Annotated in this window: 50 protein-coding genes, 2 tRNA genes and 1 pseudogene (1 of these 53 cut by a window edge); 20 read left to right on the forward strand and 33 right to left on the reverse strand. The window is 73.6% G+C overall.

Annotation, left to right across the window (positions count from 1 at the left end; all coding sequences use genetic code 11):
- Positions 1 to 89 precede the first annotated feature (89 nt).
- Positions 90 to 2,660, reverse strand: coding sequence for a hypothetical protein (locus ACZ6O2_RS13000; RefSeq protein WP_466022972.1), 2,571 nt, complete (start codon positions 2,658 to 2,660; stop codon positions 90 to 92).
- 2 nt (positions 2,661 to 2,662) lie between these two features.
- Positions 2,663 to 4,450 carry an HSP90 family protein gene (locus ACZ6O2_RS13005; RefSeq protein ID WP_466022973.1) on the reverse strand — a complete coding sequence of 596 codons (1,788 nt, stop codon included), beginning with the start codon at positions 4,448 to 4,450 and terminating at the stop codon, positions 2,663 to 2,665.
- A gap of 117 nt (positions 4,451 to 4,567) precedes the next feature.
- Between ACZ6O2_RS13005 and ACZ6O2_RS13010 the strand changes: the two genes are divergently transcribed.
- Positions 4,568 to 5,914 carry an MFS transporter gene (locus ACZ6O2_RS13010; protein ID WP_466022974.1) on the forward strand — a complete coding sequence of 449 codons (1,347 nt, stop codon included), beginning with the start codon at positions 4,568 to 4,570 and terminating at the stop codon, positions 5,912 to 5,914.
- Here the strand turns inward: ACZ6O2_RS13010 and ACZ6O2_RS13015 are convergent.
- Positions 5,805 to 6,374 carry a VanZ family protein gene (locus tag ACZ6O2_RS13015; RefSeq protein ID WP_466022975.1) on the reverse strand — a complete coding sequence of 190 codons (570 nt, stop codon included), beginning with the start codon at positions 6,372 to 6,374 and terminating at the stop codon, positions 5,805 to 5,807. The genes ACZ6O2_RS13010 and ACZ6O2_RS13015 overlap by 110 nt on opposite strands.
- Positions 6,375 to 6,520: 146 nt before the next feature.
- Between ACZ6O2_RS13015 and ACZ6O2_RS13020 the strand changes: the two genes are divergently transcribed.
- On the forward strand, positions 6,521 to 7,051 hold the full coding sequence (locus ACZ6O2_RS13020; RefSeq protein WP_350702382.1) for a SigE family RNA polymerase sigma factor: 531 nt from the start codon (positions 6,521 to 6,523) through the stop codon (positions 7,049 to 7,051).
- Complete coding sequence (locus ACZ6O2_RS13025) at positions 7,048 to 8,277, forward strand: hypothetical protein (protein WP_466022976.1); 1,230 nt, start codon at positions 7,048 to 7,050, stop codon at positions 8,275 to 8,277. The genes ACZ6O2_RS13020 and ACZ6O2_RS13025 overlap by 4 nt, the downstream gene beginning before the upstream one ends.
- 22 nt (positions 8,278 to 8,299) lie before the next feature.
- Here ACZ6O2_RS13025 and ACZ6O2_RS13030 read toward each other — a convergent pair whose 3' ends face one another.
- The 6 genes from ACZ6O2_RS13030 to ACZ6O2_RS13055 form a co-directional block, all read right to left on the reverse strand.
- Positions 8,300 to 9,202 carry a sulfurtransferase gene (locus tag ACZ6O2_RS13030; protein ID WP_466022977.1) on the reverse strand — a complete coding sequence of 301 codons (903 nt, stop codon included), beginning with the start codon at positions 9,200 to 9,202 and terminating at the stop codon, positions 8,300 to 8,302.
- 91 nt (positions 9,203 to 9,293) lie between these two features.
- The gene (locus ACZ6O2_RS13035) at positions 9,294 to 9,740 is read right to left on the reverse strand and encodes an imidazolonepropionase-like domain-containing protein (protein WP_350702388.1); all 447 of its coding nucleotides are present in this window, start codon (positions 9,738 to 9,740) and stop codon (positions 9,294 to 9,296) included.
- Between the two features lie 3 nt (positions 9,741 to 9,743).
- Positions 9,744 to 10,511 carry an SGNH/GDSL hydrolase family protein gene (locus ACZ6O2_RS13040; protein WP_350702390.1) on the reverse strand — a complete coding sequence of 256 codons (768 nt, stop codon included), beginning with the start codon at positions 10,509 to 10,511 and terminating at the stop codon, positions 9,744 to 9,746.
- Positions 10,512 to 10,698: 187 nt separating this feature from the next.
- The gene (locus tag ACZ6O2_RS13045; protein WP_466022978.1) at positions 10,699 to 11,736 is read right to left on the reverse strand and encodes a hypothetical protein; all 1,038 of its coding nucleotides are present in this window, start codon (positions 11,734 to 11,736) and stop codon (positions 10,699 to 10,701) included.
- A gap of 167 nt (positions 11,737 to 11,903) precedes the next feature.
- Positions 11,904 to 13,073 (reverse strand): TolB family protein, encoded by a 1,170-nt coding sequence (locus ACZ6O2_RS13050; protein ID WP_466022979.1) that lies wholly within the window; start codon positions 13,071 to 13,073, stop codon positions 11,904 to 11,906.
- A complete protein-coding gene (locus ACZ6O2_RS13055; RefSeq protein WP_350702394.1) occupies positions 13,070 to 13,600 on the reverse strand; it encodes a SigE family RNA polymerase sigma factor in 531 nt (176 codons plus the stop codon). Before ACZ6O2_RS13055 ends, ACZ6O2_RS13050 begins: the two co-directional genes overlap by 4 nt.
- Positions 13,601 to 13,753: 153 nt before the next feature.
- On the opposite strand from ACZ6O2_RS13055, the gene ACZ6O2_RS13060 reads away from it, so the two are divergent.
- The 4 genes from ACZ6O2_RS13060 (at position 13,754) to ACZ6O2_RS13075 (ending at position 17,158) form a co-directional block, all read left to right on the forward strand.
- Positions 13,754 to 15,520, forward strand: coding sequence for a proline--tRNA ligase (locus tag ACZ6O2_RS13060; protein ID WP_466022980.1), 1,767 nt, complete (start codon positions 13,754 to 13,756; stop codon positions 15,518 to 15,520).
- Positions 15,521 to 15,576: 56 nt separating this feature from the next.
- The gene (locus ACZ6O2_RS13065) at positions 15,577 to 16,002 is read left to right on the forward strand and encodes a CBS domain-containing protein (protein ID WP_350702398.1); all 426 of its coding nucleotides are present in this window, start codon (positions 15,577 to 15,579) and stop codon (positions 16,000 to 16,002) included.
- A 74-nt stretch (positions 16,003 to 16,076) separates the two neighbouring features.
- Complete coding sequence (locus ACZ6O2_RS13070; RefSeq protein ID WP_350702399.1) at positions 16,077 to 16,505, forward strand: SufE family protein; 429 nt, start codon at positions 16,077 to 16,079, stop codon at positions 16,503 to 16,505.
- 20 nt (positions 16,506 to 16,525) lie between these two features.
- Complete coding sequence (locus ACZ6O2_RS13075; protein ID WP_350702401.1) at positions 16,526 to 17,158, forward strand: DsbA family oxidoreductase; 633 nt, start codon at positions 16,526 to 16,528, stop codon at positions 17,156 to 17,158.
- 61 nt (positions 17,159 to 17,219) lie between these two features.
- Here the strand turns inward: ACZ6O2_RS13075 and ACZ6O2_RS13080 are convergent, their stop codons facing one another.
- The 6 genes from ACZ6O2_RS13080 to ACZ6O2_RS13105 form a co-directional block, all read right to left on the reverse strand.
- Entirely contained in the window at positions 17,220 to 17,768 is a 549-nt protein-coding gene (locus ACZ6O2_RS13080) for a YbaK/EbsC family protein (protein ID WP_350702718.1), read from the reverse strand.
- Positions 17,769 to 17,893: 125 nt separating this feature from the next.
- A complete protein-coding gene (locus ACZ6O2_RS13085) occupies positions 17,894 to 18,088 on the reverse strand; it encodes a hypothetical protein (RefSeq protein WP_350702403.1) in 195 nt (64 codons plus the stop codon).
- 37 nt (positions 18,089 to 18,125) lie between these two features.
- On the reverse strand, positions 18,126 to 18,911 hold the full coding sequence (locus tag ACZ6O2_RS13090; RefSeq protein WP_466022981.1) for an SDR family oxidoreductase: 786 nt from the start codon (positions 18,909 to 18,911) through the stop codon (positions 18,126 to 18,128).
- Between the two features lie 139 nt (positions 18,912 to 19,050).
- On the reverse strand, positions 19,051 to 19,692 hold the full coding sequence (locus ACZ6O2_RS13095; RefSeq protein ID WP_466022982.1) for a GAP family protein: 642 nt from the start codon (positions 19,690 to 19,692) through the stop codon (positions 19,051 to 19,053).
- Positions 19,693 to 19,841: 149 nt separating this feature from the next.
- Complete coding sequence (locus ACZ6O2_RS13100; protein WP_466022983.1) at positions 19,842 to 21,242, reverse strand: MFS transporter; 1,401 nt, start codon at positions 21,240 to 21,242, stop codon at positions 19,842 to 19,844.
- Between the two features lie 149 nt (positions 21,243 to 21,391).
- Positions 21,392 to 21,652: a hypothetical protein gene (locus ACZ6O2_RS13105; RefSeq protein WP_466022984.1), complete on the reverse strand. Its 261-nt coding sequence runs from the start codon at positions 21,650 to 21,652 to the stop codon at positions 21,392 to 21,394.
- A 219-nt stretch (positions 21,653 to 21,871) separates the two neighbouring features.
- Here ACZ6O2_RS13105 and ACZ6O2_RS13110 point away from each other — a divergent pair, with 219 nt between their 5' ends.
- Positions 21,872 to 26,371, forward strand: a complete 4,500-nt coding sequence (locus ACZ6O2_RS13110; RefSeq protein ID WP_466022985.1) for a cation-translocating P-type ATPase — start codon at positions 21,872 to 21,874, stop codon at positions 26,369 to 26,371.
- Positions 26,372 to 26,849: 478 nt separating this feature from the next.
- Here the strand turns inward: ACZ6O2_RS13110 and ACZ6O2_RS13115 are convergent, their stop codons facing one another.
- Positions 26,850 to 27,836, reverse strand: a complete 987-nt coding sequence (locus tag ACZ6O2_RS13115; RefSeq protein WP_466023070.1) for an L-threonylcarbamoyladenylate synthase — start codon at positions 27,834 to 27,836, stop codon at positions 26,850 to 26,852.
- Between the two features lie 266 nt (positions 27,837 to 28,102).
- Here ACZ6O2_RS13115 and ACZ6O2_RS13120 point away from each other — a divergent pair, with 266 nt between their 5' ends.
- A complete protein-coding gene (locus tag ACZ6O2_RS13120) occupies positions 28,103 to 28,720 on the forward strand; it encodes a hypothetical protein (protein ID WP_350702413.1) in 618 nt (205 codons plus the stop codon).
- 79 nt (positions 28,721 to 28,799) lie between these two features.
- Here ACZ6O2_RS13120 and ACZ6O2_RS13125 read toward each other — a convergent pair whose 3' ends face one another.
- The 9 genes from ACZ6O2_RS13125 to gyrB form a co-directional block, all read right to left on the reverse strand.
- The gene (locus tag ACZ6O2_RS13125) at positions 28,800 to 29,948 is read right to left on the reverse strand and encodes a hypothetical protein (RefSeq protein WP_466022986.1); all 1,149 of its coding nucleotides are present in this window, start codon (positions 29,946 to 29,948) and stop codon (positions 28,800 to 28,802) included.
- Entirely contained in the window at positions 29,945 to 30,463 is a 519-nt protein-coding gene (locus ACZ6O2_RS13130) for a SigE family RNA polymerase sigma factor (RefSeq protein ID WP_466022987.1), read from the reverse strand. The genes ACZ6O2_RS13125 and ACZ6O2_RS13130 overlap by 4 nt, the downstream gene beginning before the upstream one ends.
- A gap of 157 nt (positions 30,464 to 30,620) precedes the next feature.
- Complete coding sequence (locus ACZ6O2_RS13135) at positions 30,621 to 31,841, reverse strand: low temperature requirement protein A (RefSeq protein WP_466022988.1); 1,221 nt, start codon at positions 31,839 to 31,841, stop codon at positions 30,621 to 30,623.
- Positions 31,842 to 32,089: 248 nt separating this feature from the next.
- Positions 32,090 to 32,165: transfer RNA gene (locus tag ACZ6O2_RS13140), tRNA-Ala, on the reverse strand.
- Between the two features lie 40 nt (positions 32,166 to 32,205).
- Positions 32,206 to 32,334 carry a DLW-39 family protein gene (locus ACZ6O2_RS13145; protein ID WP_350702420.1) on the reverse strand — a complete coding sequence of 43 codons (129 nt, stop codon included), beginning with the start codon at positions 32,332 to 32,334 and terminating at the stop codon, positions 32,206 to 32,208.
- A gap of 45 nt (positions 32,335 to 32,379) precedes the next feature.
- Positions 32,380 to 32,453 (reverse strand) — tRNA-Ile (locus tag ACZ6O2_RS13150).
- A gap of 219 nt (positions 32,454 to 32,672) precedes the next feature.
- A complete protein-coding gene (locus tag ACZ6O2_RS13155; RefSeq protein WP_466022989.1) occupies positions 32,673 to 33,587 on the reverse strand; it encodes a DUF3566 domain-containing protein in 915 nt (304 codons plus the stop codon).
- A 4-nt stretch (positions 33,588 to 33,591) separates the two neighbouring features.
- The gene (gene gyrA / locus ACZ6O2_RS13160; protein ID WP_466022990.1) at positions 33,592 to 36,111 is read right to left on the reverse strand and encodes a DNA gyrase subunit A; all 2,520 of its coding nucleotides are present in this window, start codon (positions 36,109 to 36,111) and stop codon (positions 33,592 to 33,594) included.
- A 130-nt stretch (positions 36,112 to 36,241) separates the two neighbouring features.
- Positions 36,242 to 38,188, reverse strand: a complete 1,947-nt coding sequence (gyrB, locus tag ACZ6O2_RS13165; protein ID WP_357450208.1) for a DNA topoisomerase (ATP-hydrolyzing) subunit B — start codon at positions 38,186 to 38,188, stop codon at positions 36,242 to 36,244.
- Positions 38,189 to 38,695: 507 nt separating this feature from the next.
- Between gyrB and ACZ6O2_RS13170 the strand changes: the two genes are divergently transcribed.
- Complete coding sequence (locus ACZ6O2_RS13170) at positions 38,696 to 39,250, forward strand: hypothetical protein (protein ID WP_350702428.1); 555 nt, start codon at positions 38,696 to 38,698, stop codon at positions 39,248 to 39,250.
- Here the strand turns inward: ACZ6O2_RS13170 and ACZ6O2_RS13175 are convergent.
- The gene (locus tag ACZ6O2_RS13175; RefSeq protein WP_350702430.1) at positions 39,235 to 39,741 is read right to left on the reverse strand and encodes a MarR family winged helix-turn-helix transcriptional regulator; all 507 of its coding nucleotides are present in this window, start codon (positions 39,739 to 39,741) and stop codon (positions 39,235 to 39,237) included. The genes ACZ6O2_RS13170 and ACZ6O2_RS13175 overlap by 16 nt on opposite strands.
- Positions 39,742 to 39,823: 82 nt before the next feature.
- Here ACZ6O2_RS13175 and ACZ6O2_RS13180 point away from each other — a divergent pair, with 82 nt between their 5' ends.
- A complete protein-coding gene (locus ACZ6O2_RS13180) occupies positions 39,824 to 40,051 on the forward strand; it encodes a hypothetical protein (RefSeq protein ID WP_350702432.1) in 228 nt (75 codons plus the stop codon).
- Positions 40,052 to 40,077: 26 nt separating this feature from the next.
- Here the strand turns inward: ACZ6O2_RS13180 and ACZ6O2_RS13185 are convergent, their stop codons facing one another.
- The 5 genes from ACZ6O2_RS13185 to dnaA form a co-directional block, all read right to left on the reverse strand.
- The gene (locus ACZ6O2_RS13185) at positions 40,078 to 40,722 is read right to left on the reverse strand and encodes a DciA family protein (RefSeq protein ID WP_350702434.1); all 645 of its coding nucleotides are present in this window, start codon (positions 40,720 to 40,722) and stop codon (positions 40,078 to 40,080) included.
- A complete protein-coding gene (recF, locus tag ACZ6O2_RS13190) occupies positions 40,712 to 41,845 on the reverse strand; it encodes a DNA replication/repair protein RecF (RefSeq protein WP_466022991.1) in 1,134 nt (377 codons plus the stop codon). Before recF ends, ACZ6O2_RS13185 begins: the two co-directional genes overlap by 11 nt.
- Before the next feature lie 16 nt (positions 41,846 to 41,861).
- Positions 41,862 to 42,734: a phosphogluconate dehydrogenase (NAD(+)-dependent, decarboxylating) gene (gene gnd / locus ACZ6O2_RS13195; protein WP_350702438.1), complete on the reverse strand. Its 873-nt coding sequence runs from the start codon at positions 42,732 to 42,734 to the stop codon at positions 41,862 to 41,864.
- Between the two features lie 40 nt (positions 42,735 to 42,774).
- Positions 42,775 to 43,908, reverse strand: coding sequence for a DNA polymerase III subunit beta (gene dnaN / locus ACZ6O2_RS13200; RefSeq protein ID WP_357450227.1), 1,134 nt, complete (start codon positions 43,906 to 43,908; stop codon positions 42,775 to 42,777).
- A gap of 790 nt (positions 43,909 to 44,698) precedes the next feature.
- Positions 44,699 to 46,549, reverse strand: a complete 1,851-nt coding sequence (dnaA, locus tag ACZ6O2_RS13205; protein ID WP_466022992.1) for a chromosomal replication initiator protein DnaA — start codon at positions 46,547 to 46,549, stop codon at positions 44,699 to 44,701.
- Between the two features lie 632 nt (positions 46,550 to 47,181).
- Between dnaA and rpmH the strand changes: the two genes are divergently transcribed.
- The 6 genes from rpmH to rsmG all read left to right on the forward strand — a co-directional run bounded on the left by rpmH (position 47,182) and on the right by rsmG (position 50,714).
- Positions 47,182 to 47,319, forward strand: coding sequence for a 50S ribosomal protein L34 (rpmH, locus tag ACZ6O2_RS13210; protein ID WP_091100492.1), 138 nt, complete (start codon positions 47,182 to 47,184; stop codon positions 47,317 to 47,319).
- 36 nt (positions 47,320 to 47,355) lie between these two features.
- Positions 47,356 to 47,772 carry a ribonuclease P protein component gene (rnpA, locus tag ACZ6O2_RS13215; protein ID WP_350702444.1) on the forward strand — a complete coding sequence of 139 codons (417 nt, stop codon included), beginning with the start codon at positions 47,356 to 47,358 and terminating at the stop codon, positions 47,770 to 47,772.
- 44 nt (positions 47,773 to 47,816) lie between these two features.
- Positions 47,817 to 48,056, forward strand: coding sequence for a membrane protein insertion efficiency factor YidD (gene yidD / locus ACZ6O2_RS13220; protein WP_350677800.1), 240 nt, complete (start codon positions 47,817 to 47,819; stop codon positions 48,054 to 48,056).
- 3 nt (positions 48,057 to 48,059) lie between these two features.
- Positions 48,060 to 49,043 carry a membrane protein insertase YidC gene (yidC, locus tag ACZ6O2_RS13225; protein WP_350702446.1) on the forward strand — a complete coding sequence of 328 codons (984 nt, stop codon included), beginning with the start codon at positions 48,060 to 48,062 and terminating at the stop codon, positions 49,041 to 49,043.
- 215 nt (positions 49,044 to 49,258) lie between these two features.
- Positions 49,259 to 49,849 (forward strand): Jag family protein, encoded by a 591-nt coding sequence (locus ACZ6O2_RS13230; RefSeq protein WP_350702448.1) that lies wholly within the window; start codon positions 49,259 to 49,261, stop codon positions 49,847 to 49,849.
- 91 nt (positions 49,850 to 49,940) lie between these two features.
- Positions 49,941 to 50,714: a 16S rRNA (guanine(527)-N(7))-methyltransferase RsmG gene (gene rsmG, locus ACZ6O2_RS13235; RefSeq protein ID WP_466022993.1), complete on the forward strand. Its 774-nt coding sequence runs from the start codon at positions 49,941 to 49,943 to the stop codon at positions 50,712 to 50,714.
- Between the two features lie 357 nt (positions 50,715 to 51,071).
- Here rsmG and ACZ6O2_RS13240 read toward each other — a convergent pair whose 3' ends face one another.
- The gene (locus ACZ6O2_RS13240) at positions 51,072 to 51,251 is read right to left on the reverse strand and encodes a hypothetical protein (RefSeq protein WP_466023074.1); all 180 of its coding nucleotides are present in this window, start codon (positions 51,249 to 51,251) and stop codon (positions 51,072 to 51,074) included.
- Here ACZ6O2_RS13240 and ACZ6O2_RS13245 point away from each other — a divergent pair.
- From ACZ6O2_RS13245 to ACZ6O2_RS13255, 3 genes and pseudogenes are all read left to right on the forward strand, one after another.
- Positions 51,241 to 52,317, forward strand: a complete 1,077-nt coding sequence (locus ACZ6O2_RS13245) for a ParA family protein (RefSeq protein ID WP_466023071.1) — start codon at positions 51,241 to 51,243, stop codon at positions 52,315 to 52,317. The two genes, ACZ6O2_RS13240 and ACZ6O2_RS13245, sit on opposite strands and share 11 nt — an antisense overlap.
- A 27-nt stretch (positions 52,318 to 52,344) precedes the next feature.
- Complete coding sequence (locus ACZ6O2_RS13250; protein ID WP_466022994.1) at positions 52,345 to 53,367, forward strand: ParB/RepB/Spo0J family partition protein; 1,023 nt, start codon at positions 52,345 to 52,347, stop codon at positions 53,365 to 53,367.
- 1,689 nt (positions 53,368 to 55,056) lie between these two features.
- Positions 55,057 to 55,767: pseudogene (locus tag ACZ6O2_RS13255) on the forward strand (hypothetical protein); the annotation flags it as partial.
- Between the two features lie 91 nt (positions 55,768 to 55,858).
- Here ACZ6O2_RS13255 and ACZ6O2_RS13260 read toward each other — a convergent pair.
- Positions 55,859 to 56,539: the 3' portion of a D-alanine--D-alanine ligase family protein gene (locus tag ACZ6O2_RS13260; RefSeq protein ID WP_350702456.1), read on the reverse strand. The gene runs 318 nt beyond the window's last position; 681 of the gene's 999 nt are visible here — the last part of the coding sequence; its start codon lies beyond the right edge, outside the window; its stop codon occupies positions 55,859 to 55,861.

Genomic DNA, 56,539 nt, shown 5'->3' on the forward strand with positions numbered 1-56,539 from the left:
GGGTACAGCGACGGACCGTCGAGCGACCCGGCCTCTCCTCCCCCCTCCCCCCCCCCCCCTGCCCCCCCCTCCTCCCCCCCCCCCCCCCCTCACCCCCCCACCCCCCCCCCCCCCCCCCCCCCACCCTCCTTCCCCCCCCCCCCCCCCTTCTTCTCCCCCCCCCCCCCCCCCCCCCCCGCCGCCATCGTGTCCAGCAGCTCGACGGTGCGCAGGGCCGTCGCCTCGTCGCCCGCCCAGAACTCCGCGTACGCCTGCCGGCGGCGGGCCCGGAGCTCGTCGAGCGGCAGGTCGGCCTGCCGGTACGCGGTCGCCGCCGCCGCGAACCGCCCCGCCGCCAGCGCGTCCCGGTCGGCGCCGTAGAGAATTCCGCCGGCCTCCTCCAGCACCTGCGCCCGGTGCGGGAGGTTGTCCGGTCCGTCCAGGTTCTCGGCGAGCTGGTCGAGCAGGGCGAGCGCCGGGTCGATCTCGCCCAGCCCCTCGTAGACGCCGGCCAGCAGGTGCCGGCACCGGTCCGCCTCGGCCTGCGCGCCGAGCCGGTCGAGCCCGAGCACCGCCTCCTCCGCGACCTCGGCCGCCTCGCCCAACCGGCCCGCGACCCGGTACGCGTTCGCCAACTCCCAGCGCAGGAAGGCGTCCCCCTCCGCGCCCCGCTCGACGCAGAGGGTCACCGCCTCGGCGAAGTCGTCCACCGCGTCGGCGGCCCGGCCGGCGGTCATCAGCGCCCGCGCCCGGGCGACCCGGACCGGCAGCCACGCCTCCGTCGGCGCCACCCGCAGCGCCTCGTCGCAGGCGTCGACCGCCTCGGCCGGATCGTCGGCCGTCCGGGCGTACGCCAGGCAGGCGGCGGTGACGACGTCGCCGAGACCGAGGTCACGGCCGAGGTCACGGGCCCGGTGGGCGGCGGCCCGGGCGTCCGCCTCCCGGCCGAGCTGTTCGAGCGTGTGGGCCCGGTGCAGCGCGATCCGGGCGGCCAGCCACGGATCGCCGCCCGCCTCGGCCGGCACCCGGTCGAGGGCGTCGAGCGCCTCCGCCCAGCGCTCCCGGTGCATGAGCGCCAGCGCGACCCGGTCCAGCCCGGCGACCCGCTGCCGGTCGTCGCCCCGCCGGTCCAGCGCGTCGGCGGACGCCCGGACCAGCTCCAGCCCCTCGTCCGCGCTCTCGTCGGCCATGGCCAGCAGCACGCCGAGCCGCCCGGCGACGACCTGCGCCCGCACCTCGTCACCCAGCTCCCGGTACGCCGCGATCGCCGCCCGGTGGGCCTCGACCGTGGCCGGCGCGTCCTCGTCGCCCAGCTCGGCGGCACGCAACTCCAACCGGTGGGCCGCCGTCCCCGCCGGGAGTTCCCCGGCGCCGAACCGGTCGTCCCAGGCGGCCAGCGCGGCCCGGAACGCCTCGCGGTCGTGGCGGCGCAGCCGCTCCTCGGCGAAGTCGAGCAGCTCGTCGGCGCCGGCGTCGGCCGGCACCGGGACGCTGGCGGGGCCTGCGGCACCCGGTGCCGGGGCGCGGTCGGCCGCGACGGCCGGACCGGCCGTCGCCGGCCGGACGGGCCGACGGCGCAGGCTGGCCGAGAGCGGCAGGTGCGCACCCGTCGGCTCGGCGGCGAGCCGACGGGCCACCCACTCGGACTGGTACGAGGTGCCGTTGCGGGCGTCGAACCGGGCGGCCAGCGCGGTCGCGGTGCCGGTCAGCTCGGCGGCGAGCGCGGACGCCGTGATCTCCCCGGCCGGCCGGTCGCCGGCCGCCCGCCGGTAGACGGTCAGCTCGCCGGCCCGGCGCAGCGCGGCGGCGCCGGCCGCGGCGAAGTGCATGGCGGCGGCCGGCGAGGGCGCCCGGTCCAGCCAGTCCAGGTGCCGCTCGACGATCTCCACCGCGCGGGCGTCGTTCCCGGTCAACGTGCAGAACTCGACGTGGTTGCCGATGTCCCACAGGTCCGAGAGGTTGCCCCGCAGCCGGCGGTACGCCTCCCGGTGGGCGTCGCGCGCCTCCTCCCCGCGCTCCGTGCGCAGGTACGGCACCAGCAGCGCGGTGAGGATGGCCTGCGGCTGCTCGGTGCAGCTCAGCCGGCCGGCGAGGACCGGCTCCGCCAGCGCGACCGCCTCGGCGTGCCGGCCGGTGTCGGCGAGGTACTGCACCTGCGTCGTCGGGTCGCAGCCGGCGCAGTCGGACAGCTCGTCGCGGGGGGTGGTCTGCCAGAGCCGGTACCAGTGCGCGGCCGCGTCGGCGTCGCCCAGGTGGTCCGCGACCAGGAACCGGTGCTTGTGGACGGCCTGGAGGCTGTGGCCGCCTTCCCGGTAGCGGCGCTCCATGTCGTCGAGCACCGCGTAGGTGCGGTCCAGCGGCACCTCGGGGAACCGGAGCAGGCCGGTGACCATGTACTTGACGTGCCAGAGCAGCTGGTGGGCGTAGCGCGGGTGGTAGGGCTGCGGGTCGCGGTCGAACTCGGCCAGGCACCACGAGAAGGTGACGAAGGACTTGGCCGGCTCACCGCCGTAGACGTACGCGGTGGTGGCCTGCATCCGGGTCACGAAGGCCAGCTCCCGGTCGTCGCCGGCGTCCACCCGGCGCAGCAGCTGCTCGATGGCGGCGATCTGCCCCGCGCCGTACGGCATGTTGCCGACCTCGCGGAGCACCCGCCACAGGTCCTCGTCTTCGGTGCTCACACTCACTCCTGTCCCGGCACGGCCCGGCCGAGCAGGCCGAGGAAGGAACTGTTCAGCAGCGCGGCGTCGGCCGCGCGGATCGGATGGTGCCCGAGCAGCAGCGCCTGCCCGTAGAGCGCCTCCACGGCCAGCCCGGCCAGCTCCGGGTCGGTCAACGTGGTGACCCGGCGGACCAGCGGGTTGCGGTGGTTGAGCACCAGTTGTGGCCGGTCCGGCGGCGCGGAGGCGGCGAGCGCGTCGAGCACCCCGCCCCACAGCTCGTCGGCCCGGTCCCGGGTCGCCGCGAGCTGGTCGTTGAACGCCGCCGACCGGCTCACCAGGTAGAGCGCCGGCAGCGAGACCGGGTCGTACGCCCGGACCACCACCTCGCAGCCGAGCCGTTCCAGGGCCCGCTGGGCGCCGGTGAGGAACGGCCGCAGGGCCAACTCGACCTGCGGGTCGAGGCTGTCGAAGCGGGTGGTCAGGTCGCTGGGCTCCAGCCGCTCGATCAGCACGGAACGGTCCACCGTGGGCAGCCGCTCGATCAGCTCCGTGTCGTAGGTGTATCCGGCGTTCACCACCGCCAGGTCCTGCGCGGCGGCGACGGCGGCGAGCTGACGGAACTCGTCCAGGCTGGCCGCGTAGCGGACCACGCCGTGCCGCTGCCGGAACTCGGCCAGGGTGAGGGTGCCGACGTTGGTGTCCATCGGCCACCACTGGTCGACCAGGCGGAGCATCTCGTCGTCGTGCAGGGCGAGCGCCTTCACCCCGAGGTGGTGCACCTGGAGGAACTCGGCGAGCCGCCGCGGATCGTGCTTGGCGAGCCGGACCAGCCACCCGCGCACCTGGTCGCCGAGGGCCTCGCGGGTCGCCGCGAGCAGGCCGTCCTCGTAGAGCGCCTCCCGGCTGGCCGTCGGCCGCAGCTCGCTGGCGTCCATCACGCAGTGCGCGAAGAAGGCCCAGTCCGGCAGCAGCCCGTCGGCGTGCTCGGTGAGCAGCATCCGCTTGAGGTAGACCTTGTGGCCGGCCCGGGACGCCGGGTTCACCGGGTTCGGCAGGATGAAGGCCGCCCCGGTCAGGCCGGCCTCCGGCACCGACAGCGGCAGCACGTCGAAGGGGTCGAAGCCGAGCGTCTCCCGGGCGTGGCGGACCAGCGCGGCCCGGTCGACCGGCGCGCCCGGGGTGGCCGGCCAGGGCGGCGGGCCGCCGGTGGTCACCACGTCGCCGACCCGGACGGTGACCGGCAGCAGCGAGCCGAAGAGCCGGGCCAGGTCGACCACCGTCGGGGTGCCGAACCACTGGTCGGCATCGCGGCGCGGCACCAGCGTCACCGTGGTGCCCGGCTCGGCCCGCCCGGCGCCGGGCGGGGCCAGCTCGACGGCGTACCGGCCATCGGAGTGACCCGTCCAGTGCACCGTCGGGTGGTCGCCGTGCTGGGTGACCACCCGGATCTCGTCGGCCACCAGGAAGCAGGAGAGCAGGCCGATGCCGAACTGGCCGAGGAACTCGTGCCGGGAGAAGCCCAGCTCGTCGCGCTTGGAGCTGCGGCCGATGGTGGCGAGCAGCTCGTGCACCTGCGCCTCGGTGAGGCCGATGCCGGTGTCGTGCACCCGCAGCGTGCCGTCGCCGGTCAGCTCCGGAGGCTCGACGCGCACCAACGCGGGCGCGTCGGGGTCGGTCGCGCGACGCGCGGTGATCGCGTCGACGGCGTTCTGCAGCAGCTCGCGGACGTACACCCGCGGGCTGCCGTAGAGGTGGTGACTGAGCAGGTCGACCACGCCACGGAGGTCGACCTGGAAGGTGTGGTCCACGCTGGAGTGCTCCCCGGTCCGATGCCGGCGCCCACCGTACCGATGATCACCGACACGCGCGTCCCCCTTTCCCGGCGGCTTGACCCTCGACCCGGTCGACCCCCGAGGCTCGCCGTCATGACCGCATCCCCGCTCGGCCGTGACTACCGGCTGCTCTGGTCCGCCGCCGTGTCCTCGCGCCTCGGCGACGCCCTGCGTACGCCGGCACTGGCGCTGCTGGCCGCGACGCTGACCCGCGATCCCCGGGTGATCGCGGCGGTGACCGTGGCCGGGCAGCTCCCGCCGCTGCTGTTCGGCCTGCTCGGCGGCGTGTACGCGGACCGCTGGGACCGCCGCCGCACGATGGCGGCGGTGGACGGGCTGCGCGCCGCCGTGGTGGGCGGGCTGGCGGTCGCGGTCGCCCTCGACCGGGCCGGCGTCGCGGCGCTGGTGGCGGCGGCGTTCCTGCTCGCCGCGCTCGGCACCCTGTTCGACGCGGCCGCGTTCGCGATGCTGCCGTCGGTCGTGCCGCCGGCCGCCCTGTCCCACGCCAACGGCCGCCTCCAGGCCGGCACGGCGGTGGCCGGGGGCTTCCTCGGCGCCCCCGCCGCCGGCGTGCTCTTCGCCCTCGCCGCGCCCCTGCCGTTCGCCCTCGACGCCCTCACCTTCGCCGCCGCCGCCCTCCTCACCCTCACCCTGCGCCCGACCCGCCCCCACTCTCCGCGGTCTTCGGACAGACCCGCCAGCGCACCGCAGAGCGACGACCACAACCGCAAGATCGCGGAGAGCGGGCGGGGGCGGGGGCGCGGCGGGCGGAAGGGGGCGGTGTGGCGGGAGGTCTTCGAGGGTGTGCGGTGGGTGCGCGGGGATGTGCTGCTGTGGCGGATCACCGTGCTGACCGCCGGGAGCAACCTGGCGATCAGCGGGTTGCTGGCGGTGCTGGTGCTCTACGCGCTCGACGTGCTGCGGGTGCCGCCCGCCGGGTACGGGCTGTTCGCCGCGGCGGCCGTCCTCGGCGGGCTCGCCGGGGGGCTGGGGGCGGGCAGGCTGGCCGCCCGACTCGGCACGGTGCCCGCGCTCCGCGCCGTGCTCGCCGCCCAGGCCGTCGCGCTGACCGGGCTCGCGCTGGCCCGGCACCCGCTGCCCGGCGGGCTGGCGCTGGCCGTCTTCGCGGCCGGCACCACGGTGTGGAACAGCCTGTGGGCCGCGTACGGGCAGGGTCACGTGCCGGCCCACCTGCTCGGCCGGGTGGGTTCCGCCCAGCGGATGGTCGGCCTGCTCACCGCACCGGTCGGGGCGGCGCTCGCCGGGCTGGCCGGGGCGGCGTACGGGGTCGGGCCGGTGGCGGCGGCGGTGGCCGGGGTCTTCGTGCTGGTCACCCTCGCGGCGTGGCGGGTGCTGCGACCGGCCGCGCCGGTGCCGGCCGCCGCCCCGCCCACCACCGCCGCGACAGCAGGCCGGCCAGGGCGGCACCCGTCGCGTTGAGCAGCACGTCGTCGACCGAGGAGACCCGGCCGAGGTCGAGCGCGTACTGCACCGACTCGACCAGCACGGAGCCGGCCGCGCCGAGCAGGAACAGCCGGCCGACGCCGGCCAGCGCGGCCAGCCGTACCGGGGCGAAGAAGCCCAGGGCGGCGAAGACCAGCAGGTTGCCGACCACCTGGACCACGGCGGTCGCCAGCGGCCCGGTCAGCAGGTCGACCAGGTCCCGCAGCGGCACCGCGTCGACCTGGCGGGGCGCGTCGCGCGGGGTGAGGATCATCCACACCCAGGGCAGGGTGCCGGCCACCGCGCCCACCTCGGCGACGCTGCGCCGCCACGCCTCCCGCGCGGTCGCGGCGTCCCGCCGGCGGCGGGCGAGCACGGCGGTGGCCAGGACCGGCAGGGGCAGCCCGGCGAGCACGGCGAGCAGGACGCCGCCCCAGTCCCGCCACACCTGTGCCATCGACGCAGACTAGCCGGGCCTCCGCTCCCGGTGGTGCGGCCGGAGGGGCGCATCGGAACCTGGTGCCGGGGGCGCCCAACCTTTTCCGGGGGCCCGTGCGTCTGCCAGGTGACGCCTCGCGCGACGGCCGGCCGGAGGGAGGGCGGATGGGACCGGCGACGACCGACGACGGACGGGACGGCTACGTCACCTTCGTCGAGTGCCACCAGCACCGGCTGCTACGCGCGGCCTACCTGGTCTGCGGCAACCGGCACCAGGCCGAGGACCTGCTCCAGGACGCGCTGCTCAAGCTCGCCCTGCGCTGGCCCACCGTGCGGCACGGCGACCCGGCCGCGTACGTGCGGGCCATCCTCTACCGCGACGCCGTCTCCTGGTGGCGGCGCCGCCGACGGGAGTGGCTGAGCGCGTACCCGCCGGAACGGGCGGCGCAGGAGGGCGACGGGGCGCTGCGGCTCGCGCTGCGCGACGCGCTCGACCACCTGCCGCCCCGGCAGCGGGCGGTGCTGGTGCTGCGCTACTTCGAGGACCTCACCGAGGCGGCCACCGCCGAGGCCCTCGGCGTCACCGTCGGCACCGTGAAGAGCCAGTGCCACGCGGCGCTGCGCCGGCTCCGCGAGGTAGCGCCGGAACTGGGCCGCGACGACGGCCTGGCGAGCGGGATGGAGGTGAAGTCGTGAAGGAAGAGGAACTGACCCGACTGCTGACCCTGGCCGCCGAGGACGTCCGGCCGGCACAGCCGGCGACGGCGGGCTGGGAACGGGCCCGGCGGGTCCGGCGTACCCGCCGCGCCGCCGGTGCCGGTGCGCTCGCCGTCGCGCTGCTCGCCAGCGGTACGGCGATCGCGCTGCGTCCCGCCGACCCGCCGCCACCGGCCGCCAGCGCGACGCCGAGCCCGACCCGGCACCCCGCGCCCGTGCAGACGCCCCCGGCCGAGCTGGCCTATCCCGGTGACCCGCTGGGCCGGCTCGGCGACCCGGTCGGCGCGACGCTCTCGGCCAAGCCGGTCCGTCGGGCGCTGGCGCTGCACCAGCCGATCGACCCGCAGACCGGCGCCGAGGGGCGGATCCGGGTGCTCGGCGACGACGGCATCGTCCGCGACCTCGACGTCGTCACCCCGGCCCGGACCCGCGACGCCGAGGGCAACGAGGCGGTGCCGCTGAAGACCGGCAGCCTCTCCCGGGACGGGCGGACGGCCGCCTTCGCCCAGACCGACGAGGTGATCGTGGTCGACCTGACCACCGCGGCGGTCCGCCGGTTCCCGCTCAAGGGCTACCTGGAGCACGTCCTCTGGTCCGGCGACCGGCTGCTCGTCGGCGACGACGCCACGACGTACGAGGTGGACCCGCGCACCGGCGCTGCCCGGAAGCTGCCGGTGTCGCCCTGGAACGTGGTGACGCCCGACCCGGCCGCCCCGGACCTGCGCGACCCGGCCGACCCCGGTCGGGGCGACCGGCCGAACGTCCTGCTCGAGTTGGGCGGTACGCCGCCGGGCCTGACGCGGATCGAGTGGGGCGACGGCACGCACCCGGGCAGCGGCACGCACCGGGGCAGCGGCCCGGTCGACTTCCGCGCGCTGCCCCCCGGCAACCTGGTCGAGGAGTTCTACGGGCGCGGCTGGCAGCGCGGCGACCTGGTGGCCCGGGCCGCCTGGATCACCATCGGCAACACGGGCTCGCTGGAGGGGGTCGCGGTGCTGAACGCCCGGACCGGCGTGGTGACCCACCTGCTCGACCTGGGCAGGGAGCGTTGGAAGGGCTGCTGCGAGGTGCTCGGCTGGGACCGCGACGGATCGGTGCTGCTCCGGCACAACCCCGGCGGGCTGCTGCGCTGGCGGCCGGACACCGTCGAGATCACCGGCGTGACGCGGAACCTGTACGGCGCGGTCTCCCTCGCCGCCGGCTGAGCCCGCCGGACCGGCCGGCGCGTCAGCTCGGCAGGCCGCCGGGCTGGTCGCCCTTCACGACGGGGGCCCGGACCAGGTTGCCCCACTCGGTCCACGAGCCGTCGTAGTTGCGCACCTGCGGGTAGCCCAGCAGGTGCCGCAGCACGAACCAGGTGTGGCTCGACCGCTCGCCGATCCGGCAGTAGGCCACGATGTCGTCGTCCGGGGCGAGCCCGAGCTGGTCGGCGTAGATCGCCCGCAGCTCGTCGGGCGACTTGAACGTGCCGTCGTCGTTCGCGGCGGACTTCCACGGCTTGTTCACCGCGCCCGGGATGTGCCCGCCGCGCACGGCGCCCTCCTGCGGGTAGTCCGGCATGTGCAGCATCTCGCCGGTGTACTCGCCCGGCGACCGGACGTCGACCAGCGGGCGACCCGCCGCGACGTGCGCCATCACCTGCTCCCGGTACGCCCGCAGCGGCGCGTCGTTGCGCTGCGGCACCGGGTAGTCGGCGCGCGGCCGGGACGGCTTGTCCCGGGTCAGCTCCCGGCCCTCGGCGGCCCACTTCTGCCGCCCGCCGTCGAGCAGCCGCACGTCCGGGTGGCCGAAGAGCGAGAACACCCAGAGGGCGTACGCGGCCCACCAGTTGAAGTTGTCGCCGTAGAAGACGACCGTGTCGTCCCGGCCGATGCCCTTGGCGGCGCACAGCTCGGCGAAACTCCTCGCGTCGAGGTAGTCCCGGGTCACCTGGTCGTTCAGCTCGGTGTGCCAGTCCACCTTGACGGCGCCCGGAATGTGCCCGGTGTCGTAGAGCAGCACGTCCTCGTCGCACTCGATGACGACGAGGCCCTCGTCGCCCAGGTGATCGGCCAGCCACTCGGTGGTGACGAGCCGCTGCGGGTCCGCGTACGACTGGAGTCGGGGATCGGGATCGCTCGGCACAGACATGATCCCCAAGGTACGCCGGATCGCGGGCCGGCGGCCCGCCATCGGCAACCGGGTCGCCGGAGACGGGTGCGGGCAGCGACGCGGGGTGCGGTCAGGCGCGGCGGTGGGCGATCCGACCGGCGACCACGGTCACCAGGCAGGCGCCGTCGGCGTCGAACACGGCCAGGTCCGCGCGACCGCCCGGCACCAGCGCCGGCGGCACGGCCGCGGGCAGCGCCCGCAGGTCGCCCCGGTCCACGGCGGCCCGCAGCGCGGGATCGGCCACGTGTTCCGCCAGCACCGCGGTCACTCCCCGACGCAGCAGCGCGTGCACCCGCTCGCGCGGGGTGTCGGCGGCCGGCAGCGGGGCGTCGTGCAGCAGCCCCGGCCCGAGCGTGCCCGGCCACCGGCGGACCCGGGCCCCGGCGTACGTCCCGGTCAGCTCGGCCAGCGGCCCGACCGCGACGATCCGGTCGGCCCGGACCGCGACGGCGGCCCCGGCGGTCGGCGGGGCGTCGGGAGCGGTCCGCAGCAGCGGCGCGGTGTGCAGGGTGAGCACGGCTCAGTCCGTGACCGGGCCGAGCGACGGCCGCTTCGCGGTCACCGTGTCGCCGGACGAGCGGCCGGTGAGCCGGCGCTTGATCCACGGCGCCAGGTGCTGCCCGGCCCAGCGCAGGTCGGCGGCCCGGGCGGCCAGCCAGGGCGTCGGCGCCGGGTGCGGCGGCACCATCAGCCACTCCTCGTCGCAGCCCACGCCGAGCGCGGTCAGCACCTGCCCGGCGACCCGCCGGTGCCCGGCCGCCGAGAGGTGCAGCCGGTCGGTGCTCCACAACATCGGGTTGAGGTAGGTGTCGTCGGCGTACAGGTCGACCAGGATCGCGCCGTGCCGCTCGGCCGTCTCGCCGACGGCCCGGTTGAGCAGCTGCACCCGGGGCGCGACGAGCCGCTGACCGGGCAACCGGGCCATCACGTCGGCGAACCGGAAGAGGACCACGTCGGCGCCGCCGGAGCGCAGGCCCCGCACCACGTCGTCGAAGCGGGCCACCAGCGCGTCCGGGTCGAAGGTGCGGCGCAGCACGTCGTTGCCGCCGGCGGCGAAGCTGATCAGGTCGGGCTTCATCGCGAGCGCCGCCGGCACCTGCTCGGCCACCACGTTCGGGAAGAGCCGGCCCCGGATGGCCAGGTTCGCGTACCGGAAGTCGGGGCCGGCCTCGGCGGCCAGCCGGGTGGCCACGAGATCCGCCCAGCCCCGGTACGTGCCGTCCGGGTACGCGTCGTCCATGCCCTCGGTGAAGCTGTCTCCCACCGCCACGAAACTGCGCCAGCGCACCCGCGCCTCCCTCTGCCGCCCCGGTCGACCGCCGGCCAGTCTGTCACCGGGCCGGCCGACCCGTCACCGCGCCGACCGCCCGACGTGGCGGAGGTCCCACCGGACACGCCGGGGCCGTCGCGCCCCGTGTCGCGACGGCCCTGGCGAACGGTGGGCGCCGGGTCCGACCGGCGCACGCGTCCGTGCCTCAGGCGCGGTGACCGATCGGGCGGCCCAGCGCCGCCGGCTCCGGGCGGCTGGTCACCTCGCCGGAGGCGCTCACCTCGTGGATCCGGGCGGGCTGGCCGTTCTCGTGCACCCGGATCACCATCGCGCCGCCCGCGCCGAGGAAGAGGGAGAGGTGGCCGCGGGTGGCCTCGACCGGCAGCGACGCGTTCCGGCCGGTGGCGGTGTCGACCAGCGTCCAGCCCGAGACGATCCGCGAGGGATCGGTGGCCTGCGGGCCGACGGCGACGTAGCGGCCGTCGTCGGAGGCGCCGGTGACGGTGAAGCCGCCTTCCTCGGTCTCCGCGCCGTGCCGGACCTCACGGACCAGCCGGCCCTGGGCGTCCCGGACCACGATCCGGTCGTCCGCCCGGTACGCCTGGAAGTCGCCGTTCGCCGAGCGGACCGTGTCCCGGGCAAACTGCTCCGGCGTCTGCGCCGTGAACCCGCCGGTCGCCAGGTCGAGCAGGCCCTTCGTGCCGGAGCCGACCAGGATCACCTTCACCGAGCCGGAGTCGCCGGCCCAGGCGGGGTGGTTGCCGAGGCAGTAGACCCGCTGCGGCAGGGTCTTCCGGCCGGAGCCGTCCAGGTTCGCCACGGTCAGCCGCCCCTCGCCCCGGTCGTTGCCGGTCACCCAGGCGACCCGCCGGCCGTCGGGCGACACCGAGACCGAGTTGCCCACGCAGTACCGCTCGTTCGGCACCTCCGCGTGCCGGGTCACCCTGCCGTCGCGCAGCGAGGTGACGTACTGGCTGCCGCCGTCGCGGGTCAGGTAGTAGAGGGTGGCCGGGCCGCCCGCCGCGCCGCCGTTGCCGGTGGTCGACACGGTGGAGGAGCCGGTCGGCTGGGCCACCGGGACGGCGGCCGACGGGTCGGCCGGGGTGGCCGGGGTGGCGACCGGCCCCGACTCCGGGGCGGAGCAGGCCGCGCCGCCGAGGAGGGCCAGGGCGGCCACCGAAAGGGCCACGGCCCGCCGGAGGATCTGGGTGCTGCGGGCGGTGCGGGCGACGACAACGGTCATGGTTCTGTCCTTTGTGGATTGTGGCGCGCGGCGGTGACGCCATCCCAGACGTCACCTCGATCGGACGGGGTTGCCGGTCGCCGGAAGAAATTTCCGCCAACTTTCTCGACGCGAAAGGCGGGCCACCCCGGGGAGGGGTGGCCCGCCTTCGACAGGGCAGATCCGGCTCAGTCGGCGACGCCCAGGATCTGCTGCCCCTTCAGGAACGTCGGCTCCGGCGTCTCGCTGATCTTCCGGCCGTCGCCGTCGAGCAGCACGAGCACGTTGCGGTCACCCACGCCGACCCTGGCGACCAGCGTCCCGTCCGCCTGGAAGTACGCCTGGAGCAGCTTCCGGCCGCCGAGTTCCAGGTCGAGCTTCCTGCCGGTACGCGTGTCGAGCACCGCGTTCACGTCGAGTTCCCGCGCCACGTCGCCCGAATCCTCGTCCGGCCCCCGCAGGCGCAACGCGATCCGGGAGCCGTCCGGGGAGAGGCTGGCGACGTCGAGACAGCTGTCGTCGGCGTTCCCGCCCACGTTCGGGATGGACCGCTGCTTCCGCCCGGACTCGTCCGTCAACATGACCCGCCCCGTCGACCCGTCGGGGAAGGCGAGCACCTTCCCGTCGGCGGACCAGAGCGGGTGGCATCCCCGCAGGTCACCGATCCGGGTGAACTTCCCGGTCGACACCTCGACCACCCCGACCTCGGTGACCATGCTCGGTTCGGCCGAGACGACCCGCGACACGGTGACCCGCTGCGAGTCGGGCGCCCAGGCCGGCGTCCAGCAGTCCGGGTCGACCAGGTTGCCGCGGTAGGTCCGGGCGTCTGTGCCGTCGACGTCGGCGACGTGGAGGTACGAGGAGTCGTCGACCCAGGCCACCCGCTCGCCGTCCGGCGAGACGACCGCGTTGCCGATCGCCGCGATTCTCGGAACGGGGATGAGCCGGACGGGAACGGAGCCCGGTCGGAACGACCAGAGGCGTGCCGGGTCCGCACCCTGCCCACCGGGCTTCGGGCCGTAGAAGACCCGGCCGATGGTCGCGGCCGGCCCCGCCGGCTCGGAGGTCACCGTGGCCTCCGGGGAGGCGGTGGTCGTCGGCGTCACCGCGCTCGGGCTCGGGGCGAGGGTGGTCGAGGGGGTGCCGGCCGGCGCCGGGGTGGGACCGCCGTCGCGGGGCATCAGCGCGAACGCGGTGCCCGTGGCCGCGCCGAGCATCACCACGGCGGCGGCGGAGGTGGCGACGGCGCGCTGGATGCCGAGCCGACGGGAGGTACGCAGGGCCCGGTCGCGCAGGTCGACCGGGCTGACCTCGTCGGCGAGGTCGGCGAGGTCGAGCCGGAGGCGGTCGTCGTTCATCGGGCGCTTCCTTCCAGGACGTACAGCTCGGCGAGTTCCGGGGCGACGGTGCGCAGCTTGGCCAGGGCCTTGGAGGTCTGGCTCTTCACGGTGCCGACGGTGACGCCGAGCAGGTCGGCGGCCTCGGTCTCGGTGCGGTCCTCGAAGAACCGCAGGACCAGCACGGCGCGCTGCTTGGCGGAGAGCTTCTGCAACGCGGCCCGCAGGGTGAGCCGGAGCGTGGTCTGCTGGGCGTGGTCGGGGGCCGAGTCGCCTCCGCGCGGCTCGGGCATCTCGCCCGGCATCGACTCGGCGACCCGGCGGCGCCGCCACCAGGAGACCTGCAGGTGGTACATGGTCTTGCGGGTGTACGCCTCGGCGTTCCCGCTGTGGTGCAGCCGGTTCCACGAGCGGTGGGTCCGGGCCAACGCCGACTGGACGAGGTCCTCGGCGAGGTGCTGGTCGCCGGTGAGCAGGTACGCCGACCGCAGCAGCGCGGGGGTACGGGTCCGCACGAACGAGTCGAACTCACTCAGGAGAGGGTCCACACGAGCCGATCCTTGGGGGTCAGGTGGTGCAGGGTCGTGACGCCATCCCAGACGCCACCCCGGTCCGGCGGGGTTGCCGCCGGCCGCGAAAATCTTCCTCGCTCGCGACAAATCGGATCGCCGACCCGTCGACGCCCGCCGTACGCTGCGCCAATGCTGCTACGCATGTCGACCCTGCTGCTCCGGACCCTGCGCGAGGACCCGGCCGACGCGGAGGTGCCGAGCCACCGGCTCCTGCTGCGGGCCGGCTACATCCGTCGCGCCGCACCGGGCGGCTACACGTGGCTGCCGCTGGGCAAGCTGGTGCTGGACCGGGTCACCGAGGTGGTCCGGCGGGAGATGACGGCGATCGGCGACCAGGAGGTGCACTTCCCGGCGCTGCTGCCGGCGGAGCCGTACCGCACGAGCGGCCGGTGGACGGAGTACGGCGACGACATCTTCACCTTCGCCGACCGGCGCGGTGCCGAGCACCTGCTCGCGCCCACCCACGAGGAGTTGGCCGCGCTGCTGGTCAAGGACCTGTTCACCTCGTACCGGGACTTCCCGGTGACGCTCTTCCAGATCCAGACGAAGTTCCGGGACGAGGCCCGGCCCCGGGCCGGCCTGCTGCGCGGGCGCGAGTTCCTGATGAAGGACGCCTACTCGTTCGACCTCGACGACGCGGGGCTGGCGGCGGCGTACGACCGGCACCGGGGCGCGTACCGGCGGATCTTCGACCGGCTCGGGCTGGAGCACACGATCGTGCGGGCGACGTCGGGGGCGATGGGCGGTTCGGCGTCGGAGGAGTTCCTGGCGGCGACGCCGGTCGGCGAGGACACCTTCGTCGGCTGCACCGCCTGCGACTACGCCGCGAACACCGAGGCGGTGACCACGCCCGCCCCGCCGGCCGGCGACCCGGACGCGCAGCCGGCGGCCCAGGTGCACGACACCCCCGAGACCCCGACCATCGCCAGCCTGGTCGAGTTGGCCAACGCCCGCCGGCTGGGCGGCCGGGACGACTGGACCGCCGCGGACACCCTGAAGAACGTGGTGCTCCGCCTGCGCCGGCCCGGCGCGGAGGAGGCCGAGCTGCTGGTGGTGGGGCTGCCCGGCGACCGCGAGGTGGACCTGAAGCGGCTCGGCGCGGCGGTCGCACCGGCCACCGTGGACGTCTTCGACGGCTGGGACGCCCACCCCGAGCTGGTCCGCGGCTACATCGGCCCGCAGGTGATGGCGAAGCTCGGCATCCGCTACCTGGTCGACCCGCGGGTGGTGCCGGGCACCGCCTGGCTGACCGGCGCGAACGAGCCGGGCCGGCACGCGACCGGGGTGGTCTGCGGCCGGGACTTCGTCCCGGACGGCACGATCGAGGCGGCCGAGGTGCGGGCCGGCGACCCCTGCCCGGCCTGCGGCACCGGTGAGCTGACCATGCGGCGGGGCATCGAGATCGGGCACATCTTCCAGCTCGGCCGCCGCTACACCGACGTCTTCGCCGTCGACGTGCTCGGCCCGGCCGGCAAGCCGGTCCGGCCGACCATGGGCTGCTACGGCATCGGGGTGTCCCGGGCGGTGGCCGCGATCGCCGAGCAGCACCACGACGAGCGGGGACTGGTCTGGCCGGCGGCGGTCGCGCCGTGCGACGTACACCTGATCGCCGCCGGGAAGGGACCGCAGCTGGAGGCGGCGCTGGAGCTCGGCGGGCGGCTCGCCGACGCCGGCCTGCGGGTACTGGTCGACGACCGGACGCACGTCTCGGCCGGGGTGAAGTTCACCGACGCGGAGCTGGTCGGCATCCCCCGCGCCGTCGTGGTCGGCCGCCGCCTCGCCGAGGGGTACGTCGAGCTGCGCGACCGGGCCTCCGGCGAGCGCGTCGAACTGCCGGTGGACGGTCTGGCGGGGCGACTCGTCGCGGAGGTGCACCGGGAGCGCGGCGACGTGTAGCGGGCGCGCCACGGGGTACCGCAGTCCGATCGGCCGGATGTTCTCTGGAGGCTCTCATGACCGGTTACCGGGTCAGCGACGTGATGACGAAGCAGGTCATCTACCTGCCCGCCGAGACCACCCTGGACGAGGCGGCCCGGGTGATGAAGGAGGCGGACATCGGCGACGTGGTGGTCACCGACGGTGCCACCCTCGCCGGCATGCTCACCGACCGGGACATCGTGGTGCGGGCGGTGGCCGAACGCAGCGATCCGGCCGCCACCACGATCGGCTCGATCATCACCCGGGAGGTGGTGATGATCGAGCAGCACTCGACCGCGGCCGAGGCGGCGGCCCTGATGCGGGAGCGGGGCATCCGGCGGGTGCTGGTCTGCGACGCCGATCGCAAGCTGGTCGGCATCGTCTCCCTCGGCGACCTCGCGATGCAGCTCGACCCCCAATCGGCGCTGAGCGAGATCAGCGAGCAGGCCCCGACCGTGTGAGGTGCGCGGAAGGACCCGTCGCACGCGCCGGTAGCGGACGCGGTCCTTCCGCTACCGGCGGTAGCCTCGAAGACATGTCTGCCATGCCGTCCCGGCTGTCCGAGATCGTCGACGAGTTCGCCACCGCGCCCCGCGACGTGGTGCTGGAGATGCTGCTGGAGTACGCCGACGTCGTCCCGCCGCTGCCCGCCGGCTCCACCGACCGGGAGGGCATGGAGCAGGTGCCGGAGTGCCAGACGGCGTTCTTCCTGCGCGCCCGGGTGACGCCGGAGAAGACGGTGGAGACCCTCTTCGACTGCCCGCCCGAGGCGCCCACCACGCGGGCGTTCGCCGGCATCCTCGCCGAGGGGCTGGCCGGGGCGAGCCCGGACGAGGTGCTCGCCGTCCCCGACGACCTCTACCAGCGGATGGGTCTGGCGCAGGCGATCAGCCCGCTGCGGGTGCGCGGCGGCACGGCGATCCTGGCCCGGCTGAAGCGGCAGGTCCGGGAACAGATCGGCTGACCAGGGGGTTGTCAACCGGCATGGAGATCGAGATCTACGCCGACGTGGTCTGCCCCTGGTGCTACATCGGCAAGCGTCGGCTGGAGCAGGCCCTGGAGTCGTACGACGGCGAGGTGACCGTCCGCTACCGGCCGTACCAGCTCGACCCGTCGCCGGTGACCGAGCCGCGCCCGCTGGTCGAGGCGATGGCCGCCAAGTTCGGCGGGCAGGACCGCGCCCGGCAGATGTTCGGACACGTCACCGAGGTGGCGGCGGGCGCCGGGCTGAAGCTCGACTTCGACCGCGCCGTCGCGGCGAACACCTTCGACGCGCACCGGCTGGTCTCCTGGGCCACCGACCGCGGCCGTGCCGCCGAGACGGTCGACGCGCTCTACCGCGCCCACTTCACCGACGGGGTCGACGTCGGCTCCCGGGACGCGCTGGCCGCGCTCGCGGGCGAGGTCGGCCTGGACGCGGCGGAGGCGCGCCGCTTCCTCGACTCCGACGAGCGGGTGGCCGAGGTCTCCGCCGAGCTGGCCACCGCCCGCCAGATCGGGGTGACCAGCGTGCCGACCTTCGTCCTGGCCGGCAAGTACGCGATCACCGGCGCCCAGGAGCCGGAGACGCTGCTCGCCGCGCTGGCCGAGGTGGAGCGCCGCGAGTCCGCCGACTGAACCGACCCGCCCGACCGGACGCCGATGTTTCACGTGCAACGGTATCGACGCCGGTCAGCGGCTAGGCCGGCCGGGCCAGGTCCTCCACCACGCGGGCGCCGGGCAGCGCGCCGAGCGCCGGCCCCGGCAGCGCGATCTTGCTGTGCCGTACGCCGGACCCGATGATCACGTGCGGCGTGGCGACCACCCGGGAGTCGACCAGGATCGGCCACTGCTCCGGCAGGCCGATCGGGGTGATGCCGCCGTACTCCATGCCGGTCAGCTCCACCGCGTCGGCCATCGGCGCGAAACTGGCCTTGCGGACGTCGAGCGCCCGGCGGGCCACCCCGTTCACGTCGGCGCGGGTGGTGGCGAGCACGACGCAGGCCGCGTAGCGGACGACCCCCTCGCGCTTGCCGGCCACCACCACGCAGTTGGCCGACACGTCCAGCCCCACCTCGTACGCGGCGCAGAAGGCGGCGGTGTCGGCCAGCTCGGCGTCGATCGGCGCCACCAGCACGTCGTCGACGTCCACCGGAGCGTCGGCGGGCCACTGCCCGATGGCGGCGGCGACCGGCGGGGCGAGCAGGTCGAGCCGGGTGCGGGCGGGTTCGGTCTTCAGCGTCCCCATCACGCCTGCGATCCTCGCACCGCTCCGCCCGCCCCGCCCACCGGAGCCCGGCCCGTCCCGGGGACCGGTCACCCGGCCCGGGGACTGCCCGCCCGGCGAACGGTCACCGGGCGGTCGGACGTCGATCAACTGCCGGTGAGGAAGCCGTTCTCGCGGAGCAGCGTCCGGTCCCGCGCGGCGGCCAACTCCTCCGCCCGCTCGGCCTGGATCCGGCGCACCTCCATCTCCTCAAGGGCGTGGCGGATGGCGAGTCGGATGACGCCGTACAGGAAGACGAACCCGGCGACGTAGAGGATGACGGTGGCGACCATGGCGAACATGGCGTCACGGTAGGCCGGACGTGAACGCGCAGGCCGTTCATCTTGCGCCGGTTCCCCCGTACGTGTCGGCAAGGTGATCGGCCCAGGTCCGGGCACCCTTCGGGGTCGCCTCGGTGACCAGGCCGCCGGAGCGCAGGGCGCGGCCGACCTTCCCCGGGATCCGCACCGGCAGCAGCGGGCGGCGGGACCGCCGGGCGGCGTTCCAGGCCCGGACCGCCTCGTCGAAGCGGATCACCTCCGGCCCGCCGTACTCCTCGACGCCGTACAGCGGACCGGCCGTGAGCCGCTGGACCAGCCGGCCCGCGACCTCGCCGGGGTCGACCGGCTGGGCGAGCACCGCCGGGTCGCCGATCACCGGGCCGAGCCGGCTCGCGCCGCGCAGCATGCCGTCGAGGAACTCGGGGAACTGGGTGGCCCGCAGCACCGTCCAGGGCACCGGCCCGGCCGCCACGACCTGCTCGGCGGCGAGCTTGTGCCGGTAGTAGGGGATCGGGACCCGGTCCACCCCGACGATCGAGACGTAGCCGAGGTGCCGTACGCCCGCCCGACCGGCGGCGACGACCAGCCGACGGGTGCCGAGCACGTCGACCCGGTGGGTCTGCCGCCCCCGGTTCGGCGACGAGGCCAGGTGCAGCACGGCGTCCACGCCGGCCACCGCCTCGGGCAGCCCTTCCCCGGTGGCCAGGTCGACCACCACCCACTCCGCCGACGGATCGGTACGCGGCCGCCGGCTCGTCGCCCGCACGCTCCAGCCCTCGTCGCGCAGCCGCGGCAGCACCACCCGCCCGAGCCGACCGCCCGCCCCGGTGACCAGCACCCGCATGGTTTCCCCCTTCTCCGGCGTCCCGCGCCCGCCGCGCGGCCACGGTGCTGACGGCGCCACCCCGACGGGCGTGACCGGCTGTGCGCCGGCTCACCCGAACAGATCGGCCACCGTCACGGCGTGACCGGCCGTGCCCCGCTCACCGGAGCAGGTCGGCCGCCGTCATCAGCACGAAGAACCCGATCACGATCTCGCTGACCACCCAGGAGTGCTGCCGGGCCCAGTCCCGGATCCGGGGCAGCACCGTCGCGGCCCGGTGCCCGAGCAGCAGCAGCGCCAGCAGGGGCAGGGCCAGCAGCGCGAGGGTGAGCAGGACGAACGGCAGCAGGTGCCACCAGGGCAGGTCGTGCCGGGCGGCGCTCGCCCCCACGGTGACCATCGTGAGGTCGTCCGACGGCATGGCCAGGAAGAGCAGCACGCCGAGCCGCAGCGCGTAGCCGGGGCCGGCCCGCTGAAGCCCACCCATCCACTTCGGCGTGCCCGCGGTGTGCCGACGCAGGAAGACGACCGCCGCCAGGACGACCAGCAGCGCCAGCACCACCACGTCGATCCGGCTCTCGACCGCGCGACGCCCGCCCCCACCGGCCCCGACGTTGACCTTCACGGCCCGGGTGACCAGCCAGCTCGCCGTCACCCCGCCCGAGACCACGAGCCCCGCGCCGGCCAGGTAGCCCAGGGAGGCGGCACGCGGCCGGTCGGCCGAGGCGAGGAAGACCGCCGCGACCAGCTGGGTCCCGGCGACCATCACCACGGCCATCGGCAGGACGGTCAGGAAGTTCATCGCCCGCCCATCCTCCCGGCCGCGCCGTCCGTCCCGGGCCGATACGCCACATCCCCGGCCCGGACGGCGGCAAGCCGGAGCCGACGCATCCCACCGCGCATCCGGCCGGGCACCGGGCCCGGCCGGATGCGCGGTCAGCAGGGCGCGGTTCAGCCGGACGCGCGAACTCCGGACGCCCCGGGCACCACCCTGCCGGCGAGCAGGACGCCCACCAGGGCCAGCCCGCTCGCCACCGCGAGCGTGCCGGCGTAGCTGCCCGGTCCCGGGGCCGCGCCGGCGGCGAGCACCGCGCCGGTGAGCGCCAGCACGGTCGCCGCGAAGAGCGAGTCGCCCAGTTGCAGGGACGAGCTGTTGCGGCCCTGCTCGCCCGGGGCGGACAGCTCCAGGGTGAGCACCGATAGCGAGGGGTAGAGCAGCCCCATGCCGAGCCCCGCGCCGGCCCAGCCGAGCACTCCGACCCACACCGGCACCGCCGGCGCGACAGCGATCGTCACCACGGCGATGCCGGCCGTGATGCAGGCCAGCCCCGCTCTCGGCAGGGTGGCCCGGGAGCGCGGCGCGGGCATCCGCCCCTGCGCCCAGGAGCCCACCGACCAGGCGAGCGCGCCGGTGGTGAGGACCAGGCCGGCCGCCGTCGGCGACAGCCCACGCTCCCGGGAGAGCATCAGCGGGATCACCACCTCGGCGCCGACGAACGCCGCCGAGGCCAGCCCACGCAGCCCGATCACCGTCGGCAGGCCCCGGCCGGCCCGCAGGAACCCGGCCGGCAGCAGCCGCGGCGCGCAGACCAGCAGACCGACCAGCGCCAGGGCCACCAGGCCGGCGGCGGTGGCGCCGCGCTGCTGGCCCCCGATGTGCAGCAGCGCGGCGCTCACCCCCGCCCCGCAGGCCCAGCCGATCCGGGCCGCCGCGCCGGCCGGCGGTCCCGTCGTCGTCGTGGCCGCGCCGATCGCGCGCAGCCCGGGGTGGACCAGCAGCACCGCCGGCACCGCCACCACCGGCGCCGCCAGGAAGACCCACCGCCAGCCGAGGTGCTCCACGATCAGCCCGGCCAGCGCCGGCCCGACCAGCGACGGTACGACCCACGCGGCGGCGAACGCCGCGAAGATCCGCCGGTGCAGCGTCTCCGGGTACGCCTGCCCGACGATGACGTAGAGCGCCACCGAGAGCAGGCCGGAACCGAACCCCTGCACGATCCGGCCGGCCACCAGGGCGCCCATGGCCGTGGCACTGCCGGCGACGACCAGCCCCACCACGAACCAGACGAGCCCGTGCCACATCGGCGCCCTGGGACCCCGGGCGTCGCACCAGATGCCGGAGGCGACCATCGCGAGCACGCCGGCCGCGAACGGGCCCCCGAAGGCGATCCCGTAGAGGGCCAGCCCGTCGAGGCTGCGGGCGACGGTCGGCATCGCGGTGCCCACCGCGAGCGCCTCGAACGCGAGCAGCGAGACCAGCGCGACGCTGCCGACCGTCATCGCGCGCAGCCGGGGCGCGAAGAGGCCGGCCGCGGGCGGAACCGGGACGGGCGGAGCCGCCGTGGCGGTCACCGCCGGCCTCCCGGGCGGGGCAGCCGGAGCGGCCGGTGGCGGGCGCGGATCCGGGGATCCGCCGAGCCCGCCTCGGAACGGAGCGGTTCGTTCAGCATGGGATCAGCCTCGGACCTCAACCCGTATTGAGGTCAAGGGTGACCCGGCTCTCAGGCCGCTTCCAGCGCCTCCCCGAGCCCCTTCGCCAGCCCGGACAGGTGCTGGTCGGCCAGCAGGTGGCCGGCGGTGATCACCAGCGCCAGCGGCCACTCGATGACCTGGAGCGCGGCGAGCACCCCGAGGCCCGCGTAGTAGGCGAGCTTGTCCGGCGGCGGGACGGCGACCTCCCCGAGCCCCGGGACATCCACCCGCCGGGTGAACGCCCGGATCGTCTCGTGCGCCCCGCTGAGCGGTCGCGTCAGTGTGCTCATCCCGGCCTCCCCGATGACGGTGACAGTGGATCCGGGGTTCCACCGGCGCAGCCGTCCATGCACCGCCGGTGGGGAGAAAATTCCCCTGCTCGAAGGGCATAACGGACGGCCCGCCGGGAAGCCAGGGCGCCGGAGCGGAGGCGTGGGAGGCGAGATGGCGTACGGCGGGAGCAGCAGCAGCGGGGGGCCTGGCCGGCGCCTGTCCGGTCGTACGCCTCGATGACCTCGCTGGGCCGCGCCGCCGGCCGGCTCCTGCCGTCCGTCGCCGTGCCGCAGGTCGTCGGCGAGGCGTCCCGGACCGTCGGCGCCGCCGCCACCCGGCTGGCCCGCGTGGCCGGGCTGACCAAGCGTCGGGTCTGGTCCCGCCCCGGGCGGCACCACATCGAGGTGCACGGCGTCTGCCAGGACGGCGGCGACACCCTCGCCCGGCAGGTCGAGGCGGCGCTGGAGCGGATGCCGGGGGTGGAATGGGCCCGGGTCAACGCCCCGTCGGGCCGGGTGGTCGTGGCCGTCGGTACGCCGGAGCCGAGCCTGCGCGACCTCGTCGCGACCGTCGCCCGCGCGGAACGCACCTGCCCGCACGAGCCGGATCCGGAGATCCCGCCGCCGCACCCTCCCGAGGAGGGGCCGCGCACGCCGCGCACCCTCGGCGGGCTGGCCTCCGACGCCCTCGGCCTGACCATCTCCGCCGCCACGAGGATCCTGCCGTTCACGCCGGTGCCCGGGGAGGTCGCCGGGCTGCTCGGCGCGGTCGACCTGCACCCGAGGCTGCACGCGCTGGCCGACCGGGGCCTGCGCGCCGATCCGCGCGCCGACCTGCTGTTCCCGCTGGCCGAGGCGGTCGTGCAGGGCCTGACCGGCGGCTGGACCGGGATCGTGCTCGACGGCGCGCAGCGGGTGGTGCAGTGGGGTGAGGCGCGGGCCCAGCTCCGGGCCTGGGCGCAGGCGGAGCCACGGCTGACCGGGGACCCGGAGCGGGCCGTCGCCCGGACGCCGAAAATCGAGCGTCCCCGCCCGAAGCCGGACGGCCCGGCCGAGAAGTACGTCGTCCGGATGCTCACCGCCGGCGCCGCCGCCGCGGTCGCCGCCACGCCGGTGGTGGGCCGGAAGCGGGCCGCCGCGCTGGGGCTCTCCGCGCTGCCGAAGGCTCCCGGCAGCGGCCGCGAGGGCTACGCCGCGCAGCTCGGCCGGATCCTCGCCCGGCGCGGGGTGATCGCGATGGACCGCAGCGTGCTGCGCGAGCTCGACCGGATCGACACGCTGGTGCTGGACGCGGCGGTGCTCGGCTCCGACCGGGGCGTGCTGGCGGACCTGGCGCCGCTGGACGGGGCGGACGTCGGACAGGTGGCGACACGCGCGTTCACGCTGTTCGACCCGGCCGCCCCGTGGGAGCTGCGGCGCGCCGACGGCTGGCGGCTCGGGCCGCTGGACGCGCTGGACGCCGAGGACCCGGGTGACACCACCGACAGCCGCCGGCTGCGCGAGGGCGGCGGATCCCTGCTCGGCCTGGCCGACGGCGACACCCTCGCCGCCGTGCTGCGGGTCGACCCGGAGCCCGCGCCGGGCGTGGACGCCCTGCCCACCGCCGCCCGCCAGGCCGGCCTGCGGGTGGTCGTGGCCGGCGACGACGACCAGCGGTACGGCTTCGCCGACGCCCACCTGCCCGGCGGCGACCGGTTGGCCGAGTCGGTGCGGACGCTGCAGTTCGCCGGGGCGGTGGTGATGGTGGCCTCCGGCGACCGGGCCGCGCTCGGCGTCGCCGACTGCGGCCTGGGGATCTCCGCCCCGGAGGACCTGCCGCCCTGGGGCGCGCACCTGCTGGTCGGCACCGACCTGCGGGTGGTGGCGCTGCTGATCGAGGCGACCGGGGTGGCCCGCCGGATGACCCGGCAGAACCTCGGCGTGGCCCTGGCGGGCACGGGCCTCGGCGCGCTGGGGGCGTTCACCGCCGCACCCGAGCAGCTGCCCGGCCGCACCCTCGCCGCCGTGAACGGCGCGGCCGCGCTGGCCTTCGCGCACGGCGTCGTACGGGCGCGCCGCCTGCCCGACCGGGCGGACACCCCGGCACCGGCGGTCACCGCCTGGCACCTGATGCCGTCCTCGGCCGTCCTCGACCAGCTCGGCACCGCGCCGGGCGGGCTGGCCACAACCGAGGCCGAGCGCCGCCGGAGCGGCGGGACCGGGCAGCCCGCCGGGCCGACCGGGCTGCTGCGCGCCTTCGTCGACGAGCTGGCCAACCCACTGACGCCGGTGCTCGCCGCCGGGGCGGTGCTCTCCGCCACCTTCGGCTCGCTGGTCGACGCCGCCCTGGTCGGCGGGGTGGTCGGCGGGTCCGCGCTGCTCGGCGCGGTGCACCAGCGCAACACCGAGCGGTCGCTGGCCGAGCTGCTGTCCCGCTCGGCGGTGACCGCCCGGGTGCGCCGGGACGGCGCGGAACGGGTGCTGCCCGCCGAGGACCTGGTGCCGGGGGACGTCATCCTCCTCGAATCGGGGGACGCCGTCCCGGCCGACTGCCGGGTGCTGGAGTCGGCTGGCCTGGAGACCGACGAGTCCTCGCTCACCGGCGAGTCGCTGCCCGTCGGCAAGACCGACCAGCCGGTCGTCGCCGCGGCGGTCGCCGACCGGCGGTCGATGCTCTACGAGGGCACGACCGTCGCCGCCGGCCAGGGCACGGCGGTGGTGGTGGCGACGGGCGCGGACACCGAGGCCGGGCGGAGCCTGGCGATGGCCCGGCAGGCGCCTCCGGCGAGCGGCGTGGAGGCCCGGCTGGGCAGGCTGACCCGGGCGGCGGTCCCGCTGGCCGCCAGCTCGGCGGTGGCGGTGGCCGGCGCGGGTCTGCTGCGGGGCGTGCCGCTGGCGCAGACCGCCGCGACCGCCGCGAACCTGGCCGTCGCCTCCGTGCCGGAGGGGCTGCCGTTCCTGGTCAGCGCCGCCCAGTTGGCCGCCGCGCGGCGGCTGGCGGAGCACGGCGCGCTGGTCCGCAACCCACGCACCATCGAGGCGCTCGGCCGGGTGGACGTGCTCTGCTTCGACAAGACCGGCACGCTCACCGAGGGGCAACTGATGCTCGCCGGGGTCGGCGACGACAGCCGGTACGCCCCGGTCGACCGACTCGACGACGGTCAGCGCGCCACCCTCGCCGCCGCCCTGCGGGCCACCCCGGCCGCCGCCGACCCGCACGAGCTGGCCCAACAGACCGACCGCGCCGTCCGCTACGGCGCCCAGGCCGCAGGGGTGGTCGAGCAGACCGGCGCGGACGGGTGGGAGGCGGTCGGCGGCCTGCCGTTCGAGCCGTCCCGCGGCTACCACGCCACGGTGGGGCGCAGCGGGGGCCTGCTGCTGCTCAGCGTCAAGGGGGCACCGGAGTCGGTGCTGCCCCGATGCTCCGCGTGGCGTACGCCGGGGGGACGCGACGAGCCGCTCGACGACAAGGGACGCGACGGGCTGCACGCGACGCTCGCCGACCGGGCCGGGGCGGGGCACCGGATCCTCGCCGTGGCCGAGTGCCGGGTCTCGTCGCCGGGCGTCACCGACGAGCAGGTGCGCGACCTGACCTTCCTCGGCTACCTGGCTCTCGCCGACGGGGTGCGGGAGAGCGCCGCCCCGGCCGTGCGCCGGATCCGCCAGGCCGGCGTGCACACCATCATGATCACCGGAGACCACCCGGCGACCGCCGAGGCGATCGCGGCCACCATCAGCCATCACGACGAGCAGCGGGTGGTCACCGCGACGGAACTCGACCAGCTCGACGACGAGGCCCTCGCGGCCCGGCTGGCCGCCACGGACGTGGTGGCCCGGTGCACCCCCGCGCACAAGGTGCGCATCATCCAGGCGTTGCAGAAGTGCGGGCGTACGGTCGCGATGACCGGGGACGGCGCCAACGACGCGCCGGCGATCCGGCTGGCCGACGTGGGCATCGCGCTCGGCCAGCGGGGCACCCCGGCGGCCCGCGCGGCCGCCGACCTGGTGGTCACCGACGACCGGTTGGAGACCATCATCGCCACCCTGGTCGAGGGCCGGGCGATGTGGTCCTCGGTACGCCACGCGCTCAGCATCCTGGTCGGCGGCAACCTCGGCGAGATCGCGTTCAGCGTGCTCACCGCCGCCGCCACCGGCCGGTCGGCGCTCACCGGGCGACAGCTCCTCCTGGTCAACCTGCTCACCGACCTGGCCCCGGCGCTGGCGATCGCGATCCGGCCCCCGGCTGCGGACCACGCCGACGGCCTGCTGCGGGAGGGCCCGGACACCTCCCTCGGCGAGACGATGACCAGGGAGATCGGTTTGCGCGCGGCCGCCACCACGCTGGGCGCCACCGCCGGCTGGACGCTGGCCCGCTACACCGGGCGGCCCCGGCGGGCGGGCACGGTCGCGCTGGTGTCGCTGGTCGGCACCCAGCTCGGGCAGACCGTGCTGGCCGGCGGCACCAGCCCGGCAGTGCTCGCCTCCACCGCCGTGTCGCTCGGGGCGCTGGCGGCGGTCGTGCAGACGCCCGGGGTAAGCCAGTTCTTCGGCTGCACGCCGCTCGGCCCGGTCGGCTGGACCATCGCCACGGGCTCGGCGCTCGGCGCGACCTTCGCCAACGGCGCGCTCACCCGCCTGGTGGAACGCCTGCCGCAGTCCGGCCCGCACGGCGCGGAGCAACCCGACGGCGGCGCGGGCGACACCAGCGACGCGGGCGACGCCGGCGATACTGGCGATACTGGCGACACGGCGTCGTAGCGGTGACCGCCGCTTGAGCCGTCGTCGGCCCTTCCCTGTCGACGCTGTCGAGCTGCCCCACCAACGGGGCTGGCCGGTCCGCCTCAGCCCGTCGGCGTCAGCCGTCGGCCCCGACCCCCGTGGGCCTCACCGGTGAACTTCACCTGAACCCGGCCGCCCGGCCCGCGGCGTCACCTGGCCGCCCCGCCCACCGGTCTCATGGACGGGGCAGCTCGACAGGACCCCGGCCGGCCGGTCAGGAGCCGTCCGGGCGCGTCGGGCAACAACCTGCGACAGGCCGATCCCCCGTACAGAGATCGCCGCCTCCCGGCCGGGGCCGGAGGCCGGCGGCGACCGGTCGTGTCGTGCGGTCGACCGCGCTCGGAGATGGCCTCGATGAGGTCACCCACGGGACGCTCGGGCAGGGAGCGGGCCACGTCGGCGACGGCCACGATGCCGACGAGCTCGTGCCCGTCGATCACCTGGCAGCCGGCGCACGTCAGTCCGCCGGCTGCCAGGTGGCGGCGGCGCGGCGCAGCCGGTCGTTGATCGCGCGGCCGACGCCGACCTCCGGAACCGGCTCGACCACGATCTCGCCGACCCCGGTGGCGTCCAGTTCGTGCAGCGCGTCGAACAGCCGCGCGGCGGCCTCGGTCAGGTCACCGGCGGCGGAGAGCACCTCCACCGCCGCCCAGTCGCCCGCCGGCGGCTCGCGGAAGGCCAGGAAGCCGCGCCGGACCCCGTCGGCTGCCGGCGGCTCCCCGCCCGACGCCAACCGCAACGGCGTACGCGGGGCGTAGTGCGCCGCCAGCGTGCCGGGCGCGACCGGCTGCCCCGAGCTGCCGGGGCGTACGGTCACCTGGCCGACGGCCTCCTCCAGCGCCTCCAGCGGCAGCGCGCCGAGCCGCAGCACCACCGGCCGCTCGCCCCGGGCGTCCACGATGGTCGACTCGATCCCGCACCGCGTCGGCCCGCCGTCGAGCACCACGTCCACGGCCGCGCCCAGGCCCCGCACCACGTGCTCGGCCCGGGTCGGGCTGAGCTGACCGAACCGGTTCGCGCTCGGCGCCGCCACCGGCACCCCGGCCTCGGCGATCAGCGCCCGCGCGTACGTGTTGTCCGGCACCCGGACCGCCATCGTCGCCAGCCCGGAGGTGACGATCGGCGGGATCGCCGCCGGCCGGTCCACGATCAGCGTGAGCGGCCCCGGCCAGAAGCGCTCGGCCAGCGTCGCCACCGCCGGCGGCACCGCCCCGACCAGCTTCTCCAGCTCGGCCGCGTCGGCGAGGTGCGTGATCAGCGGGTCGAAGCTGGGCCGCGCCTTGGCCTCGAAGATCCGGGCGGCCGCACGGGGGTCCAGCGCGTTCGCGCCGAGCCCGTAGACGGTCTCGGTGGGAAAGGCCACCAACCCGCCGGTACGCAGGACGGAGGCGGCCTCGGCAATGCCGCTGCCGGCCGGGAGCACGCGCGGGGATCCGGTCACGATCCGACGCTAACGTGCCGGGGCAGGCGGAGCGCAGGCGGCCGCCGATGTGGCTCGTTCGGTCCCGCGGCGGCACATGCCCGGTTGGATCCCTGCCCGCAGGCCGCAACCGCGCATCGCAGTTCGCACTCTGCCTATCACGGCTGTCCGGCCCGTGGGGGAAGAGTTCGAATCAGCCGGTACGCCCGGGTCGTCCGTGGTTACCTGACGACGGGTCGCGCCCCACTTCAACAGGTGTTCACGGAGATTCCACACTTGGGGTGATTTTGTTGTCAATACGGACATTGGCCCGTATCGGGGCAGCCACCATCCTGGCCGCCGCGATCGGCCTCGGATCGGCCGCACCGGCCTGGGCCGACACCACCATCAACATCGATCCGGCGGACGTCGGCACGACAGCGGCCGCGTTCGGCACCCAGAAATGCGATCCGAACCTCGGCGGCGGCCCCTTCCCGGGCGAGGACGTCTGGGTCTTCGCCCTGCCGTCTCCCAAGCAGCAGGGCACCTTCACCTCGCTGACCATCGAGTTCGCCACGGAGGGCGGCCCCGTCACGGAGACCATCACGACCACGCCCGCCGGCGACCGGGCGATCGTCGGCGACAAGGCGTGGATCAGGACGCCCGCCGGCCTGTCCTCGACCGGGGAACTGGTGAATCCGTTCGCCCTCACCAACGCGACGGCGGTGATCACGGGCACCGACGGCACCTTCGACCTGGCGCAGACCTGCCCGGCGACCGGCGGGACAGCCCGCCCGAGCCTGCCCGTGACCGACACGGGGATCTCCGGCCCGGCGCTCGGCAGGCTCGCCGCGATGGGTGGCAGCCTCGTCGCGGCCGGCCTCGTACTCCTGCTTCTCATGCGGGTGCGCCGCCGCAACGAGGCATGAGTTGAGCGTGAAACAGACCTGACCCGCGGGACCGGAACCAGGGGCATGGCCCACGACGCGATGTCGTGGGCCATGCTGGTCAGAACGCGAGCTTCTCGGTGGCCGTACCGAGCGATGATCCGACATGCACCCGCTGCGCGGTGTCCGATCCCTCCGCAAGCTGCACCGTCTTCGTCACCTTGCCGGTCAGGTCGACGACCTTCAGGCTCGGTCGTTCGGTGAGGTCCCGATCGCCGTAGTCCTTCACGATCAGGTGCCTGCTGTCGTACCAGCCCACCACCGTTCCGGCGGTCGGTACGGAGAACTCCTCTTCGACGGTGCCGGTGGCGGCGTCCACGATCTGGATCCGGTCGCTCCCGAACCGGTTGTCCAGCGCGATCCGGCTGCCATCGGGTGAGAACCCGCTGCCCTCGTCGAGCGAGCCGCCGGTGACGCGAAGAACACGGGTCCGCTTGCCCGACAGGTCGTAGAAGCCGATACCAGTCACCCGGCCCGGCTCGCTCTCGCTATCAGAGACCGAGTGGGTCAGGGCGACCCCCGTTCCGTCGGGTGTCCAAACGAAGGCCAGCCCGTTGGTGTTCTGCGTGCTGACGTCGGGCACCTCGACCTGGCGGGTGGCCAGCGTCGCGGCGTCGACGAGCAGGAAACCAGGGCCGGGGCCGTCTTCCGCCTTCGGCCGATTGGTGATCAGGATCTGCCGACCGTCAGGCGACCAGCTGGCACCCGAGGTGTAGCCGGCGCTGCCCGGCAGCCACCGGACCTTCCCGCTCTCCCGGTTCAGCACCCCTCTCCTCGACGGATGAGCCAGGCTGTTGTCGCCCTCGTGCACCAGCACCTGGCTGCCGTCCGGGGACGGCACCACCTCGTTGAACGGGACCTTGTCGTACTCACCGGTGTCCGGGTCGAGCAACAGCGAATAGTCGTCCGCCGGCCCCGGATCTCCCGGGTTGTTGACCCCGCTGTACGCCGTCACGACGAACGGCTTGGCGGCCGGTCCCGGGCCCGTCCCGGCGGGCGACAGATCGTCGTCGGGGGCGGTCAGGACGCCGACAGCCAGCGGTACAGCGGCCAGTGCCACGGCAAACGCGGCCACGCCGGCCACCGCCAGGCGCGCGGTTCGCTGCCGGCCGGCCGTACGAATCGCGGCCTGAGCCAGGTCCGCCGGCGGGGGCGCGTCGGCGAGCTGGTCGAGCGCTTCGCGAACGGCGTTCTCGAGCTGGGTGGTCACTGGTGAACCTCCTGCGCCAGACGATGGTCAAGTTCAGGGCAGAGTGAGCGGATCCGGTCGAGAGCGCGGACAGCCTGGCTGCGTACCGTCGCCGGCTTGCAGCGCAGAATGTCGGCGATCTCCTCGTCGGGCAGGTCCTCGAAATATCGCAGCACGAGTACCGCCCGCTGTTTCGGCGCCAGGCGGTCCAGGGACGCCCGCAACGCCAGGCTCAGGTCGACTCGGCCGGTGAGGTCCGTGTCGGCCACGTCCGGAACCTGATCGGTGAAGACCTCTCGGCCCCGCATCGGCCGGCGCCACCAGCTCACCTGCTCCCGGTACAACGCTCGGCGCAGATACGCCTCGGGGTGGCCATGGCGGACCTTCCCCCAGTGCCGGTACGCCCTGGCCAGCACCGTCTGCAACAGATCCTCGGCCTGCTGCCGATGACCGGTCAACGCCAGCGCGGTCCGGAACAGCGCATGCGACCGTGCCGCGACAAAGGCGGTGAAGTCCTGCCGCGTCTCAAGATCCATGGAAGCTCCCGCGTCTCATGCTCTTAACAACGCGAGATCGGCATGGCCTGCTGCTTCACCACACCCGCAATCCTGGCCCGCTCCCTGACAGCGGTGCCGGGACCTTGGCAGCGGGCGCCGCACTAACCGTCCGTGGACCTCGTGCGGACTGTCCCCGCTACGCGGACGGGGACGGGGCCTCCGGTGGGCTGCCGGCCGCGTGTAGCGCGTCCGCGACGGCGACACCGAGCAGCACGACGGCAGCGGCGACGGCGGCGAGCAGCGGCGGGCCGAAGATCAGCGGCGGAGCCAGCAGAGCAAGAGCGGCGATGCCGATGACCCGGCGCAGGGCGAGCCGGTTGAAGACGATCCGTTCCAGCCGAATGCGGCCCAACAGGAAGACCGCCGGCCCACCGAGGATGATCGCCAGCCAGGCCAACTGGGACCGCCCACCAGGATGCGCCAGCACGATTTCCGAGCCAGTCGCGGCGGCGACGATGCCGAGCACCATGAGCACATGGGCAGCGCCAGCCGTCCGGCCGGCAACCTCCCGGTTCGACGACATCGCGACGGCCTCCGCCAGCACCTGGCCGGCGCGATAGAAGTAGATCCGCCACATCAGCACGGACGAGACGAATGTGCTCACCAGGGCCGCCGCCGTAGCGAGCGTGGCGGGGTGGTTGGCGTAGGTGACGCCTATCGACACCACCGTCTCGCCGAGTGCGATCAGCAGCAGTTGCTGGTATCGCTCGGGGAGGTGTCGGGTGCTGGCCATCCCCCAGCCGCTGATAGTTGGTCGGCGCATGCCGGGTACCGGCCAGCCGAACTGCGCCGCCACCAGGTCCACCGTGATGGCGATCGACCACAGGGCGACCCGGTGGTTTCCGTGCATCACCGCCCCGGTGAGCCAGATTACGCCGGAGACGCTCGCCCAGATGGCCAGGCGGGTGTAGAGCGCCCGTATCTCCTCGTGCTCCCGCAACAGCGGCCGGAGCAGCAAGGGGCGTCCAACCTGCAGCAACACGTACACAACGGCGAACGAGGCGCCGCGTGCCTCGAACTCGTACGGCAGGGATGTCGCCATGATCAGCAGGCCGAACGCGCTGACCAGGACCAGCAACTGGATCCAGCGGTTGCGGCAGTCGAACCGGCTCGTGATGTACGCGGTGGTCGTCCACAGCCAGAGCAGCGGCAGGGCCAGAACCATCGTGTACGGCAGCGACAGCCACTGCTGGCGCACGTTGTTGGAGAGAAGGTCCGGCACCATCCGGCTGACGACCCCGAGCAGGGCGAAGACCAGCACCAGGTCGAAGAACAGTTCCAGAAAGTTGGCCTGCCGAGCGTCCTCTTCGCCACGCAGGATGTCCTCGGACTGCGCCGGCTCCGATGACTGCCCCATCCGCCCATGGTCGCCGGAGGATTGTCTTGTGCGCGCCGATTTAGCCCGCTTCATCACCTGGCCGACCTCACGGCGCAGCCGTGGACCCTCGAAGCCTGGCTGACCGGGTGCCCACTATCCGGATGGTGGCAGACACCTACGGGCACGTCCTGCCCGCGCGGCCTCGGCCATCGACCGGGTCCTAGGTGAGGAGGGAGCGGCGTGACCGCTTGGCTGCACTCGGAACCGAGATCAACCGATGGAAGTGCTGGTGGAGCCCAGGGGACTCGAACCCCTAACCCCTGCCTTGCAAAGGCAGTGCTCTGCCAGTTGAGCTAGGGCCCCGGGGCGGACGTGCCGCCGGTGCTGGCAGTGGTCGGTGCGCTCAGCGCAGGTCGGGCGCGGTGGTCGCCTCGTGCCAGAGGGCGCGCTCGTCGCTGGAAGCCTTGATCTTCTTGGCGACCACGGCCGCCACCGCGACGACGCCGGCAAGGACCAGAAGCTTCTTGAACATTTGGGGCCTACCCTCGCGCTCGACTGCCGTCGGACGAATGTGCGGTGGGGCTAGCTGGAATCGAACCAGCGACCTCAGAGTTATCAGCTCTGCGCTCTAACCGACTGAGCTATAGCCCCGCGTAGCGACGAGCGCAACATTAACCCATCCGCCCGCCCGGCCCCAAATCGGGGGCCGCCCGGACATCGGGTGTCGCCGTCGCCCCTGAACCTACCGGAGGCGCCGCGCCCGGCCCAGGCGATTTCGCCGGCCACGCGACACCTTGCCCGGCGCCTGCTCCCCGACGCACGGAAGCCGGGGCTCCGCGCATCGGCGGTGCCCCGGCTACCCGAGGTGGATCAGTCGCGCTCGGCGAGGGTCAGCTCGATGCCCCCGACCAGGTCGGCGCAGACGTTGTAGACGAACGCCCCGAGCGTGGCGAGCGCCGTGAACAGCACGACGTTGACCAGGCCGATCAGCGCCGAGCTGAGGATCACGCCCTTGGCGGTGATCTGGAAGCCGCTGGTGCTCTGACCGCCGCCCGCGCTGACCAGGTCGGTCAGGCTGTCGTTGACGCTGGCGAACACGCCCATCGCGTCGAGGGCCAGGTAGAGCACCGAGGTGGCCACCACCACGACGATGAAGAGCACCACCGAGACGGCGAAGGCGAACTTCATCACGGACCAGGGGTCGATCCGCTTGAGGTTCAGCCGGGCCCGGCGTGGTCCGCGCGACGCGGCCGAGCTGACCGACGTACGCGCTGCGCGTACCGCCTCGCCCACACGCGCGGCCCCGACGGCGGCCGCGCCGCTGATGCCCGGCGGCAGGCCGCCGCCGCTGGCCGGCCGGCCGGCGCCGGTCGGACGGCCACCGTCCGGCTGCGGCTTGGCCGTGCCGGTGACGCGGGGCTGGGTGCCCGTGGCAGTGCCCGTGACCCGCGGCTGTGTGCCGGTGGCGCCGGTCGGCTGGCCGGCGCCGACCGTGAGCGGCTGGGTCGTCGTCGGCTTGGCGGCGGTCGCCGTGGCGGCGGGGGCCGGCTTGTCGACCCCCACCGTCTCGGTCCTGTCCGCCGCGTCCGCGTCCTCGGAGGGCTTGTCCGGCGGCGGTGTCATGCCGGGAGCCCGGGTGAATTTCGGGGCAGGCGCGTCGGCGGGGACCGTCGCCCGGCCCACGGCCGCGCGGCCGGTCGCTGGTGTGCCGCTCTTGGCGGCCTCCTCGTCGACCGGGTTGGCCGAGGTCCCCGTGTTCCCCGACTTCGCCTGTGTCTCCGTCATTCAACTAGTCCTGTTCGTCAGGCTCGTCGGCATTGCGAGCAATCGCCACGATAGTCACGCCGTCCGGAAGGTCCATCAGCTTGACCCCCATTGTGTTCCGATCACGCGTACGGCGTACAGGCTTCACCGGAGTCCGAATGACACCACCGTTACTGGTGATCGCGAACAGCTCGTCGTCCGGGTCGATCACCACCGCGCCGACCAGACCACCACGTCGCTCCGTGATCTTCGCAGTCAGCACGCCCTTACCTCCCCGGCCCTGGACCGGGTATTCCTCGATCGGGGTACGTTTCGCGTAACCACCGTTCGTGGCCACCAGGACGTCCAGCCCCTCGCGGACCACCTCCATGGCCAGCAGGATGTCGTCCTCGCTGAAGCGCATGCCGATCACGCCCGAGGTGGCCCGACCCATCGGGCGCAGCGCCTCGTCGCTCGCGTTGAACCGGATCGCCTGCGCGTTCTTGGAGACCAGCAGCAGGTCCTCCTCCGGGGCGACCAGCGCCGCCCCGACCAGCTCGTCCTCGTCGCGCAGGTTGATCGCGATGATGCCGCCGGACCGGGGGGAGTCGAACTCCTCGAGCCTCGTCTTCTTCACCAGGCCGTTCTTCGTGGCGAGCACCAGGTAGGGAGCCACCTGGTAGTTCGGGATCTCGATGATCTGTGCGATCTGCTCGTCGGCCTGGAACGCGAGCAGGTTCGCCACGTGCTGGCCCTTGGCCACCCTACTGGCCTCGGGCAGCTCGTACGCCTTGGCCCGGTAGACCCGACCCTTGTTGGTGAAGAACAGGATCCAGTCGTGGGTCGAGCAGACGAAGAAGTGGCTGACGATGTCGTCCTGCCGCAGCGTCGCCCCGCTGACGCCCTTGCCGCCACGCCGCTGGGAGCGGTAGAGGTCGACCTTGGTCCGCTTGGCGTAGCCGGTGCGGGTGATGGTGACGACCACGTCCTCGCGGGCGATGAGGTCCTCCATCGAGACCTCGCCCTCGAACGGCACGATCTTCGTCCGCCGGTCGTCGCCCCACTTGGCGACGATCTCGCCGAGTTCCTCGGAGACGATCTTCCGCTGCCGCTCGGGCTTGGCGAGGATGTCCTTGAGGTCGGCGATCTCCAGCTCCAGCTTGGCCAGGTCGTCCAGGATCCGCTGGCGTTCCAGCGCGGCGAGCCGGCGCAGCTGCATGTCCAGGATCGCGGTCGCCTGGATCTCGTCGATCTCCAGCAGCCGGATCAGGCCCTGCCGGGCGTCCTCCACCGTGGGCGAGCGCCGGATCAGGGCGATCACCTCGTCGAGGGCGTCCAGCGCCTTGGCCAGACCGCGCAGGATGTGCGCCCGCTCCTCGGCCTTGCGCAGCCGGAACGCCGTCCGCCGGCGGATCACGTCGATCTGGTGGTCGACGTAGTAGCGGATGAACTGGGCGAGGTTGAGCGTGCGCGGCACACCGTCGACCAGCGCCAGCATGTTGGCGCCGAAGGTCTCCTGGAGCTGGGTGTGCTTGTAGAGGTTGTTCAACACCACCTTGGCGACGGCGTCGCGCTTGAGCACGAGCACGATCCGCATGCCCGTACGCCCGGAGGACTCGTCGCGGATGTCGGCGATGCCGCCGAGCTTGCCCTCCTTGATCAGCTCGGCGATCCGCTCGGCCAGGTTGTCGGGGTTGACCTGGTAGGGCAGCTCGCTGACCACCAGGCAGGGGCGGCCACGCTTGTCCTCCTCGACCTCCACCACGGCGCGCATCCGGATCGACCCGCGCCCGGTGCGGTACGCGTCCTGGATCGCCTGGGTGCCGACGATGAGGCCGTGGGTGGGGAAGTCGGGGCCCTTGACGATCTCGATCAGCGCGTCGAGGGTGGTGGCCTCGTCCTCGTCCGGGTGCTCCAGGCACCACTGCACCGCCGCGCCGATCTCGCGCAGGTTGTGCGGCGGGATCTTGGTGGCCATGCCGACCGCGATGCCCTCGGAGCCGTTGACCAGCAGGTTGGGGATCCGCGACGGCAGGATGGTGGGCTCCTTGGCCCGGCCGTCGTAGTTGTCCTGCAGGTCGACGGTGTCCTCGTCGATGTCCCGCAGCATCTCCATCGCCAGCGGGTCGAGCTTGCACTCCGTGTACCGCATCGCGGCGGCCGGGTCGTTGCCGGGCGAGCCGAAGTTGCCGTTGCCGTCGACCAGCGGGTAGCGCAGCGACCAGGGCTGCGCCATGCGGACCAGCGCGTCGTAGATCGCCGAGTCGCCGTGCGGGTGGAACTGACCCATCACGTCGCCGACGACGCGGGAGCACTTCACGTAGCCGCGGTCCGGGCGGTAGCCGGAGTCGAACATGGCGTAGAGGATCTTGCGGTGGACCGGCTTGAGCCCGTCCCGGACGTCCGGCAACGCCCGCCCGACGATGACGCTCATCGCGTAGTCGAGGTAGGAGCGCTGCATCTCCACCTCGAGCCCGACCGGTTCGATGCGGTCGTGCGCGACGACGGCGCCGACCGTCTCGGGAACCTCGGGCTCGTTCGGTGTGGACTCGGGGATATCGGTCACTGTTAACCCTTATCAGACTCAGAGTCGTTTTCGTGCTGTGGATAACGGCTGTGGAAACCGGCCATGCTGTGGATAACTCTGTGGATTGCCGGGCCGACCGGTGGATGACCGGTCGGCCCGCCGAGCCCCGTCAGATGTCCAGGAACCGGACGTCCTTGGCGTTGCGCTGGATGAACGAGCGGCGAGCCTCGACGTCCTCACCCATCAGCACGCTGAACAACTCGTCGGCGGTTGCCGCGTCGTCGAGCGTGACCTGACGCAGCGTACGCGTCGCCGGGTTCATCGTGGTCTCCCACAGCTCCGGGTAGTTCATCTCGCCGAGACCCTTGAACCGCTGGATGTCGTCCGGCTTCGCGTTCGGCTTCTTCTGCTGGCGCAGCGCGATCAGCCCGTCCCGCTCCCGGTCCGAGTACGCGTACTGCGCGTCGTCGCCCCGCTTGTTCCACTTGATCTTGTAGAGCGGCGGGGCGGCCAGGTAGACGTGCCCCAGCTCGACCAGCGGGCGCATGAAGCGGAAGAGCAGGGTGAGCAGCAGCGTCTGGATGTGCTGGCCGTCGACGTCCGCGTCGGCCATCAGCACGATCTTGTGGTAGCGCAGCTTCTCGATGTCGAAGTCGTCGTGGATGCCGGTGCCCAGCGCGGTGATCAGCGCCTGGACCTCGTTGTTCTTCAGCACCCGGTCGATCCGGGCCTTCTCCACGTTGAGGATCTTGCCGCGGATCGGCAGGATCGCCTGGGTCCGCGGGTCGCGGCCCTGCTTGGCCGAGCCGCCGGCCGAGTCACCCTCGACGATGAAGACCTCGGACTCGCGCGGATCGGTGGACTGGCAGTCGGCCAGCTTGCCGGGCATCGAGCCGGACTCCAGCAGCGACTTGCGCCGGGCCAGCTTGCGCGCCTGCTGGGCGGCGATCCGGGCCCGGGCGGCCTGGGACGCCTTCTGGATGATGATCTTCGCCTCGGCCGGGTTCCGGTCGAACCAGTCCACCAGCCACTCGTTGCAGACCCGCTGCACGAAGCTCTTCACCGGGGTGTTGCCGAGCTTGGTCTTGGTCTGGCCCTCGAACTGCGGGTTGGTGAGCTTGACCGAGATGATCGCGGCCAGGCCCTCGCGGATGTCCTCGCCGGAGAGCTTCTCGTCGCCCTTGAGCAGCTTCTTCTCCGCGCCGTACCGGTTGACGACGCTGGTCAGCGCGGCCCGGAAGCCCTCCTCGTGGGTGCCGCCCTCGTGCGTGTTGATGTTGTTGGCGAAGGTGTAGACCGACTCGCCGTACGACTCGTTCCACTGCATGGCGATCTCGACCGACATGCCCTCCTCCTCGGCGCCGAACTCGACCACCGTCCGGTGGATCGGGTTCTTCGAGGCGTTGAGGTGCCGGACGAAGTCCGCGATGCCGCCCTCGTAGCGGAAGGTGACCTCGCGGATCTTGCCTTCCTCGCCCTCCGGAACCCGCTCGTCGAGCAGGTGGATGGTGAGGCCGCGGGTGAGGAAGGCCATCTCCTGGAGCCGCCGGTAGATGGTCTGGAAGTCGAAGTCGACCGTCTCGAACACGTCCGCGTCGGGCCAGAAGGCGACCGCGGAGCCCGTCCGGTCCGTCGTCTCGCCCTTCTCCAGCGGGGTCGGCTTGGAGTTGTGGTACTGCTGCCGCCAGACGAAACCGGACTTGTGGATCTCCACCGCCATCTTCGTGGAGAGGGCGTTCACCACGGAGACGCCCACGCCGTGCAGACCGCCGGAGACCGCGTACGCCTTGCCGTCGAACTTGCCGCCCGCGTGCAGCACCGTCAGCGCCACCTCGACACCCGGCTTCTTCAGCTTCGGGTGCAGGTCCACCGGGAAGCCCCGGCCGTTGTCGGTGACCCGGACCCCGCCGTCGGCGAGCAGCACCACGTCGATCGTGTCGCAGTGCCCGGCGAGCGCCTCGTCCACCGCGTTGTCGACGACCTCCCACACCAGGTGGTGCAGACCACGCTCGCCGGTCGACCCGATGTACATACCGGGCCGCTTGCGGACCGCCTCCAGACCCTCGAGAACGGTGATCGACTCTGCGCCGTACTCCTGCTTGTCCTGCGCTGCCACCCTCGGCCACTTTCTCGCGCCGTGCGCGCCTGGTGGCGCGTCGGGCGCGGGTTCGGCGGACAGGACGCGACGTCGGCACGCGGACCGGCACCGGGGACAATTCCGGGGTACGGGTCGAACGTGCCGGTCGCCGCGGTTGCCCGCGGATCGCGATCGGCTCGACCTGGCATGGAGAATGATCGCGGGCCCCGCACCGGGCCCGTGTCTCGTCGCTCCGCACCGGGTCTTCGTCTCGGGGTCAATCTTACTGTGCGGCAGCGACAGAACCACCACTCGGCACCCCTGCGAGGCGTCTCAGACCGACGTAGCCGGCCGAACCGCGCCGCCCGCGACTCCCCCTACACGCAAGGGCCCGATCGAGGGCGCGACCGGCCGACGATCGGTGTCGGCCGGCGGCCAGGAGAGACCCGCCCCGCCGCGCCGACAGCCCGGCCTTGATCTTTTCCGGCCGGAACCGGACGATCGACCCGATCGAACCGACACACGCTCATTAAGAGGTGACACCAGATGGGGCTGGACAACGTCGCGGTGCAGTGGCCGCGGACCGGCCGCTTCTACGATCCGGTCGCGCCGGCGGAGTTCGTCGACTTCGGCGACATCGTCGACATGCCGCGTATCTCCGCGCCGACCGCGGCGCTCGCCGAGCTGATCGCCAAGACCGGCACCGTCCGGGCCACCGCGTACACCGAGCTGGTGGACCTGCTGCTCGGGCTCGAAGGTGTGCTCTACGCCACCGACGCCGCGGCCGAGGACGAGGACCCGGTGATCGACCCGGACGGCTGCGCCTGGATCGCCGGCGGCGTCGAGCGGTTCGTGGCGGGCCACCGCCCGCACGGCGAGGCGGTGACCTTCGACTCGGTGAGCCAGGTGCTGCGGTCGCTGCTCGCCGACGGGCGGCTGGCCGAGCAGCAGTTGCGCTGGCTCGACAGCCGGCTGGACGCGCTACGCGACGAGAGCGGCGCGCCGCCGCAGTGGAACTTCACCTGTGCCGAGCTGAGTGTGCTGGCCGCCTTCTACCGGCGCTGCGCCGACCGCGGCTTCGCCGTCTACGCCGACGCCTGACCCGGCGCCCCGCCCGATCCGCGTGGGTCGGGCGGGGCCGCGGCGCCGGCGCGGTTGGCGGCGGTGATGACCCGGGTCAGCACGGTGTGCAGGTGACGCAGGTCCGCGATCGGCAGGCCCAGCCGCTCGACGATCGCGGGCGGGATCTGCTCCGCGCGCTCCCGCAGGGCCTCACCGGCCGGGGTCAGCGTCACCGCGAGGCTGCGCTCGTCGGCGGGGTCGCGCTCCCGCCGGACGTAGCCGTTCGCCTCCAGGCGCTTGAGCAGGGGCGACAGCGTGCCCGGGTCGAGCTGCAACAGGCGGCTGAGCTCGCGTACGGACAGTGGCGCGTACTGCCACAGGGCGAGCATCACCAGATATTGCGGGTGGGTCAGCCCCATCGGCTCCAGCAGCGGCCGGTAGACCGCGACCACGCCGCGCGCGGCGACGGAGAGCGCGAAGCACACCTGCTGCTCCAGTGCCAGGGGATTCCCGTCGAAATCGTCGGGCACGGGCTGGACCTCCTCGTCGTCGTTGCTATCGTACCAATGGTTGGGGTACTAATTATTTGCACGCTAACGGAAGGGTCAGTCGATGAGCGAGGAGAAGCCGGCTCCGAAGGGCTCTGGCGAGGGTGGCTGGCTGATGGCGTGGGCCTTCCGGCGCTGGGCCGGCCCGCCGGAGGTGCAGGGTGCCGTGCAGGGTGGCTCCAACGAGGCCCGTGAGGCCTGGAAGCAGGACCTGGAACGCCGCAAGCAGTGGAGCCGCGAGCAGCGGGAGCGCAAGCGCGCCGAACGGGAGGCCCGGCGCGGCGGTCACTGACCGTCAGCCGAAGCGGTCACTGACCGTCAGCCGTAGGTGTCCCGGGGGCCGCGTCCGCGTACCCGGCGGGGGCCCTTCGACCAGGAGGGCGCGGCGGGGCCGTGGATGTGCAGCTTGCGCACCACGTTGTGGCCGACCTCGCGGGCGATCTGCTGGAGCAGCGAGCCGGCCAGCAGCCGTAGCTGGGTGGCCCAGGCGGTCGACCGGGCCTCCACGGTCAGCTCGCCGTCCTCCAGCTTGACCGGTCGGCTGTGCTGGGCCACCTCCGGGCCCACCACCCGCTCCCAGGCGCCGAACACGGTCGCCTCCGCCGCCGGCTGCTGCCAGCCGCGCGCCTTCACCAGCCGGTTGAGCACCGCGCCGAGGGGCTGCGGGTCCCGCGGGTCCGGCCCCGGGCCCGAGTAGCCGCGCAGGCGGCGCTGCGGGCCGCCGTCGCCGTCGCCACCCGCGCCACCGCCGGGGGCACGCCGGCGGGTGCGCGCCGCCGCCTCCCGCCGGGCCCTGGCGGCGTCGAGCACCGCCCGGGCCAGCTCCGGCCCGCTGGCGCCGGCCGGGGCGTCCCCGCCGCCCGCCGCGCCGCCGGAATCACCTGTCGTCCTGCCGGAGTCGTTGCCGGCCGGCCCGCCGCGCCCCGGACCCAGGCGGGCGGGGGGCAACTGCTCATCCGACACGGCGCACCGTCCCCTCGCCGACGGCGTACCGGGTGCCGCGCAGGGACGCCGGCACGTCGTCGTCGACCGCGCAGGTCACCAGCAGCTGGCTCGCCCCGCCGACCAGCCCGGCCAGCCGCTCCCGCCGCCCGGCGTCCAGCTCGGCGAAGACGTCGTCGAGCACCAGCACCGGCTCGACGCCGTCTGAGCGGAGCAGGTCGTACCCGGCCAGCCGCAGCGCCAGCGCGTACGACCACGACTCGCCGTGGCTGGCGTACCCCTTGGCGGGCAACGGACCGAGGGTCAGCGCCAGCTCGTCGCGGTGCGGGCCGACCAACGTGGTGCCCCGCTCGACCTCGGCGGTGCGGGCCTCGGCGAGCGCGGCGGTCAGCGCCGCCGCCAGCGCCGCCCGGTCGGTGGTCGGCTCCGCCAGCTCCACCGAGGGCCGGTACGTAATCCCGGCCGCCCCCCGGCCCGCCGCCACCGCGTCGTACGCCTTGGCCACGTGCGGGGCGAGCGCGGCGACCAGCTCCAGCCGGCCGGCGAGCAGTTCCGCGCCGTGCCGGGCCAGGTGGGTGTCCCAGACCGCCAGGGTCGACAGGTCCCCGCCCCGCGACCCGCCCGTCTTGCGGGCGAGGTACGCCGTGCGCAGCAGGGCGTTGCGCTGCTTGACCACCCGCTCGTAGTCGGCGCGCACCCCGGCGTAGCGGGGCTGGCGGCTGACCAACAGGTCGTCGAGGTAGCGGCGGCGCTCCGCCGGGTCGCCCCGGACGAGCTCCAGGTCCTCCGGGGCGAACAGCACGAGCCGCAGCGCGCCGAGCACGTCCCGCGCCCGGCGGGCCGGGGAGCGACCCAGCCGCGCCCGGTTGGCCTTGCCCGGCACGATCTCCAGCTCGACCAGCAGCTCGCGCCCCTCGTGCACCACGGCGCAGCGGATCACCGCCGAGGCGGCGCCCATCCGGACGAGGGGGGCGTCCGTGGCGACCCGGTGCGAATCCAGGGTCGCCACGTAGCCCAGCGCCTCGACGAGATTCGTCTTGCCGACGCCGTTGGCGCCGATCAGGACGTTCGCCCCCGGCTCCAGGTCCACGCCGACCCGCTCGTACGAGCGGAAGTCGACCAGTTCGAGCCGGCGGACGTACACAGCCTGTGGATACCGGTCAGCGCTTACGGACGGCGTGCCCGCCGAACTGCTGACGCAGCGCGGCGACGGCCTTCATGGCCGGCGAGTCGTCCTGCCGGGAGGCGAACCGGGCGAAGAGCGAGGCGGTGATCACGTTCAGCGGTACGGCGAGCCGGACCGCCTCGTCGACCGTCCACCGGCCCTCGCCGGTGTCCTCCGTGTAGCCGCTCAGCTCGGCCAGCTCCGGGTCCTCGTCGAGGGCCCGGTCGAGCAGGTCGAGCAGCCAGGAGCGCACCACGGTGCCCTCGCGCCAGGACTTGAACACCCCCGGCACGTTGGTGACCAGCTCGGACTTCGCCAGCAGCTCGTAGCCCTCGGCGTAGGCGTGCATCAGACCGTACTCGATGCCGTTGTGCACCATCTTGGCGTAGTGCCCGGCGCCGACCGGCCCGGCGTGCACGAAGCCGAACTCGCCCTCCGGCTTCAGCGACTCGAAGATCGGCATGAGCCGGTCGACGTGCTCCCGGGCGCCGCCGACCATCAGCGCGTAGCCGTTCTGCCGGCCCCAGACGCCGCCGGAGACACCGACGTCGAGGTAACCGATGCCCTGCTCGTTGAGCCGCTCGGCGCGCGGCGCGTCGTCGCTGAACCGCGAGTTGCCGCCGTCGATGATGATGTCGCCCTCGCCAAGAACGCCGGCGAGCTCGTCGATGGTCGCGTCGGTGACACCGGCCGGGACCATGACCCAGACCGCGCGCGGAGACTCCAGCTTCTCCGCCAGCTCCGCCAGGGTCGCGACGTCGCTCAGCTCCGCGTTGTGGTCGAAGCCGACCACCTCGTGCCCGGCGGCGCGCAACCGCTCGCGCATGTTGCCGCCCATCCGGCCGAGCCCTACCAGGCCGAGCTGCATGTGTTCCTACCTCCGTGCGTCGGGGTCTTCTCGGGCGCGATCAGCGGGAGACGCGGATCGGCATGATGAGGTAGCGGTACCCCGGGACGACCTCGCCATCCTCGCCGGCGGGCGAAATCACCGCGGGCTTGAAGGCGTCGACGAACGAGAGCACGGCGAACTGGGCCCCCAGGTTGGCAAGGCCGTCGATCAGATACTGCGGGTTGAAGCCGATGGTGAGCGGGTCGCCGGTGAAGGTGGCCTCCATGGCCTCGCTGGCCCGCGCCTCCTCGGTGCCGCCGGCCTCGACCACCAGGCCGTCGGCGCTGAAGCTGAGCAGCACCGGGGTCGCCCGCTCGGCCACCAGGGCGACCCGCTTGACGACCTCGATCAGGGTGCTGACGGGCACCCGGGCCTCGGCGTTGTGGGTGGCCGGGAAGAGCGAGCGCACCGGCGGGTAGTTCGCGCCGTCGAGCAACCGGCTGGTGGTGCGCCGGGTGCCGCCGGCGAAGCCGATCATCCCCTCGCCGGCCGCGCCCTGGGAGAGCGCCATGGTGACCTGGCCGCCGAGCGGACCGAGGGCCTTGGCGGTGTCGTGCAGCGTCCGGGCCGGCACGAGGGCGTTGATGCTGACCTCGGGGTCGTCCGGGTTCCACTCCATCTCGCGCAGGGCCAGCCGGTAGCGGTCGGTGGCGAGCATGGCCAGCGTGCCGCCGGAGAGTTCGATGCGTACGCCGGTCATCATCGGCAGCGTCTCGTCGCGGCCGGCGGCGACGGCGACCTGGGCGACGGCGGCGGCGAAGGCGGCCGCGTCGACGGTGCCGGCGCTCTCCGGCATCTCCGGCAGGGACGGGTAGTCCTCGACTGGCATGGTGGGCAGGGTGAACCGGGCGCTGCCGCAGACCAGTTCGAGGTGCGCCCCGACGGCGGCGATGTCCACCGGCTTGGCGGGCAGCGCCTTGGTGATCTCGGCAAGCAGCCGGCCGGAGACCAGGGCGGCCCCGTCGGCGTCCCCCTGCACCTCGACGGTCACCTGGCTGGAGACCTCGTAGTCGAAGCCGGAGACCTGCAGGTTCCCGTCCGTGACGCGCAGCATCACGCCCGCGAGCACCGGTACGGACGGCCGGTTGGGCAGGCTCTTCGCGGTCCAGGCCACGGCCTCGGCGAGCGCGTCGCGCTCTACTCGGAACTTCATCAATGCCTCCGCGTCGACGTCAGCGACAACTCTCTCATGCCGACCGCTGCCTACCGACCCGCCTGTCCGTGCGGGTACCCATCGCACCTTAGGGCGCGCGGGCATCGGCTGTGCGCCCGACCCCGTGGACTCCCCGGTGCCGGAGGCCCGCCCACGGCGGATCCGGCCAATCCACAGGAAGTCCAACGGTGGTGATTGGTTTTTGTTGTCTTAGAAGAGATAACCCGTCATCTTCATCGCACCTGTGCAAACTGTGGAGAACTGCCGTCTGCGCAGGTCAGACACGTTATCCACCGGTGGTTTGGCTGTGGAGAACCAGGGGTACAACCCGTGTCGCGATCCACAGCCGGCGACTTCCCCCAGGTTTTCCACCGTTGTCCACCGGTTGTCCACCGGTAATCCACGGACTTTCTCCCCAGTCCTGTGGACAGGCGGAACCGGCTCGACGGGCGTCATCCCCAGAACCTTCAACAGTTCGCCCACAGGCGGACCGTCGTCGGTGGACAACGACGACGTTGTCCCCAGGCGTCCACAGCGTCGTCCCCAGGGTTTCTCCACAATCTGTGGGTAACCGAGGATTGTGCGGACGGTAGTTATCCACAGGCGGTGGACGACGAGCTGTGGACAACGATCCGGGCGGTGGACGGACACGGCTTCGATGGTGTGGTCTCCACCATGTCGAGGGTCAAGCCCGGGCCGGCTGTGGAGAAGGAAGAAGCGCCCGGCCGGTGGTCCGGCCGGGCGCTTCCGTCACTCCTCGCCCCACCGCGCGCGACGGTGGGCGTACGCGTCAGGTGTTCTGCTTGATCCGGTTCGTCAGCTCGGCGATCTGGTTGTAGAGCGAGCGGCGCTCGGCCATCTGCTGGCGGATCTTGCGGTCGGCGTGCATGACGGTGGTGTGGTCCCGCCCGCCGAACGCCTGCCCGATCCGGGGCAGCGACAGGTCGGTCAGTTCCCGGCACAGGTACATGGCCACCTGGCGGGCGTTCACCAGCACCCGGGAGCGGGAGTGCCCCCGCAGGTCCTCCAGGCTGACGCCGAAGTACTCGGAGGTGGAGACCATGATCTGGTCGGCGGTGATCTCCGGCCCGGCGCCGTCGGGGATGAAGTCCCGCAGCACCTCCTCGGCGAGCGACAGCTCGACCGTGGACCGGGTCAGGCTGGCGAACGCCGTCACCCGGATCAGCGCGCCCTCCAGCTCCCGGATCGAGTTCGACACCCGCGAGGCGATGAACTCCAGCACGTCCGGCGGGGCGTAGAGGCGCTCCTGCGCCGCCTTCTTCTGCAGGATCGCGATCCGGGTCTCCAGGTCCGGCGGCTGGATGTCGGCGAGCAGCCCCCACTCGAACCGGGTACGCAGCCGGTCCTCCAGGGTGGCGAGCTGCTTCGGCGACCGGTCGGAGGTGATCACGATCTGCTTGTTGGCGTTGTGCAGCGTGTTGAAGGTGTGGAAGAACTCCTCCTGGGTGCGCTCGCGGGTCTCCAGGAACTGGATGTCGTCGATCAGCAGGATGTCGACGTCGCGGTAGCGCCGCTGGAACGCGCTGGTCTTGTCGTCCCGGAGCGAGTTGATGAAGTCGTTGGTGAACTCCTCGGTCGAGACGTACCGGACCGAGCGGGCGTTGCCCAGCGTCGTGGCGTAGTGCCCGATGGCGTGCAGCAGGTGCGTCTTGCCCAGCCCCGAGCTGCCGTAGATGAACAGCGGGTTGTACGCCTTCGCCGGCGACTCCGCCACCGCGACGCTCGCCGCATGGGCGAAGCGGTTCGACGAGCCGATGACGAACGTCTCGAACATGTACTTCGGGTTGAGCCGGTTGCCGCCGCTCTCGACGCCGCCGGGCAGCCGCCGGTCGTCCCGGCCGCCGGGCCGGTGATCCACGCCACCCCGCCCCGGCCCGCTGTCGGTGCCGGTGTCCCGGGGCAGCGCCCGGATCACGTGCTGGTCCCGGGGGGAGACGGCGTCCTCGCGGTAACGCGGCTCGAACCCCCGGGTGTCCGCGGTCGGCGGGTCCAGCCGGGCGGCCTGCTCGTCGAAGCCGCGTCGGTCGGGCGCGCGCCGGTCGGGCCGCGGCGGCTCGGCGAACGCCGTGCTGAACAGGGCCTCCTGGCCGTCCCGGTCGCCCGGGCCGGACCGGAGCCCGTCGTCGACCGGCAGCGCGGCCGGGACCGGCCCGTCCGACCGCCGCTCCGGGTGCGCCTGCTCGGGGATGTGCGGCGGTTGCTGCCCGGGGTCGAGGGCCGCGCCGTCCAGCAGGCCCACCGCCGCGCCGTCGAACGTCGCCGGCCCGTCGCCGAAGTCGCGCGGCCCGCCGTCGTGGTCCACCAGCCCCGGCTCCGGGGCGCTGCGGTAGACGGTGCCCGCCGGGCGGCCGGAGCTGTCGTCGGCCACGCGCACGGTCACCGCGACCTGGATCGGCCGGCCCAGCCGGCGGGTGAGCGCCTCGGTGATCGCCGGACGCAGCCGGGACTCGATCACGTCCCGGGTGAAGGCGTCCGGGACGGAGAGCAGCGCGGTGTCCTCGACGATGGCCCGCAGCCGGGTCAGCCGCAGGTACGCCCGCTGCTGCGCGGAGATGATCTCGTCGGCGAGTTCGTCGGTCGTCGCCGTCCACACCGCGGCAAGGTCGGTCGTGCCGGTCACCGTCGTGCCACCCCCTCGCCTCTGCTCCGCCGACGCCGCCGTCTTCTCCGGTCGGTCGCCCCGGGCCCGCCGCGTTCACGGGCGGAACGACACCCACCCGGACGGCCGACCGGTCCTCGTCCACAAGTTATCCACAGCCTGTGTACGTACCGATTGTGGCCGCCCGCCGGATGCGGGTCGGACCTGCCCCCTGCCTGAACGGGCGCTGAAGCGGGTTCACCGTGCCGAACGATTCACTGCCTTGTCCGGTCTTGCCCGCCAGCGACGACCGGACCTTTCGACGCTGACCGCAATCGGGCACGGTAACAGCGTTGTCCGCGCGCCATCAACCGCCGACGCGCGGCGACCCTTGGCAACATCAGCGAAAACCGCCGCTTCGGTCGTCGGCGGAGCACGGTGTCCGCCCTGGTGGGGGTGTTTGACGGTGGTTGCCCGCCTGCGTAGGCTGGATCGGCTGCTCTCTCGCCCTCTGCTAGGGTGATGGGTGCTTGCTGTCCGCGGTCGCTTCCCCGCATCGCCGAGGTCCCGCATCGCCGGGCAGCACCGATCGGGGGCCACCGCCGAGGTGGCCTGGACCACCACACGACCCCGGCGACCCCTTGCCCGGGGCGTACGAAAACGGAGAGCCTGACGTGAGCAAGCGCACCTACCAGCCGAACACCCGCCGGCGCGCGAAGACCCACGGCTTCCGGCTGCGCATGCGCACCCGTGCCGGCCGCGCCATCATCTCGACCCGTCGCTCCAAGGGCCGCGCCCGCCTGTCGGCCTGAGGCCGACCGGGTCAGGTCCGGGGGACGTGGGCAGTCGTGCTGGCGGCCGCACAGCGACTGCGGCGCAGCACTGACTTCGCCGCAGCGGTCCGGGGTGGCCGCCGCGCCGGCCGTGGCGCGATCGTCGTCCACCTGAGCCTGCCGTCGACCCCCGACGCCGCGACAGCGACCTCGCCGGAGCCGGCGCGGAGCAGCGGTGCGGAGCAACCCTCCGCGCCGCCCCGCGCCGGCTTCGTCGTGTCCAAGGCAGTGGGCAACGCGGTCGTCCGCAACCGGGTCCGCCGCCGCCTGCGGCACCTGGTCCGCGAGCGGCTGACGGAGCTGCCCCCTGGGAGCACCCTGGTCGTCCGCGCGCTGCCGGCCGCGGCCGAGGCGGCGTACCCGCGACTGGGCGCCGACCTGGACGCGGCGATCGCCGCCGCGCGGGCGCCCCGCGGACGGCGGTCGCGGTGACCGCCGGGCCGGCCGCGCCACGGCCTGCGACGATCGGTGCCCGGGTGCTGAGCGGGCCGATCATCGCGTACCGTCGGTGGATAAGTCCGGCTCTGCCGGCCCGCTGTCGGTTCTACCCGTCGTGCAGCGCCTACGCCCTCGAGGCGGTGGCCCGGCACGGCGCTGTCCGGGGAGCTGGCCTGACGGTCCGGCGGCTGTTGCGCTGCCACCCCTTCCACCCAGGTGGACACGACCCGGTGCCGGAGCCGGGCGGACGCCGCCGTGCCGATGTGACTGGAGCCTGAGAATTGAGTCTCGACTGGATCTACTACGCGATTTCGTGGATCCTGCTGGCCTGGCATGGGGCCTGGGAGGCCATCGGGGTGCCGGACACGGCGGTGCTCGGCACCAACTGGGCCTGGATCCTCGCCATCGTCTTCCTGGTGGTCACCGTCCGGGTGATCCTCTTCCCCGTCTTCGTCAAGCAGATCAAGTCGCAGCGGGCGATGCAGGCGCTCCAGCCGCAGGTGAAGGCGCTGCAGGAGAAGCACAAGGGTGACCGGGAGACGCTCCAGAAGGAGATGATGGAGCTCTACCGGAAGGAAAAGGCCAACCCGCTCATGGGCTGCCTTCCGATGGTCCTCCAGATCCCGGTCTTCCTCGGCCTGTTCCACGTGCTCCGCCGGCTCGACCCGGCCAACCAGGGCAAGACCCTCTACGGCTGGACGGTCGGCCAGTTCGAGAGCGCCTCGGCCGCGAAGCTCTTCACCGCGCCGATCGCTGGCAAGTTCGGCTCGACCGCCGACGAGCTGGCCCGCCTCGGCGGCAACGGCACCACCGTCAAGGTCATCGCCGGCATCCTGGTCTTGTTGATGATGGGCACGACCTACCTCACCAGCCGCCAGATGATCCTCAAGACCGGTTGGGCCGAGGATCCGCAGCAGCGGATGATCCAGAAGCTGATGCTCTACGGCATCCCGCTGTCGCTGCTCGTCTCCGGCGCCATCTTCCCCATCGGTGTGATCATCTACTGGGTCACCAACAACCTCTCCACCCTGGCGCAGCAGCAGTGGGTGCTGCGCAAGTTCCCGCCGCCGCCGACCGCCGCCACCGGCAAGCCGGGCACCTCGGCCCGCAACCCGGTGCAGCCGGCCAAGACCGGCCTGCTGGGCCGCGCCAAGCCGGCCCCCCAGGCCCCGGCCAAGCCGGCCGCGCCGAAGGTCGCCGGCCCCAAGCCGGGCGCCAAGCCGGCCAACCCCAAGAAGGGCCGCCCCGCCAAGCGGCAGGGCTGAGGACCTCCGGGCCGCCGTCGGGAGACCGGCGGCGGCCCGTTCCGCACCGTGCAGCCGCCGTACGGCCGGCGCCGGGCGGAACCCGCCGCGCGTGGCGCGGTCACGGGCGAGACTGCCCGTACGACAGACGTGCCCGTGGGCACCGGCGACCTCCCGCCGGCCCCGGGAAACCAGCGGACCCGACGGTCCGGCCGAGCGAGTACGGAGATGAGACCGTGACCGACACCAGCACCCCCCGCGCTGAGCAGTCCCTGGACTCCGAGGGGACCGAGCCGACCGCGGTGAACGGCGAGACCGAGGAGACCGACGAGGAGTCGGCCACCAAGGAGAAGAAGCCCGCCGGCGAGAGCGAACTGTTCCGGCAGAGCGAGATCGCGGCCGACTACGTCGAGGGCCTGCTCGACATCCTCGACTACGACGGCGACATCGACGAGCTGGTCTCCGGTGGCCGTCCGGTCGTCGAGGTGGTCGGCGGCCGGCTGCAGAACCTGGTCGGCCAGCGCGGTGCCACCCTGGAGGCGCTCCAGGAGCTCGCCCGGCTCGCCGTCTTCCGGCAGACCGGCACGCCGAGCCGGCTGCTGCTCGACGTCGGCGGCTACCGGGCGAACCGCCGCAAGGAGCTCGCCGCCGTCGCCAAGAACGCCGTCGAGAAGGTCAAGGAGTACGGCGAGCCCGTGCGCCTGGAGGCGATGTCCGCGTTCGAGCGTAAGTGCGTGCACGACGTGGTCAACGCGATGAGCGGCGTGGAGAGCGAGTCCGAGGGTGTCGAGCCGAACCGGCGCATCATCGTCCGGCCGGCGGACTGACCGGGTGGTCCACGACGACACCGCGGCCGGTGCCGCGGCCGGCCCGGGTGGCACGCCGCCCGGGCCGTCGCCTGTCCGGCCCGACCCACCCATGCCCTCCGACGCCGCTGGGTCGGCTGCCGACGGCCGTGCCCCGTCGCCGGCCGACGCGGTGCTGCCGCCCGAGCTGGCCGGCGCGGCACGCACCCTCTTCGGCGACCGGATCGACCTGGCCGCCGCGTACGCCGAGCTGCTGGTCACCGACGGCGTGGTCCGCGGCCTGATCGGGCCGCGCGAGGCCCCCCGGATCTGGGACCGGCACCTGCTCAACTGCGCGGCGGTGGCCGAGCGGATCCCGGAGGGCTCGACGGTGCTCGACGTCGGCTCCGGGGCGGGACTGCCCGGTCTGGTGCTCGCGATCGCGCGGCCGGACCTGACGGTGACCCTGATCGAGCCCCTCGCCCGGCGCACCTCCTTCCTCATCGAGGCGGTGCAGCAACTCGGATTGGCGAAGACGGTCCGGGTGTTCCGGGGCCGGGCCGACGAGGCGGCGACCGGGTCGACCGGGGCGGGCCCGCTGAGCGGGGACGTGGTCACCGCGCGCGCCGTTGCCCCGCTGGACCGGTTGTCGACGTGGTGCCTGCCGCTGGCCGTTCCCGGCGGTCGGCTCATCGCCCTCAAGGGCGCGTCGGCGGCCGACGAGATCGCCGAGCACGCGGAGACGGTGGCGCGGCTCGGCGGCGGGGAGCCCGAGATGCACCGCTGCGGCGAAGGAATCATCGACCCGCCGACGACCGTGGTGGAGATCGTGCGGGAGCGGGTGGTGGGACCGGTCCGGCCCAAGGCGCCGAAGAGGTCGCGCGGCGGTCGGTCCCGTCGGCGCTGACTCCACGTGGGAGGCGACGCCCGAGCGGGTGCCCGCCGGCGTCCCGGGCGGCGGTTGCTTCGTTGAACCGGTACGGGTGGACGGAAGGGATGAGAACCCGACGTGGACCGGCTGCGCCCGTGAGCCGTAGGCTGGCCGCGCGTCGATAGTGTGGAGCGGGCGGCATACGGACGTTCACCGGGTCCCGACCGCTCCCGCCGGCCGTGCGCTCCGCGGTGCGAGCACCACGTGCGGCCGGTTGACGGGGTGCGGACCGACCATCCGAAGCGGGCAGGGATGACAGGTGCATGACGACGGCAGGTACGACGATCCACGCGTGACCGGATCAGCGGGCGATCCGGTTTCACGTGAAACCGACTATCCGAGCTGGTCGCCCGACGGGCCGTCCCACGGTTCGTCGACCCGACCGCCGGACTGCGATCCGATTGTCCAACGGGACACCGCCGACCCGGCCAGGCCGGAGTTGCCGGCCGCCCGCCCGGCCTCCGACGGGCTGCCGCGCCCGGGCAACTCCGCCGGCGGTCGGGTGATCCCCATCCGCCGCAACCCCTCGGCCTCGGCGCGCTTCGAGGCGGCAGTGCCACAGCAGCCGACCCCGGACGCGGTGCCGGACGCCGCCCCGGAACCCGTACCCGTCACGGACACGCCCGCGCCCCCGGCCGCCGCCTACGGGCCCGCCGCGACCGAGGCCGCGTACGTTTCACGTGAAACCCCGACGCGCGAAGAGGATGACCCACCGTTGGCTATGGAGGCGATGCGCGCCGTGCAGATCCTGAATCCGAGTGGCGAGGTGACGATGCCTCGCCCGGAACGGACCCGGGTCATGTGCGTCGCGAACCAGAAGGGCGGCGTGGGGAAGACCACGACCACGGTGAACCTGGCGGTGGCGCTCGCCCTGCACGGCAACCGGGTGCTGGTGGTCGACCTGGACCCGCAGGGCAACGCCTCCACCGGGCTCAACGTCCCGCACCACACCGGGGTGCCGGACGTCTACGACTGCCTCATCAACAGCGTGCCGCTGGAGGAGGTCGCCCAGGGGGTCGAGGGCATCCCCAACCTCTGGTGCGTACCGGCCACGATCGACCTGGCCGGCGCGGAGATCGAGCTGGTGTCGGTGGTCGCCCGCGAGTCCCGGTTGGCCCGGGCCATCGCCGCCTACCCGGGCCACTTCGACTACGTCTTCATCGACTGCCCGCCGTCGCTCGGCCTGCTCACGGTCAACGCGCTCGTCGCCGCGCAGGAGGTGCTCATCCCGATCCAGTGCGAGTACTACGCGCTGGAGGGGCTGAACCAGCTGATCAACAACATCAACCTGGTTCGGCAGCACCTCAATCCGAAGCTCGAGGTCTCCACGATCCTGCTCACCATGTACGACCGGCGTACGCGGCTGGCCGACGCGGTAGAGCAGGACGTCCGGAACCACTTCGGCGACAAGGTGCTCCAGGCGGTCATCCCGCGCAACGTCCGCGTCTCCGAGGCACCGAGCTACGGCCAGTCCGTGATGACCTACGATCCGGGATCGCGGGGGGCAACGAGCTACTTCGAGGCCGCCCAGGAGATCGCCGAGCGTGGCGTCAAGGAGCCGGTGAGCCGGAATGCGTAGTGCGGAACAGTCGCTGGGAGGCGTGGCATGAAGAACCGTCCTCGGGGCGGTCTCGGTCGGGGCCTGGGGGCCCTCATCCCGACCGGACCGGCGCCGACCGCCGACGCCGCCCCGGCTGAGCCGGCGGCACCCACGACCGCCGTCGTCGGCACGCCCGCCGAGCCGGTGTCAACGCCGGTCAGCCCGCCTGTCGCGGCGCAGCCCGAGCCCACGCTCAGCCCGGTCCCGGGCGCCCGGTTCGCCGAGATCCCGGTCGACGCGATCGTGCCGAACCCGAAGCAGCCCCGACACATCTTCGACGAGGAGGCTCTGGAGGAGCTGAAGACCTCGATCCAGGAGGTCGGCTTCCTCCAGCCGATCGTCGTACGGCAGCTCGACGACGAGAAGTACGAACTCGTCATGGGCGAGCGGCGCTGGCGGGCCGCGCAGGCGGTCGGGCGGGAGAGCATCCCCGCCATCGTCCGGGACACCCGGGACGACGCCATGCTCCGGGACGCGCTGCTGGAGAACATCCACCGCGCCAACCTGAACCCGCTGGAGGAGGCCGCCGCGTACCAGCAGTTGCTGGACGAGTTCGGCGCCACCCACGAGGAACTCGCCCGCCGGATCGGCCGGAGCCGCCCGCAGATCTCGAACACCATCCGGCTGCTCAACCTCCCGGCGCCGGTGCAGAAGCGGGTCGCCGCCGGCGTGCTCTCCGCCGGCCACGCCCGGGCGCTGCTGAGCCTCGACGAGTCGGAGGCGCAGGAGCAGCTGGCGGCACGGATCGTCGCAGAAGGGCTCTCGGTCCGGGCGACCGAGGAGATCGTGATGCTGGCGGTCAGCGATGGCAGCGCCGGTAAGAAGGAGACGGCCAAGCGCCGGCCCAAGCCACACGCGCCCGCGCTGACGGATCTGGCCGACCGGCTCTCCGACCGGTTCGACACCCGAGTCAAGGTGGACATCGGCCGGAGCAAGGGCAAGATCACCATCGAGTTCGCGACGGTCGACGACCTGGAGCGGATCGTCGGCCTTATCGGCGTCGGCGAGGAGGAGGAGTCGGAGGGCTGATCCTTCGACCGCCGGCCGCGTGACCCCACCGGGCCACGCGGCCGTTCCATGCCCGACGGTGGCGGCCACCCTCGGCTGTACGCCTACCGCGCCGGCGCCTCGGGCAGCTCGGCGTAACCACCGCCGCCGACCGTGCCGGGCCCCCTCATTCGAGCGCCACGGGCCTGAGGCGGGCCCGCCCTACCCGACTCCTGCTCGCTCGCACTTCTGGCGCTGTGGGGCAGCAGGAGGCGTTTCCGTCCCGCCCCCGAAGTGGTCCGCTGCCGGGAACCGGGGTGTGGGTGTGTGGCAGCGATGGCTCCCCGGTTTCACGTGGAACCGGCGAGAACGCCAGGCGTTTCGCGGTCGTGGACGCGGGTCGCTGGGCGGGCGGGTTCCTTCGGTCACCGACACGGGCGGTGTTGGTGGGTGTGGCTCGTGAAGCTGCGCGCACCGGCTCCACGAACCTTGAACCTGGAGCCGGGAGTTGCGCTGGCACCGATGTGCCGAATCTCGGGCTGCGCGGTTTCACGTGAAACGGGTGCAGCGAACAGGCCGCCGCGCCCGCGCCTCCTTTTCAAGAGGAGGTTGGCCGGCGAGGCTGAGCCACGCCCGTCTGCCGCCGTCCTTCGGAAGCTGCCCTATGACACCGACGCCCCCTTGCCGGTCCGGGTCTCGGCAACTTGGCCCCGGCTCCCGGCCGTCGGTTCCGCCCGCGCCTCCGGCGGTGTCCCCGCCGCCGCGCCCCTTGATTCCCGACCCGCGCCCGGCTACCGGATTCCGGCACCTGGCCTCGGCCTTTGACCCCTGTACGGCCCTGTGTAACCCGGCCCTGCGCAGCCCTACCCTTCGGCCTTCGGCCCCTGCCTTGGTGCCTGGCATCGGCCTGTGCGGCCCCGGCCTTCGATGCCCGGCATCGGCCTGTACGACGGCCTCCGCCTCCGGCGCCTGACCCGGCCTCTGGGAGCCCGACACCTGCCCTCCCGACCGGCTTCGGCAGCGAATTGGTGGAGTCCAGCTTCCTGACCCGGATCCCGGCCCCGGGCAACCCGACCTCGGCTCCCGGCTCCCGGCTTGTAACCCGCTCCCAGCTCCCAACTTCTGGCTTCTGGCTGTGACCCTTGTCCGGCCTGTGGCTCCGACACTGGCCGCCCGGCTTCCCGCTCCCGCTCGGCGCTCTGACCCCGCCGACGAGCCGATGAACCGAGCGGGGCAGCGTCGGGCGGGACGTCGACGGGAACGGCGCAACAGGAAACGGCGTTGACCGGAACGGCATTGACCGCAACGGCGTCGACGGGAACGGCGTCGACCGGAGGGCCGCCGGTGTTGATGGCCCGGAGAGCCTCCACGACCGAGTGTGCGAAGGCCCGCGCGACGACTCCGCGCGGCCGGTGTTGACGGCGCGGAGAGCGGCCCCCGGGCGGCCGGTGGTTTCACGTGAAACGGCTGCCCTCCCGCGACGCCGGGACGCTGCGGCTCGGGCCCGGAAGTTATCCACACCAGTTATCCACAGCCGCGCCTCGTTTCACGTGAAACCCCGCGTGAAACCCGTTGCTGGCCTGTGGATGACGGGGTGTGTTCCGGGTCTCAGCACCCTGTGGATATCTGTGGACAAGCCCTCTGGTTGGCCGCCTCGCGGCGGCCGACACAGAGCCGCCGCCGGCTCTTCGGGTAGGGACACCGGTGACGGAAGCGGTTAGTGTCAGCGTCGTGCACGACACCCCTCCCGGAGTCCCGGACTTCGCCCAGTGGCCGTCCTTCCCCTTCGAGGGCGACCTTCGCGTCAAGCAACTCGACGATCCGGTCCCGGTCGAGCCGCCCCGCAAGGGTGAGGGGCACCGGGAATGCACGGCCTGCGCCGCCCCCGACGACGCCTACATCTGGGTGGGCGAGCGCTGGCGGGTACGCGCCATGGATCGTCCCACGGGGCTGCCGATGGTGCTGATCCTGGAATCCCGCTCGCATCTGGACCTCGGCGACCTGCCGAACCTGCTCGCCGCCGAACTGGGGGTGATGACCGTACGCCTGGAACGGGCGATCCGGTCTCTGGACGGGGTCGCGAGGGTGCACGTCAACCGGTGGGGCGACGGCTCGGCGCACCTGCACATATGGTTCCTCGCCCGGCCCTACGGTCGACTTCAGCTCCGCGGGACCTTCCTCTCCCTGTGGGACTCGATCCTGCCGCCCATCTCCGAGGCGCAATGGCGAGAGAATCTCGCCCTGGTCGCGGCCTGGCTCGCGGAGTTCGGGGGGCGGCCCCTGGCCGAGCCGTCGCGCATCCAGTGGCAGGCCCCGTCCAGCTTCACCGGGCAGCCCTCGCTGGGGGATGATGCCACCGCGGGCGAGGCGCTGTCCGTGATCGAGTCTGCCGAGGAGGCGCACGTCCCGACGGCCGACAGCCGGGAGGCCGACGCCGCCGCTCCGGAGGGCAGGCAGTCCGAAGACTGACGCGGCACGGGCGGCCACCCGAAATCGCGGGGTGGCCGCCCGTGCCGGCGGAAGGGACGGACGGTCAGGCCCGGCGCGTCGCGGCGCGTGCCACCAGCGTTCCGATCATCTTGCCGAAGTCCAGACCGGCGGCCTGCACGGCGAGCGGCAGCAGGGAGGTCTCGGTCATCCCGGGCGAGACGTTGACCTCCAGCACGTGCGGCTGCCCCGCCGAGTCCACGATCAGGTCGACGCGGCTGAGGTCGCGCAGGCCGAGCGCGGTGTGGGCGGCCAGCGCGACGTCGGCGACCGCGCCGGCCACCTCCGGGGCCAGTCGAGCCGGCGTGTGCCACGTCGTCCGGCCGGCGGTGTAGCGGGCGGCGTAGTCGTACACCCCGTTGCGGGGCACGATCTCCACCGCCGGCAGGGCCTGCGGCCCGTCGCCCAGGTCGACCACGGAGACCGCCACGTCCATGCCGGGCACGTACCGCTCGACCAGCGCCGTCTGGTCGTACGCGAAGCAGCCGACCATCGCGGCCGGGAGGGACGCGGCGTCCCGGACCACGGCGGCGCCCAGCCCCGAACCGCCCTGGGCGGGCTTCACCATGAGCGGCAGCCCCAGCCGGTCGACGATGCGGTCCAGCACCGCCACCGCGCCCAGCTCGGAGAAGCGGTCGTGCGGGAGGGCCACCCAGTCCGGGGTGGGGATGTCCGCCTCGCGGAGCACCGCCTTGGCCGACGGCTTGTCCCAGGCGAGCCGGGACGC

It is taken from the genome of Micromonospora sp. NPDC048040 (assembly GCF_055587185.1).

What these genes read in the sequence shown, in the direction of transcription:
- ACZ6O2_RS13105 (WP_466022984.1), bottom strand. Translation starts at nt 21,652, where the DNA reads ATGAGCACACTGACGCGACCGCTCAGCGGGGCGCACGAGACGATCCGG.
- rsmG (WP_466022993.1), top strand. Translation starts at nt 49,941, where the DNA reads ATGCCCTCCGACGCCGCTGGGTCGGCTGCCGACGGCCGTGCCCCGTCG.
- ACZ6O2_RS13110 (WP_466022985.1), top strand. Translation starts at nt 21,872, where the DNA reads ATGACCTCGCTGGGCCGCGCCGCCGGCCGGCTCCTGCCGTCCGTCGCC.
- ACZ6O2_RS13095 (WP_466022982.1), bottom strand. Translation starts at nt 19,692, where the DNA reads ATGAACTTCCTGACCGTCCTGCCGATGGCCGTGGTGATGGTCGCCGGG.
- gnd (WP_350702438.1), bottom strand. Translation starts at nt 42,734, where the DNA reads ATGCAGCTCGGCCTGGTAGGGCTCGGCCGGATGGGCGGCAACATGCGC.
- ACZ6O2_RS13015 (WP_466022975.1), bottom strand. Translation starts at nt 6,374, where the DNA reads ATGGCACAGGTGTGGCGGGACTGGGGCGGCGTCCTGCTCGCCGTGCTC.
- ACZ6O2_RS13240 (WP_466023074.1), bottom strand. Translation starts at nt 51,251, where the DNA reads ATGGGGATCACCCGACCGCCGGCGGAGTTGCCCGGGCGCGGCAGCCCG.
- ACZ6O2_RS13010 (WP_466022974.1), top strand. Translation starts at nt 4,568, where the DNA reads ATGACCGCATCCCCGCTCGGCCGTGACTACCGGCTGCTCTGGTCCGCC.
- ACZ6O2_RS13065 (WP_350702398.1), top strand. Translation starts at nt 15,577, where the DNA reads ATGACCGGTTACCGGGTCAGCGACGTGATGACGAAGCAGGTCATCTAC.
- ACZ6O2_RS13170 (WP_350702428.1), top strand. Translation starts at nt 38,696, where the DNA reads ATGGGGCTGGACAACGTCGCGGTGCAGTGGCCGCGGACCGGCCGCTTC.
- ACZ6O2_RS13250 (WP_466022994.1), top strand. Translation starts at nt 52,345, where the DNA reads ATGAAGAACCGTCCTCGGGGCGGTCTCGGTCGGGGCCTGGGGGCCCTC.
- ACZ6O2_RS13050 (WP_466022979.1), bottom strand. Translation starts at nt 13,073, where the DNA reads ATGAACGACGACCGCCTCCGGCTCGACCTCGCCGACCTCGCCGACGAG.
- ACZ6O2_RS13155 (WP_466022989.1), bottom strand. Translation starts at nt 33,587, where the DNA reads ATGACGGAGACACAGGCGAAGTCGGGGAACACGGGGACCTCGGCCAAC.
- ACZ6O2_RS13145 (WP_350702420.1), bottom strand. Translation starts at nt 32,334, where the DNA reads ATGTTCAAGAAGCTTCTGGTCCTTGCCGGCGTCGTCGCGGTGGCGGCC.
- ACZ6O2_RS13080 (WP_350702718.1), bottom strand. Translation starts at nt 17,768, where the DNA reads ATGGGGACGCTGAAGACCGAACCCGCCCGCACCCGGCTCGACCTGCTC.
- ACZ6O2_RS13060 (WP_466022980.1), top strand. Translation starts at nt 13,754, where the DNA reads ATGCTGCTACGCATGTCGACCCTGCTGCTCCGGACCCTGCGCGAGGAC.
- dnaN (WP_357450227.1), bottom strand. Translation starts at nt 43,908, where the DNA reads ATGAAGTTCCGAGTAGAGCGCGACGCGCTCGCCGAGGCCGTGGCCTGG.
- ACZ6O2_RS13045 (WP_466022978.1), bottom strand. Translation starts at nt 11,736, where the DNA reads ATGACCGTTGTCGTCGCCCGCACCGCCCGCAGCACCCAGATCCTCCGG.
- ACZ6O2_RS13135 (WP_466022988.1), bottom strand. Translation starts at nt 31,841, where the DNA reads ATGGGGCAGTCATCGGAGCCGGCGCAGTCCGAGGACATCCTGCGTGGC.
- ACZ6O2_RS13020 (WP_350702382.1), top strand. Translation starts at nt 6,521, where the DNA reads ATGGGACCGGCGACGACCGACGACGGACGGGACGGCTACGTCACCTTC.
- ACZ6O2_RS13070 (WP_350702399.1), top strand. Translation starts at nt 16,077, where the DNA reads ATGTCTGCCATGCCGTCCCGGCTGTCCGAGATCGTCGACGAGTTCGCC.
- ACZ6O2_RS13180 (WP_350702432.1), top strand. Translation starts at nt 39,824, where the DNA reads ATGAGCGAGGAGAAGCCGGCTCCGAAGGGCTCTGGCGAGGGTGGCTGG.
- ACZ6O2_RS13130 (WP_466022987.1), bottom strand. Translation starts at nt 30,463, where the DNA reads ATGGATCTTGAGACGCGGCAGGACTTCACCGCCTTTGTCGCGGCACGG.
- ACZ6O2_RS13090 (WP_466022981.1), bottom strand. Translation starts at nt 18,911, where the DNA reads ATGCGGGTGCTGGTCACCGGGGCGGGCGGTCGGCTCGGGCGGGTGGTG.
- ACZ6O2_RS13030 (WP_466022977.1), bottom strand. Translation starts at nt 9,202, where the DNA reads ATGTCTGTGCCGAGCGATCCCGATCCCCGACTCCAGTCGTACGCGGAC.
- ACZ6O2_RS13075 (WP_350702401.1), top strand. Translation starts at nt 16,526, where the DNA reads ATGGAGATCGAGATCTACGCCGACGTGGTCTGCCCCTGGTGCTACATC.
- ACZ6O2_RS13085 (WP_350702403.1), bottom strand. Translation starts at nt 18,088, where the DNA reads ATGTTCGCCATGGTCGCCACCGTCATCCTCTACGTCGCCGGGTTCGTC.